The 48,994-nt window shown below is 73.5% G+C and carries 42 protein-coding genes (1 of these 42 running past the window's edge); 31 read left to right on the forward strand and 11 right to left on the reverse strand.

What is annotated here, in order from left to right; translation table 11 throughout:
• Positions 1-229: the 3' end of a phosphoglucosamine mutase gene (gene glmM / locus HS99_RS11905; protein WP_030553944.1), read on the forward strand. Its footprint begins 1,136 nt before the window's first position; the window shows 229 of its 1,365 coding nt (coding positions 1,137-1,365); the start codon falls outside the window, past its left edge; the stop codon is at positions 227-229.
• A gap of 66 nt (positions 230-295) precedes the next feature.
• Here glmM and coaA read toward each other — a convergent pair whose 3' ends face one another.
• The gene (gene coaA, locus HS99_RS11910; RefSeq protein WP_030280818.1) at positions 296-1,291 is read right to left on the reverse strand and encodes a type I pantothenate kinase; all 996 of its coding nucleotides are present in this window, start codon (positions 1,289-1,291) and stop codon (positions 296-298) included.
• Between the two features lie 99 nt (positions 1,292-1,390).
• Between coaA and glmS the strand changes: the two genes are divergently transcribed.
• Positions 1,391-3,247: a glutamine--fructose-6-phosphate transaminase (isomerizing) gene (gene glmS / locus HS99_RS11915; protein WP_072656365.1), complete on the forward strand. Its 1,857-nt coding sequence runs from the start codon at positions 1,391-1,393 to the stop codon at positions 3,245-3,247.
• A 39-nt stretch (positions 3,248-3,286) separates the two neighbouring features.
• Here the strand turns inward: glmS and HS99_RS11920 are convergent, their stop codons facing one another.
• Positions 3,287-3,844: a Uma2 family endonuclease gene (locus HS99_RS11920; RefSeq protein WP_030280822.1), complete on the reverse strand. Its 558-nt coding sequence runs from the start codon at positions 3,842-3,844 to the stop codon at positions 3,287-3,289.
• Positions 3,845-4,015: 171 nt separating this feature from the next.
• On the opposite strand from HS99_RS11920, the gene HS99_RS11925 reads away from it, so the two are divergent.
• The 5 genes from HS99_RS11925 (at position 4,016) to HS99_RS11945 (ending at position 9,254) form a co-directional block, all read left to right on the forward strand.
• Positions 4,016-5,491, forward strand: a complete 1,476-nt coding sequence (locus HS99_RS11925; protein WP_030280825.1) for a bifunctional ADP-dependent NAD(P)H-hydrate dehydratase/NAD(P)H-hydrate epimerase — start codon at positions 4,016-4,018, stop codon at positions 5,489-5,491.
• Positions 5,492-5,865: 374 nt separating this feature from the next.
• Complete coding sequence (gene alr / locus HS99_RS11930) at positions 5,866-7,065, forward strand: alanine racemase (RefSeq protein WP_030280827.1); 1,200 nt, start codon at positions 5,866-5,868, stop codon at positions 7,063-7,065.
• Positions 7,062-8,333 carry an alpha/beta fold hydrolase gene (locus HS99_RS11935; RefSeq protein WP_046385838.1) on the forward strand — a complete coding sequence of 424 codons (1,272 nt, stop codon included), beginning with the start codon at positions 7,062-7,064 and terminating at the stop codon, positions 8,331-8,333. The genes alr and HS99_RS11935 overlap by 4 nt, the downstream gene beginning before the upstream one ends.
• Positions 8,334-8,435: 102 nt before the next feature.
• Positions 8,436-8,930: a tRNA (adenosine(37)-N6)-threonylcarbamoyltransferase complex ATPase subunit type 1 TsaE gene (gene tsaE, locus HS99_RS11940; RefSeq protein ID WP_030597235.1), complete on the forward strand. Its 495-nt coding sequence runs from the start codon at positions 8,436-8,438 to the stop codon at positions 8,928-8,930.
• A gap of 129 nt (positions 8,931-9,059) precedes the next feature.
• Positions 9,060-9,254 carry a hypothetical protein gene (locus HS99_RS11945; protein ID WP_030553941.1) on the forward strand — a complete coding sequence of 65 codons (195 nt, stop codon included), beginning with the start codon at positions 9,060-9,062 and terminating at the stop codon, positions 9,252-9,254.
• 39 nt (positions 9,255-9,293) lie between these two features.
• Here HS99_RS11945 and HS99_RS11950 read toward each other — a convergent pair whose 3' ends face one another.
• Positions 9,294-9,860 carry a hypothetical protein gene (locus HS99_RS11950; RefSeq protein WP_030280835.1) on the reverse strand — a complete coding sequence of 189 codons (567 nt, stop codon included), beginning with the start codon at positions 9,858-9,860 and terminating at the stop codon, positions 9,294-9,296.
• A gap of 158 nt (positions 9,861-10,018) precedes the next feature.
• Here HS99_RS11950 and tsaB point away from each other — a divergent pair, with 158 nt between their 5' ends.
• The 5 genes from tsaB to HS99_RS11975 all read left to right on the forward strand — a co-directional run bounded on the left by tsaB (position 10,019) and on the right by HS99_RS11975 (position 13,516).
• Positions 10,019-10,675 (forward strand): tRNA (adenosine(37)-N6)-threonylcarbamoyltransferase complex dimerization subunit type 1 TsaB, encoded by a 657-nt coding sequence (gene tsaB, locus HS99_RS11955; protein WP_030280837.1) that lies wholly within the window; start codon positions 10,019-10,021, stop codon positions 10,673-10,675.
• Between the two features lie 23 nt (positions 10,676-10,698).
• Positions 10,699-11,187: a ribosomal protein S18-alanine N-acetyltransferase gene (gene rimI, locus HS99_RS11960; RefSeq protein ID WP_030280839.1), complete on the forward strand. Its 489-nt coding sequence runs from the start codon at positions 10,699-10,701 to the stop codon at positions 11,185-11,187.
• On the forward strand, positions 11,180-12,268 hold the full coding sequence (gene tsaD, locus HS99_RS11965) for a tRNA (adenosine(37)-N6)-threonylcarbamoyltransferase complex transferase subunit TsaD (protein WP_030280841.1): 1,089 nt from the start codon (positions 11,180-11,182) through the stop codon (positions 12,266-12,268). Before rimI ends, tsaD begins: the two co-directional genes overlap by 8 nt.
• Complete coding sequence (locus tag HS99_RS11970; protein WP_030280843.1) at positions 12,265-12,525, forward strand: hypothetical protein; 261 nt, start codon at positions 12,265-12,267, stop codon at positions 12,523-12,525. The genes tsaD and HS99_RS11970 overlap by 4 nt, the downstream gene beginning before the upstream one ends.
• 79 nt (positions 12,526-12,604) lie before the next feature.
• On the forward strand, positions 12,605-13,516 hold the full coding sequence (locus HS99_RS11975; protein ID WP_030553937.1) for a polysaccharide deacetylase family protein: 912 nt from the start codon (positions 12,605-12,607) through the stop codon (positions 13,514-13,516).
• Here HS99_RS11975 and HS99_RS11980 read toward each other — a convergent pair.
• A complete protein-coding gene (locus HS99_RS11980) occupies positions 13,492-14,688 on the reverse strand; it encodes a THUMP-like domain-containing protein (protein ID WP_030553935.1) in 1,197 nt (398 codons plus the stop codon). The two genes, HS99_RS11975 and HS99_RS11980, sit on opposite strands and share 25 nt — an antisense overlap.
• Before the next feature lie 422 nt (positions 14,689-15,110).
• Here HS99_RS11980 and groES point away from each other — a divergent pair, with 422 nt between their 5' ends.
• From groES to HS99_RS11995, 3 genes are all read left to right on the forward strand, one after another.
• Positions 15,111-15,416, forward strand: a complete 306-nt coding sequence (groES, locus tag HS99_RS11985) for a co-chaperone GroES (protein WP_014136232.1) — start codon at positions 15,111-15,113, stop codon at positions 15,414-15,416.
• 131 nt (positions 15,417-15,547) lie between these two features.
• Positions 15,548-17,176: a chaperonin GroEL gene (gene groL, locus HS99_RS11990; protein ID WP_030280849.1), complete on the forward strand. Its 1,629-nt coding sequence runs from the start codon at positions 15,548-15,550 to the stop codon at positions 17,174-17,176.
• A 139-nt stretch (positions 17,177-17,315) separates the two neighbouring features.
• Positions 17,316-18,314, forward strand: coding sequence for a LysR family transcriptional regulator (locus HS99_RS11995; protein ID WP_030280851.1), 999 nt, complete (start codon positions 17,316-17,318; stop codon positions 18,312-18,314).
• Positions 18,315-18,411: 97 nt separating this feature from the next.
• Here HS99_RS11995 and HS99_RS12000 read toward each other — a convergent pair whose 3' ends face one another.
• Positions 18,412-18,738 carry a WhiB family transcriptional regulator gene (locus HS99_RS12000; protein WP_030280853.1) on the reverse strand — a complete coding sequence of 109 codons (327 nt, stop codon included), beginning with the start codon at positions 18,736-18,738 and terminating at the stop codon, positions 18,412-18,414.
• A 562-nt stretch (positions 18,739-19,300) separates the two neighbouring features.
• Here HS99_RS12000 and HS99_RS12005 point away from each other — a divergent pair.
• From HS99_RS12005 to HS99_RS12020, 4 genes are all read left to right on the forward strand, one after another.
• Positions 19,301-19,912: a response regulator transcription factor gene (locus tag HS99_RS12005; protein ID WP_014136228.1), complete on the forward strand. Its 612-nt coding sequence runs from the start codon at positions 19,301-19,303 to the stop codon at positions 19,910-19,912.
• Between the two features lie 335 nt (positions 19,913-20,247).
• Positions 20,248-20,964, forward strand: a complete 717-nt coding sequence (gene shbA / locus HS99_RS12010) for an RNA polymerase sigma factor ShbA (protein WP_072655088.1) — start codon at positions 20,248-20,250, stop codon at positions 20,962-20,964.
• A gap of 270 nt (positions 20,965-21,234) precedes the next feature.
• On the forward strand, positions 21,235-22,737 hold the full coding sequence (gene guaB, locus HS99_RS12015) for an IMP dehydrogenase (RefSeq protein WP_030280857.1): 1,503 nt from the start codon (positions 21,235-21,237) through the stop codon (positions 22,735-22,737).
• Positions 22,738-22,898: 161 nt separating this feature from the next.
• A complete protein-coding gene (locus tag HS99_RS12020) occupies positions 22,899-24,026 on the forward strand; it encodes a GuaB3 family IMP dehydrogenase-related protein (protein WP_030280859.1) in 1,128 nt (375 codons plus the stop codon).
• 386 nt (positions 24,027-24,412) lie between these two features.
• On the opposite strand, the gene HS99_RS12025 is transcribed toward HS99_RS12020, so the two are convergent.
• On the reverse strand, positions 24,413-24,970 hold the full coding sequence (locus HS99_RS12025; RefSeq protein ID WP_050366733.1) for a hypothetical protein: 558 nt from the start codon (positions 24,968-24,970) through the stop codon (positions 24,413-24,415).
• Positions 24,971-25,218: 248 nt separating this feature from the next.
• Here HS99_RS12025 and HS99_RS12030 point away from each other — a divergent pair, with 248 nt between their 5' ends.
• The gene (locus HS99_RS12030; RefSeq protein ID WP_030553118.1) at positions 25,219-27,159 is read left to right on the forward strand and encodes a serine/threonine-protein kinase; all 1,941 of its coding nucleotides are present in this window, start codon (positions 25,219-25,221) and stop codon (positions 27,157-27,159) included.
• A gap of 3 nt (positions 27,160-27,162) precedes the next feature.
• Here HS99_RS12030 and HS99_RS41005 read toward each other — a convergent pair whose 3' ends face one another.
• Positions 27,163-27,678, reverse strand: a complete 516-nt coding sequence (locus HS99_RS41005) for an SHOCT domain-containing protein (RefSeq protein WP_050366734.1) — start codon at positions 27,676-27,678, stop codon at positions 27,163-27,165.
• A 56-nt stretch (positions 27,679-27,734) separates the two neighbouring features.
• Here HS99_RS41005 and HS99_RS12040 point away from each other — a divergent pair, with 56 nt between their 5' ends.
• From HS99_RS12040 to HS99_RS48120, 7 genes are all read left to right on the forward strand, one after another.
• A complete protein-coding gene (locus HS99_RS12040) occupies positions 27,735-28,823 on the forward strand; it encodes a protein kinase domain-containing protein (RefSeq protein ID WP_030280871.1) in 1,089 nt (362 codons plus the stop codon).
• Between the two features lie 163 nt (positions 28,824-28,986).
• Positions 28,987-30,771 (forward strand): serine/threonine-protein kinase, encoded by a 1,785-nt coding sequence (locus HS99_RS12045; protein ID WP_046385624.1) that lies wholly within the window; start codon positions 28,987-28,989, stop codon positions 30,769-30,771.
• A 94-nt stretch (positions 30,772-30,865) separates the two neighbouring features.
• Entirely contained in the window at positions 30,866-32,506 is a 1,641-nt protein-coding gene (locus HS99_RS12050) for a succinic semialdehyde dehydrogenase (RefSeq protein ID WP_030553120.1), read from the forward strand.
• A 121-nt stretch (positions 32,507-32,627) separates the two neighbouring features.
• Positions 32,628-34,433: a GMC oxidoreductase gene (locus HS99_RS12055; RefSeq protein WP_030553122.1), complete on the forward strand. Its 1,806-nt coding sequence runs from the start codon at positions 32,628-32,630 to the stop codon at positions 34,431-34,433.
• Between the two features lie 346 nt (positions 34,434-34,779).
• Complete coding sequence (locus tag HS99_RS12060) at positions 34,780-36,459, forward strand: hypothetical protein (protein ID WP_030553124.1); 1,680 nt, start codon at positions 34,780-34,782, stop codon at positions 36,457-36,459.
• Between the two features lie 1,016 nt (positions 36,460-37,475).
• On the forward strand, positions 37,476-39,044 hold the full coding sequence (guaA, locus tag HS99_RS12065; protein ID WP_370863246.1) for a glutamine-hydrolyzing GMP synthase: 1,569 nt from the start codon (positions 37,476-37,478) through the stop codon (positions 39,042-39,044).
• 197 nt (positions 39,045-39,241) lie between these two features.
• A complete protein-coding gene (locus HS99_RS48120; RefSeq protein ID WP_063737872.1) occupies positions 39,242-40,279 on the forward strand; it encodes a Rieske 2Fe-2S domain-containing protein in 1,038 nt (345 codons plus the stop codon).
• Between the two features lie 22 nt (positions 40,280-40,301).
• On the opposite strand, the gene HS99_RS12075 is transcribed toward HS99_RS48120, so the two are convergent.
• Together HS99_RS12075 and HS99_RS12080 are read right to left on the reverse strand one after the other, a co-directional pair.
• Complete coding sequence (locus tag HS99_RS12075) at positions 40,302-40,511, reverse strand: hypothetical protein (RefSeq protein ID WP_030280885.1); 210 nt, start codon at positions 40,509-40,511, stop codon at positions 40,302-40,304.
• Positions 40,508-41,932: a PspC domain-containing protein gene (locus tag HS99_RS12080; RefSeq protein ID WP_030553127.1), complete on the reverse strand. Its 1,425-nt coding sequence runs from the start codon at positions 41,930-41,932 to the stop codon at positions 40,508-40,510. Before HS99_RS12080 ends, HS99_RS12075 begins: the two co-directional genes overlap by 4 nt.
• 134 nt (positions 41,933-42,066) lie before the next feature.
• Here HS99_RS12080 and HS99_RS12085 point away from each other — a divergent pair, with 134 nt between their 5' ends.
• The 3 genes from HS99_RS12085 (at position 42,067) to pcrA (ending at position 46,921) form a co-directional block, all read left to right on the forward strand.
• On the forward strand, positions 42,067-43,545 hold the full coding sequence (locus HS99_RS12085; RefSeq protein ID WP_030280889.1) for an ATP-binding protein: 1,479 nt from the start codon (positions 42,067-42,069) through the stop codon (positions 43,543-43,545).
• Complete coding sequence (locus HS99_RS12090; RefSeq protein ID WP_030280891.1) at positions 43,538-44,215, forward strand: LuxR C-terminal-related transcriptional regulator; 678 nt, start codon at positions 43,538-43,540, stop codon at positions 44,213-44,215. Before HS99_RS12085 ends, HS99_RS12090 begins: the two co-directional genes overlap by 8 nt.
• A gap of 81 nt (positions 44,216-44,296) precedes the next feature.
• Entirely contained in the window at positions 44,297-46,921 is a 2,625-nt protein-coding gene (pcrA, locus tag HS99_RS12095) for a DNA helicase PcrA (protein WP_030553129.1), read from the forward strand.
• A gap of 33 nt (positions 46,922-46,954) precedes the next feature.
• Here the strand turns inward: pcrA and HS99_RS12100 are convergent, their stop codons facing one another.
• Positions 46,955-47,746: a M23 family metallopeptidase gene (locus tag HS99_RS12100; RefSeq protein ID WP_050366736.1), complete on the reverse strand. Its 792-nt coding sequence runs from the start codon at positions 47,744-47,746 to the stop codon at positions 46,955-46,957.
• A 343-nt stretch (positions 47,747-48,089) separates the two neighbouring features.
• Between HS99_RS12100 and icmB the strand changes: the two genes are divergently transcribed.
• Complete coding sequence (icmB, locus tag HS99_RS12105; RefSeq protein WP_030280897.1) at positions 48,090-48,497, forward strand: coenzyme B12-dependent isobutyryl CoA mutase small subunit; 408 nt, start codon at positions 48,090-48,092, stop codon at positions 48,495-48,497.
• An 86-nt stretch (positions 48,498-48,583) separates the two neighbouring features.
• Here icmB and HS99_RS12110 read toward each other — a convergent pair.
• The coding region (locus HS99_RS12110) for a DUF5691 domain-containing protein (RefSeq protein ID WP_442354871.1) at positions 48,584-48,994 on the reverse strand (411 nt) is incomplete at its 5' end.

Consider the following 48,994-nt stretch of genomic DNA (forward strand, 5'->3'; position numbering starts at 1 on the left):
GGTGCTGATCAACGTCAAGGGCGTGGACAAGAGCCGGGTGCGGACCAGCACCGAGCTGGCCGCCGCCGTCGCCGCGGCCGAGACCGAGCTGGGCGCCACCGGCCGGGTGCTGCTGCGCTCCTCCGGCACCGAGCCGCTGGTCCGCGTCATGGTGGAGGCCGCCGACCCGGCGCAGGCCGAGACGGTCGCCCAGCGCCTGGCCGAGGCGGTGCGCACCCACCTGGGCTGAGCCCCTGACACGCCGAAGGGCCCCCGCGCGTGGCGGGGGCCCTTTTCGTCGTGCCCCGGGGGTGCCTCAGAGCTTGCGCAGCAGCGCCCGGCGGACCTTGTGGTCCGCGCCCTTCTGCAGGATCAGGGTGGCCCGGCCGCGGGTGGGCAGCACGTTCTCCAGCAGGTTGGGCTTGTTGATGGTGCGCCAGACCTGGCGGCCGTACTCCATCGCCTCCTCCTCCGGGACCTCGGTGAAGCGGCGGAAGTAGGAGTTCGGGTCCTGGAAGGCGGTCTGCCGCAGCTTGCGGAAGCGGTCCAGGTACCAGTGCTCGATGTCGTCGGTGCGGGCGTCGACGTAGATCGAGAAGTCGAAGTAGTCGGCCACCGCGAGCCGGGTGCGGCCGTCGGTGCCCGGCAGGGCCGGCTGCAGCACGTTCAGGCCCTCGACGATCAGGATGTCCGGGCGCTCCACGGTCAGCCGCTCGTCGGGCACGATGTCGTACACCAGGTGCGAGTACACCGGCGCGGTGACCCGCTCCTTGCCCGCCTTCACGTCCGCGACGAAGCGCATCAGCGCCCGGCGGTCGTACGACTCCGGGAAGCCCTTGCGGGCCATCAGGCCGCGGCGGCGCAGCTCGGCGTTGGGCAGCAGGAAGCCGTCGGTGGTGACCAGTTCGACCCGGGGGTGCTCGGGCCAGCGGGCGAGCAGGGCCTGGAGCAGCCGGGCGGTGGTGGACTTGCCGACGGCGACCGAGCCGGCCACGCCGATGATGAACGGGGTACGGGTGCGTTCGGTGTCCGGGGTGTCCAGGAACGTGCCCAGCGCGCCGCGCAGGTCGTGCGTGGCGTGGATGTACAGGTTCAGCAACCGGGACAGGGGCAGGTAGACGTCGCGGACCTCGTCCAGGTCGAGGGCTGTGCCGAGACCACGCAGCTGCTCCACCTCCTGGGCGGTCAGCGGCAGCGGCGTACGCTCGCGCAGCGCGCTCCACTCGGCCCGGCTCAGGTCCACGTAGGGGGACGGGGACGGACCGGGCGTGGCGGCGCCCCGCGTACAGAGTTCGGTCAGCACATGCTCCATTGTGAGCCGTAGCGGTGTTCACCGTGGTTGTGGTGTCGGTCACGCAGCGTTGGCGCGGGACGGGAAAACGCCCACAGAACCGCCCTTATGCTGGCACGCATGTGCGGAATTGTTGGATACGTGGGCGCGCAGTCCGCCCTCGACGTAGTAATCGCGGGCCTGCAGCGACTGGAGTACCGGGGCTACGACTCGGCCGGTGTCGCGGTGCAGGCGCAGGACTCCCAGGGGCAGTGGGGTCTCGTCACGGACAAGCGGGCCGGAAAGCTCGCCAACCTGGAGAAGTCGCTCGCCGAGTCGCCCCTGCCCGGCGGCACCACCGGCATCGGCCACACCCGTTGGGCCACCCACGGCGGCCCGACGGACGCCAACGCCCACCCCCACCTGGACGACGACAACCGGGTCGCCGTCGTCCACAACGGCATCATCGAGAACTTCGCCCAGCTGCGCGCCGAGATCGCGGAGCGCGGCCACACCCTCCGGTCCGAGACCGACACCGAGGTCGTCGCCCACCTGCTGGGCGAGGCCTACCAGGGCGACCTCGCCGAGGCGATGCGGGCGGTCTGCCGCCGCCTGGACGGCGCCTTCACCCTCGTCGCCGTCCACGCGGACGCGCCCGGCGTGGTCGTCGGCGCCCGCCGCAACTCGCCGCTGGTGGTCGGCCGCGGCGAGGGCGAGAACTTCCTCGCCTCCGACGTCGCCGCCTTCATCGCGCACACCCGCGAGGCGGTCGAGCTGGGCCAGGACCAGGTCGTCGAGCTGCGCCGGGACGGCGTGACCGTCACCAACTTCGACGGCACCCCGGCCGAGGTGCGCGAGTACCACGTCGACTGGGACGCCTCCGCCGCCGAGAAGGGCGGCTACGACTACTTCATGCTCAAGGAGATCGCCGAGCAGCCGAAGGCCGTCGCCGACACCCTGCTCGGCCGGATCGGCACCGACGGGCGGCTCACCCTCGACGAGCTGCGCATCTCGGACGCGGACCTGCGCTCGGTCGACAAGGTCGTCATCGTCGCCTGCGGCACCGCGTTCCACGCCGGCATGATCGCCAAGTACGCGATCGAGCACTGGACCCGCATCCCCTGCGAGGTCGAGGTCGCCTCGGAGTTCCGCTACCGTGACCCGATCATGGGCCCGGGCACGCTGGTCATCGCCATCTCGCAGTCCGGCGAGACCATGGACACCCTGATGGCTCTGCGGCACGCCCGTGAGCAGGGCGCCAAGGTGCTGGCGATCTGCAACACCAACGGCTCCACCATCCCGCGCGAGTCGGACGCGGTGCTGTACACCCACGCCGGGCCGGAGGTCGCGGTCGCGTCCACCAAGGCGTTCCTGACCCAGCTGGTCGCCTGCTACCTGGTCGCCCTCTACCTGGGCCAGGTGCGCGGCACCAAGTGGGGCGACGAGATCTTCACCATCATCCGCGAGCTCGGCGACGCGCCGAAGCAGGTCGAGCAGGTGCTGGAGACCATGGAGCCGGTGCGCGAGCTGGCCCGCTCGCTCGCCGACGCCCGCTCGGTGCTGTTCCTCGGCCGCCACGTCGGCTTCCCGGTGGCCCTGGAGGGCGCGCTCAAGCTCAAGGAGCTCGCCTACATGCACGCCGAGGGCTTCGCGGCGGGCGAGCTCAAGCACGGCCCGATCGCGCTGATCGAGGAGGGGCTGCCGGTCGTGGTGGTCGTGCCCTCGCCGCGCGGGCGGTCCATCCTGCACGACAAGATCGTCTCCAACATCCAGGAGATCCGGGCCCGCGGCGCCCGCACCATCGTGATCGCGGAGGAGGGCGACGAGGCGGTCGTGCCGTACGCGGACCACCTGATCCGCATCCCGGTCACCCCGACCCTGCTCCAGCCGCTGGTCTCCACCGTTCCGCTCCAGGTCTTCGCCTGCGAGCTGGCCACGGCCAAGGGCCACGAGGTCGACCAGCCGCGCAACCTGGCGAAGTCGGTCACCGTCGAGTAGTCGCCCGGCCTCTCACGGCGCCCCTGCGGTGGCTGCGTCCTACCGCAGGGGCGCCGTGTCGAGCGTGAAGGAGAACGGGGCGGGCAGGTCGATCGGCTTGCCGAAGTCGGTCTTGGTGAGCGCCCTGTAGTCACCGTTCTGGGGTTCGGAGAAGAGGGTGACCTTGCCTTCACTGCGATCGATCAGCAGGTAGCAGGGGATGCCCGCCGCGGCGTAGCCCTTGCGCTTCGGCTCGCGGTCCTTGTACGGGCTGGTCGAGGTGATCTCGAACACGAGTAGGACTCCTTCCGCCGGAGCCCAGGAGTCCAGGTGGTCGAAGTGGTCCTCCGGAACCACCGTGCCGTCGGGGATGAAACGGCCTCCGGGGGTGACGAGGCCCTTGTTGCCCGCGATGTCCAGTTCGATCGAGGCGTTCCGGAAGAACTGCTTGGCGACCTTCGAGAACGCGCCCTCGTGCGGCCCGTCCGGTGGTGGCGTCACGACGATCTCCCCTTCGATGAGCTCGGCCTTGAACCCGGGCGGCGTGTCCAGCTCCAGAAATGCCTGGAGAAGACCGTCCTGGCCCAGCGGCTGCTCGACAGCTGGCATGGCGACCATGGCCCTTCTCCCTCCTGTGGGTCCGTGCCGAGCCACAAGGTAGGCGTACGGACCGACACCGGCGGGGGATCGAAGTGGGTGTCACTCGAAAGTGTGCCGCAGGCCCGGCTCCCGCGGGGCGGTGGCGCGGGCTAGCGTCGGCGGTAGCCGACTGCTGAAGGAGTTCTCCCCATGCGTCATGCACACCCTGTGGAAACCGTCCGGGCCGCCGAGGCCGCGCTGATGGCCCGGTTGCCGGAGGGCACGCTGATGCAACGGGCGGCCGCCGGCCTGGCGGCGACCTGTGCCCGGCTGCTGACGCGGCGTCGGGGGCGGGTCTACGGCAGTCGGGTGACGGTGCTGGCGGGCAGCGGGGACAACGGGGGTGACGCCCTGTACGCCGGGGCGGCGCTGGCCCGGCGCGGGGCGCGGGTGACGGCGGTGCTGCTCACGCCGGAGAAGGCGCACCCGGGCGGACTGGCCGCGCTCCGGGCGGCGGGCGGACGGGTGACCGCGGAGCAGGAAGTCGGCCTGGCCGAGTTCTCGCGTGCGGACCTGGTGCTGGACGGGATCGTCGGCATCGGCGGCCGGGGTGGGCTGCGCCCCGGGGCCGCGCCGTACGCCCGGGCCGGGCGGAGCGGAATCGTGGTGGCGGTGGACCTGCCCAGCGGGGTGGACGCCGACACCGGCGAGGTGGCCGGCGAGGCGCTGCGCGCGGACGTCACGGTCTGCTTCGGCACGTACAAGCCCGGGCTGCTGATCGACCCGGGGGCCGAGTACACGGGTGCCGTGCAGCTGGTGGACATCGGGCTGGAGCTGCCCGAGCCGGAGGTGACGGCCCTGCAGCACGCGGACGCGGCGGCGCTGCTGCCGCTGCCGGGTGCGGAGAGCGACAAGTACCGGCGCGGCGTGGTCGGGGTGGCGGCCGGCTCGGCGCGGTACCCGGGGGCGGCGCTGCTGGCGGTGGCCGGGGCACTGCGCGGCGGCGCGGGCGCCGTCCGGTACGTCGGCACGGCGGCCGAGGAGGTGGTGCGGCGCTTCCCGGAGACGCTGGTCACCGAGGGCGGCCCGGCCGGGGCCGGGCGGGTGCAGGCCTGGGTGGTCGGGCCGGGCGGCGGCGAGGGGGCGCGTCAGGCGCTGACCGAGGCGCTGGCGAGCGACGTCCCGGTGCTGGTGGACGCGGACGGGCTGACCGAACTGGGCCGGCTCGGCCCGGACGCGCTGGCCGGCCGGACCGCGCCCACCCTGCTCACCCCCCACACCGGCGAGGCCGCCCGGCTGCTGGCGGGCGCCGAGGGCGGCGCGCCGCCCGCCGCCGAGGACCTGGCCGCCGCCCGGCTGGCCACCGCCCGCCGCCTGGCGGCCGCCTACCGGGCCACCGTGCTGCTGAAGGGCTCCACCACCGTGGTCGCCGACCCGGGCGGGGCCGTCCGGGTGAACCCCACCGGCACCTCCTGGCTCGCCACCGCGGGCAGCGGCGACGTGCTGGCCGGCCTGGCCGGCTCCCTGCTGGCCACCGGTCTGTCGCCGCTGGACGCCGCCTCGCTCGGGGCCTACCTCCACGGCCTGGCCGCCCGGGAGGCGGCCGGCGACCCGGGCGCGCCGGTGACGGCCCTCGCGGTGGCCGGGGCCCTGCCGACGGCCTGGCGGGCGGTGCGGGGGGCGTAGAGGTGGACCGGCCGCCCCTGGAAGGCCTGGACGGGCCGGCAACGGGGTCGCGCCGCCCGTAGCCGGCGCCGGGCCCCACGCTGCGGCCGGAGGGCCTGTGAGGGTTGACGGCAGGCGGCTGCGGGCGGGCGTCGGCACCGGGTGCCCGTGGCTCGCGCCGGGGCCGCGATCCCGGGCCCGCGCGGGTGGCACCGCGGCGGTTCCGGCCCCGGCGACCGGCCCCGGGGCGGAACCGGAACGCGGTTCGCCGCGTCCGTACCTGGGCGGAGGGGCCGTTTGCCGCAGGTCGGCGGGCTGGGGGACGGCGCGGTGCCGATCACCGCGCCGACGGGCCGTTCGGCGAGGACTCCGGGACGTCTGGGAGACTGACCCTGATGACAACTGCGAACACGACCGGCACAGCCACCCTCACCGACGGCGTACGGGCCGAGGCGACCATCGATCTGGCCGCCCTGCGCGGCAACCTCGCCGCCCTGCAGGAGCGCGTCGGGAGCACGGCGGTGATGCTCGCGGTCAAGGCGGACGCCTATGGCCACGGCGCGGTCGAGTGCGCCCGCGAGGCGGTCGCGAACGGGGTCGGCTGGCTCGGCTGCGCGACGCCCGACGAGGCCCTGGCGCTGCGGGCCGCGGGCATCCGCCCCGAGCAGGCCCGGATCCTGTGCTGGCTGTGGACGCCCGGCGGGCCGTGGCGCGAGGCGCTGCGCGCGGACCTGGACATCTCGGTCAGCGGCCGGTGGGCGCTGGAGGAGCTGCTGACGGCCGTTCGGGAGACCGGTATCCCGGCACGGGTGCACCTGAAGGCCGACACCGGCCTCGGCCGCAACGGCTGCCAGCCGCACGACTGGCCGCAGCTGGTGGCCGAGGTGCGGCGGGCCGAGGCCGCGGGGCTGCTGAAGGCCGTCGGCATCTGGTCGCACTTCGCCGCCGCCGACGAGCCCGGCCACCCGTCGATCCAGGCCCAGCTGGACTCCTACCGCGCCGCGCTGGCGCACGCCGAGCTCGCCGGGCTGCGCCCCGAGGTCCGGCACCTCGCGAACTCCCCGGCCACCCTGCTGCTGCCCGAGACGCACTTCGACCTGGTCCGCACCGGGCTGGCCGCGTACGGGCTGTCGCCGGTGCCGGAGGTGGGTTCGCCGGCCGACTTCGGGCTGCGTCCGGTGATGGCGCTGACGGCCCGGCTGGCGCTGGTCAAGCACGTGCCGGGCGGGCACGGGGTCAGCTACGGCCACCACTACGTGACGCCCGGCCCGACCACGCTGGGCCTGGTCCCGGTCGGCTACGGCGACGGCGTCCCGCGGCACGCCAGCGGCACCGGCCCGGTGCAGATCGACGGCAAGTGGCGCACGGTGGCCGGCCGGGTGGCGATGGACCAGTTCGTGGTGGACCTGGGCGGGGACACCCCCGAGGCCGGCGACGAGGTGCTGCTGTTCGGCAACGGCGAGCGCGGTGAGCCGACCGCCGAGGACTGGGCCCGCGCCAGCGGGTCCATCTCGTACGAGATCATCACCCGGATCGGTGCCCGGGTGCCCCGCCGCTACCTGGGCGGCAGCCACGACGGGAGCCGCAGGGCATGACCGGGGCACCGGACGGGACCAACCCGGTGGCGGCGGTGGCCAAGGCGGCCGGCGCGGCCACCACCGGGGTGAGCCGGGCCGGTCTGATCGGTATATCGGTCGGTGTGCTGGCGGCCGGGGCGGCCGCGGGCGTGGCCGTGGAGCGGCTGACGGTCGGCCGGGCGATGCGCCGCCGGGCCCGGGCCGAACTGGAGGCGTCCGCCCCGTACGGTTCGCTGCGCGGGCGCCCGCTGACGGTGGTCGCGCCGGACGGCACCGAGCTGTACGTCGAGCTGGACGGGACGGGCTGGGACGAGCCGGACTCCGCTCCCGGCACCCCCGAGCCGCTGACCGTGGTGTTCAGCCACGGCTACTGCCTCAACCAGGACAGCTGGCACTTCCAGCGGGCGGCGCTGCGCGAGGGCCTGCGGCTGGTCTTCTGGGACCAGCGCAGCCACGGCCGCTCCGAGCGCTCCCGCTCGTTCCTGGCGGGCGAGCCGGCCGGGATCGACCAGCTGGGCGGCGACCTCAAGGCGGTGATCGACGCCGTCGCGCCGACCGGGCCGCTGGTGCTGGTGGGCCACTCGATGGGCGGCATGACGGTGATGGCGCTGGCCGACCAGCACCCGGAGCTGTTCCGGGAGCGCGTCGCCGGGGTCGCGCTGGCCGGCACCCTGGCGGGGAACTGGAACGAGGTGAGCCTCGGACTGCCGACGGTCGGGGCCAAGCTGTTCAAGCGGGTCGCGCCCGGGGTGGTGAAGCTGCTGGGCCGTCAGGTCGAGCTGGTGGAGGCGAGCCGGCGGATCGGTTCGGACTTCGCCGCCGTGTTCTACCGGAGGTTCTCCTTCGGGGGGCGGGACGTCGATCCCGGCGTGGTGAGCTTCGCCGAACAGCTGCTGGACGCCACCCCGATCGACGTGGTCGCCGAGTTCTTCCCGGTGTTCGGCGCACACGAGAAGTACGAGGCGCTGGCCGCCCTGCGCGGTCTGCCGGCCCTGGTGCTGGCTGGGACGAAGGACCTGCTGACGCCGTCGGCGCACAGCGAGGCGATGGCCGAGCGGCTGCCGGGCGCCGAGCTCGTGCTGGTCGAGGGCGCCGGGCACCTGGTGCTGCTGGAACGCCCGGAGCTGGTCGACCGCGAGCTGGCGCTGCTGCTGCGCCGGGCCGCCGACTTCGCCGGCGCCGCGCCGCTGCCGCCCTCCGTCCTCGCGCTCGCACTCGCCGAGGAGCCGCGCGCGGACGGCTCCGGGGACACGGCGGCCCAGGATCCGGCCGTCGACTCCGTCTGAGCCACCCCGCCCGCCGCGGCGGGGTGCGCCGGTGTGGCACGGTAGCGGTGGCGGCCGGTGGTCGGCGCGCCGTTACGGACGACCGAAGGGCAAGACACGCGCATGGGCTCGCACGCCACTCTCACCGTCCCCACTCCGGAGCGGATGGGCCGGCTCGGCCGGGAGCTGGCCGCGCTGCTGCGGCCGGGTGACCTGGTGCTGCTCTCCGGCGAGCTGGGGGCGGGGAAGACCACGCTGACCCGGGGCCTGGGGGAGGGACTGCAGGTCCGCGGGGCGGTGACCTCGCCGACCTTCGTGATCGCCCGGGTGCACCCCTCGCTGGTCGGCGGCCCGGCGCTGGTGCACGTGGACGCGTACCGGCTGGGCGGGGACCTGGACGAGATGGAGGACCTCGACCTGGACGTCTCGCTGCCGGAGTCGGTGATCGTGGTCGAGTGGGGCGAGGGCAAGGTCGAGCGGCTGTCCGAGGACCGGCTGGAGGTGCGGATCGAGCGGGCGATCGGCGAAACCGCCGGGGAGGACCACGATCCGCGCCGGGTGGTGCTGACCGGCCTCGGGGAGCGCTGGGCGGGCGTGGAACTGGCGGAGCTCGCCTGATGCGTGCCGGGCGCCGGTCGATCGGGTTCCACCGTTTTGCCGACAGGCTGTCGGCAAGGTGTTGCGGGCGGGGTGCCGGGCGTGGTGGGATGGGTGCTGCGGTTAGGTCTGCCTAACTAGGGAGGCGCCATGTCGAGCACCACCCCCGCCCCGGAGCGTGCCGCGCGCACCGCCGGGGACGGAGAGTCCGCCCACCGCGCTCCGGGCGAGCCGATGCGGGCGCTGCTGGCCGCCTGCGCGGCCGCCGAGGCGGTGTCCACCCCGCCCGGACCGCGGCCCCGGCAGGCCGGGGAGCCCGAGGCGGAGACGCCCCGGGCCGCGTAGTCCGTCCCTCGCGTGCCGCCCGTGGTACGGGCGGGCGGCTCAGGCGACCACGACCACCTTGGTGCCGTTCGACGCGAAGTCCCAGAGCAGCTGACCGTCGGCGCGGCTGCTGCGGATGCCGCCGGTCTTGGCCTTCGGGTCGGCCGTCGGCGTCGTGTCGTCCAGCGCCGCTCCGAAGCCGAACACCACGCCGGCCTGCTGGGCGAAGCGCACCACGTGCTCGATCTTCCGGCCGTCCGTGCCGGTGCCGGCCGCGGTGCGGCTGTACACCGAGTAGCTGCCCGGGGCGGGCTCGACCGAGCCCGGGGTGACCGGGAAGGCGGCCGCGACCTGCGGGTTCTTCTTCGGGTCGACCAGCCAGACGAAGTGGTTGCCGGCCGAGTAGACCACCCGGGTGCCGCTGCCCGAGGAGGCCGGCAGCGGCGGGACGGTCGGGGTGGCGGAGGCGCTCGGCGTCGCGGAGGCGGCCGGGCCGGTGGACGTCGAGGCGACGGTCGGACGGGCCGCGCCCGCGCGGTCCTGGGCGCCGTTGGCCTGGAAGGCCAGCAGGCTCACCACCGCCAGGGCCCCCAGGGTCAGCCCCGTGACCACCACTCCAGGACCCATCTTCGCCACGTGCCCGCTCCCGCCGCCGTTCGCCGTTCGTACCGCCCTAATCGTGCCAGGTCCCCCCGGCCGCTCGGCAGCGCCCTTGCACGTGTGTTCCGGATGGGGACACCAGCTCGATCAGTCGGTCGGCCCAACGTCGGTCTAACCTTGACCCCGTGCTGCTGCTCGCGTTCGACACCGCTACCCCCGCCGTCACCGCCGCCGTCCACGACGGCACGGCGGTCCTCGCCGAGACCCACCAGGTCGACGCCAGGCGCCACGGCGAACTCCTGCTGCCCGCGATCGACCAGGTCCTGCGGGCCGCCGGGGTGGACAAGCACCGGCTCACCGGGATCGCGGTCGGCGTCGGCCCCGGCCCGTACACCGGCCTGCGGGTCGGCCTGGTGACCGCCGCCGCGCTCGGCCACGCGCTCGGCGTGCCGGTGCACGGCGTCTGCACCCTGGACGCGATCGCCTTCCAGGCCCGCGCCGAGGGCCTGGCCGGGCAGCCGTTCACCGTCGCCACCGACGCGCGCCGCAAGGAGGTCTACTGGGCCTCGTACGACGCCGACGGCAGCCGCACCGACGGCCCGGGCGTGGACCGCCCGGCCGAGCTGACGCCCGCGGCCCGCTCCGTCGGCGCCGGAGCGCTGCTCTACCCCGACGCCTTCCCGGGCGCGCACGGCCCCGAGCACGTCTCGGCCGGCGCCCTGGCGGGCTTCGCCGCCGCCGAGCTGTCCGCCGGGCGCGAACTGCTGCCGAACGTGCCGCTGTACCTGCGCCGCCCGGACGCCCAGGTCCCGGCGGGCTACAAGGCGGTGCTCCCGGCGTGAACCACGGCACCACCCTGCGCCCGATGCGCTGGTGGGACATCGAGCCGGTGATGGACCTGGAGCTCAGACTGTTCCCCGAGGACGCCTGGTCCCACGGGATGTTCTGGTCCGAGCTCGCCGACGCCCACCCGGGCGGCACCCGCCACTACTCGGTCGCCACCGCCGCGGACGGCACGATCGTCGGCTACGCCGGTCTGATGACCGTCGCCGGCGAGGGCGACGTGCAGACCATCGCCGTCGACGAGCGCCACCAGGGCGCCGGCCTCGGCACGGCGCTGCTCACCGACCTGATCCACGAGGCCGCCCGGCGAGGCTGCGCCGACCTGCTGCTGGAGGTGCGGGTGGACAACCAGCGCGCCCAGCGGCTGTACGAGCGCCACGGCTTCGAACCGGTGGGCATCCGGCGCGGCTACTACCAGCCCGCCAACATCGACGCGCTGGTGATGCGCCTCGACCACCCCAGCACCGACAGCACCGACCCGAAGGACATTGAGGACACCCGCCATGGCTGACGAACCGCTCGTCCTCGGCATCGAGACCTCCTGCGACGAGACCGGCGTCGGCATCGTGCGCGGCACCACGCTGCTGGCCGACGCGGTCGCCTCCAGCGTCAACGACCACGCCCGCTTCGGCGGCGTCGTCCCGGAGATCGCCAGCCGCGCCCACCTGGAGGCGATGGTCCCGACCATCCAGCGCGCCCTGGACACCGCCGGGGTCAAGGCCGGTGACCTGGACGGCATCGCCGTCACCGCCGGCCCCGGCCTGGCCGGAGCGCTGCTGGTCGGCGTCAGCGCGGCGAAGGCGTACGCCTGGGCGCTGGACAAGCCGCTGTACGGGGTCAACCACCTCGCCTCGCACATCTGCGTCGACCAGCTGGAGCACGGCCGGCTGCCCTCGCCGACGATGGCCCTGCTGGTCTCCGGCGGGCACTCCTCGCTGCTGCTCAGCGAGGACATCACCACGGACGTCCGCCCGCTCGGCGCGACCATCGACGACGCGGCCGGCGAGGCCTTCGACAAGGTCGCCCGGGTGCTCGGCCTGGGCTTCCCGGGCGGCCCGATCGTCGACCGGACGGCCCGCGAGGGCGACCCCGAGGCGATCAGCTTCCCGCGCGGCCTGAGCGGGAGGAACGACCCCGCGTACGACTTCTCCTTCTCCGGGCTGAAGACCGCCGTCGCCCGCTGGGTGGAGGCCAAGCGCCGGGCCGGCGAGGAGGTGCCGATCGCCGACGTCGCGGCCTCCTTCCAGGAGGCGGTCACCGATGTGCTCACCCGCAAGGCCGTCAAGGCCTGCCGGGACAACGGCGTCGACCACCTGATGATCGGCGGCGGCGTCGCGGCCAACTCCCGACTGCGCGAGATGGCCCAGCAGCGCTGCGACCGGGCCGGCATCCGGCTGCGGGTGCCCCGGCCGGGCCTGTGCACCGACAACGGCGCGATGGTGGCGGCGCTGGGCTCCGAGATGGTGTGGCGGGGCCGCACCCCCTCCGCCTTCGACCTGTCGGCGGACTCCTCGCTGCCCGTCACCGACGTCCACGTGCCCCACACGGATTTCCACGGCCAGGCCTACGACGCCCTCGGCGGCGGCGCGTGACCGTCGCCGCGATGTGGGAGGCCCGGGCGGCGGACGGCCGGGCGGCCGAACTCGCCGCCTGGGTAAGGGAGTCCGCGCTGCCCGGACTGCGCGGCGCGGCCGGGCTGGTCCGGACCGAGCTGTTCTCCGCGCCCGGCGAGCGGGTGCTGCTGATCACCTGGTGGGACGGCGAACCCACGGCCGTCGCCGACCCGCCGGCCGCGCTGCTCGGCCGTCCGGTGCACCGCTGGTCCTTCACCAGCGAGCACGTCGAGTAGACCGTCGTCGGGAACCGCCGTGGCGGCCGCTACCGTGCATAGCTGAGAGAAAGCTGGACGGGACCGGGAGCGCGGTGCGGTGAACAGGGACGGGCGGAGCAGGACCAGGGCGTACGCGGCGGGGGCGCTGGCGCTGCTGGCCTTCGCCACCGCGTGCGGAGACAACGGGGGCGGCACCGCCGCACCGGCCGGGACGAAGGCCGCGTCGGCGGCGCCCCAGCCGTCCGGCGGTGACGGCACGCCGGCCGCCGCGGCCACCGCGCCGGGCGCGGCCCCGGCCGAGGGCGACGCCGCGGCCTGGGCGAAGTGGAACCTCAAGCCGCTCACCCCGGCCCCCGCGCCGCCCGCCGACAAGCCCATCAAGCTCGAACGCAGCGGCACCGTACCGGTGTTCAGCGACGTGAAGACCACCGACAAGGTCGTCTTCATCACCATCGACGACGGCGCCGAGAAGGACCCGAAGTTCGTCGAGATGCTGACCGACCTCAAGGTGCCGATCACGATGTTCCTGACCAAGGACATCGTCAAGAACGACTACGGCTACTTCAAGCCGCTCCAGGCACTGGGCAACCACATCCAGAACCACACCGTCACCCACCCGGTGATGAGCAAGCTCTCGCCGGAGAAGCAGAAGTCCGAGGTCTGCGAGGACCAGGCCGCCCTGACCCAGCAGTACGGCACCGCCCCGCTGCTGTTCCGCCCGCCGTTCGGAGACGGCGCCAACACCCCGACGCTCAACAACTCGGTGCAGCAGTGCGGCCCGCGCGCGATCGTGCTCTGGCGCGAATCGATGCAGATCCACGACATGCAGTACCAGGCGGGGGACAAGAAGCTGAAGCCCGGCGACATCATCCTGGCGCACTTCCGCGGCCCCAAGGAGCTCAAGGGCGCCACGATGACCCAGATGTTCGCGGACCTGCTCGCCCGGATCCAGGAGCAGGGCTTCTCGGTGGCCCGGCTGGACGACTACATCCAGCCGCCGGCCTCCTGAGGCGTCCGCGCCGGCTGTCCCAGCATCATCAGCGGCCCGTTGTCGGTGCGGCTGAGGATCACCGTGACGGTGTTCGGCCCGGAGGGCTTGAGCTGACGGCGCAGCTCCTCCGGGGTGATCGCCATCCCGCGCTTCTTGATCACCACCGTGCCGACCCCGCGCTCGCGCAGCAGCGCCTTCAGCTTCTTGACGTTGTACGGCAGCACGTCGGTGAGCTCGAAGGCGTGTGCGTACGGGGTGGCGACCAGTCGGTCGGAGGTCAGGTAGGCGATCTTCGGGTCGATCAGGCGGCCGCCGACCTGCTCGGCCACCTCGGCCACCAGGTGCGCCCGGATCACCGCGCCGTCCGGCTCGTACAGGTACTGTCCGACCGGGCCGGCCGGCGGGTCGGGCAGGTCGCCGCCGGTCAGGCTGGCGGCCTGCGGCAGCAGGGTGGCGCGGTGCGGGCGGTCCGCCCCCGTGCCGAACCAGAGCACCGCCTCCTTGACGTCCCCGTGGTCGGAGACCCACTCGGCCTCGGCGTCCGCCGGGACGGCCTCGTGCGGGATGCCCGGAGCGACCTTCAGTGCGCCGATCGGGGTCCGCCGCCCGGCCTCGATCGCCCAGGAGAGCGGCGGCGCGTACGCCTCCGGGTCGAACACCCGGCCGCGCGAGGTGCGCCGGGCCGGGTCGGTGAACACCGCGTCGTAGCCGGTCACGTCCACCTCGGCGACGTCCGCGCAGACCACCTCGACCAGCTCGGCCAGGCCCAGTGCGGCGGCGTTGGCCGCGGTGGCGGCGCAGGCCGCCGGATCCTTGTCGACGGCCAGCACCTCGATCCCGGCCCGGGCCAGCGCCAGCACGTCCCCGCCGATGCCGCAGCACAGGTCCGCCAGCCGCCGTACGCCCAGCCCGGCGAAGCGGTGCGCCCGCCACTCGGCCACGCTGCGCCGGGTGGACTGTTCGACCCCGTTGGGCGTGAAGTACATCAGGTCGGCGTCCGCCCCGAACTTCGCCCGCGCCCGCTGCCGCAGCCGCGCCTGGCCGAACGCCGCCGACACCAGCTCCGCCGGGTGCTCCCGCCGCAGCCGGGTGGCCAGCGCCAGCTCCTCCTCGGGTGCGAACTCGCGCAGCTCGGCGAGCAGGGCCTGACCACGGGGGGTCAGCAGGGGCTGGAGGTTCTCGGTGTCCACACGGTCATTCTGACCGGTCGGACGAGGGGGAGGCGGTCGGTCACCGCGACGGGACGCCCGAGGAGAGGACCGCTGGGACGAACGGGAGCACGACGCCGAGCAGGAGCGGCGCGGGCAGGGCGAGGGAAACGTCCTTGAGCCGGGACGGGCCGACGCGCGTCGGAATCGATGCCGTGTCAGGAGTCCGGCCGGGGGCCCGGACTCGCACACGAGTGCGACCACCCATCGGCCACCCGAGTCCGCCGGGCGCGCCGTTGGCACTCTGGTTGACTGAGTGCTAACCGCGGCCTATGGTCGTCCTTGGCACTCCCCAGTGGGGGAGTGCTAACGCGAAGACGTGTGTCTGACCCCCGCGACGGCAGGCTCGCAGGTTCGCCCCTACCCGTTAGAAAACCCCGTAATCTCCGAAGGGGAGCTCGGACGTGACCACCAGCAGCAAGGTTGCCATCAAGCCGCTCGAGGACCGCATCGTGGTCCAGCCGCTCGACGCCGAGACCACCACGGCCTCCGGCCTGGTTATCCCGGACACCGCCAAGGAGAAGCCCCAGGAGGGCGTCGTCCTGGCCGTCGGCCCGGGCCGCTTCGAGGACGGCCAGCGTCTGCCGCTCGACGTCGCCGTCGGTGACATCGTCCTGTACTCGAAGTACGGCGGCACCGAGGTGAAGTACCAGGGCGAGGAGTACCTCGTCCTCTCGGCCCGTGACGTTCTCGCCATCATCGAGAAGTAACAGCACCGAGAAGTAAGTCGTTCCGACCCGCCCCGGATCCGTGTCCCAAGTGACAGGGGCCGGGGCGTGGTTGTTGGTTCACGTAGTTCGGCGGCCGGTGGGCCGGCCGCAGCCCCGAGGGAATAGGGAACATGGCGAAGATCCTGCAGTTCGACGAGGACGCCCGCCGCTCGCTGGAGCGCGGTGTCAACAAGCTGGCCGACACCGTCAAGGTGACCATCGGCCCCAAGGGCCGCAACGTCGTCATCGACAAGAAGTTCGGCGCCCCGACCATCACCAACGACGGTGTCACCATCGCCCGTGAGGTCGAGCTGGACGACCCGTACGAGAACCTTGGCGCGCAGCTCGTCAAGGAGGTCGCCACCAAGACCAACGACGTCGCGGGTGACGGCACCACCACCGCCACCGTGCTGGCCCAGGCCCTGGTCAACGAGGGTCTGCGCAACGTCGCCGCCGGTGCCGGCCCGGCCGCCCTGAAGAAGGGCATCGACAAGGCCGTCGCCGCCGTCTCCGAGCACCTGCTGTCCGTCGCCCGCGAGATCGAGGGCAAGGACGACGTCGCCGCCGTCGCGTCCCTCTCCGCGCAGGACGCCCAGGTCGGCGAGCTGATCGCCGAGGCGATCGACAAGGTCGGCAAGGACGGTGTCATCACCGTCGAGGAGTCGAACACCTTCGGCGTGGAGCTGGACTTCACCGAGGGCATGCAGTTCGACAAGGGCTACCTGTCGCCGTACTTCGTCACCGACGCGGAGCGTCAGGAGGCGGTCCTGGAGGACCCGTACATCCTGATCAACCAGGGCAAGATCTCCTCCATCCAGGAGCTCCTGCCGCTGCTGGAGAAGATCCTGCAGAGCGGTGCCTCGAAGCCGCTGCTGATCATCGCCGAGGACGTCGACGGCGAGGCGCTGTCGACCCTGGTCGTGAACAAGATCCGCGGCACCTTCAACGCCGTCGCCGTCAAGGCCCCGGGCTTCGGCGACCGCCGCAAGGCGATCCTCGGCGACCTGGCCGTCCTGACCGGCGGCACGGTCATCTCCGAGGAGGTCGGCCTCAAGCTCGACCAGGCCGGTCTGGACGTGCTGGGCACCGCCCGCCGCGTGACCATCACCAAGGACGACACCACCATCGTCGACGGTGCCGGTGACTCCGAGGCCGTGGCCGGCCGCGTCGCCCAGATCAAGGGCGAGATCGCCGCGACCGACTCCGACTGGGACCGCGAGAAGCTGCAGGAGCGCCTGGCCAAGCTGGCCGGCGGCGTCTGCGTCATCAAGGTCGGCGCCGCCACCGAGGTGGAGCTGAAGGAGCGCAAGCACCGTCTGGAGGACGCCATCTCGGCGACCCGCGCCGCGGTCGAGGAGGGCATCGTCGCCGGTGGTGGCGCCTCCCTGGTCCACGCCGCCAAGGTGCTGAACGACGGCCTGGGCCTGTCGGGTGACGAGGCCACCGGTGTCGCCGTGGTCCGCAAGGCGCTGCACGAGCCGCTGCGCTGGATCGCCCAGAACGCCGGCCTGGAGGGCTACGTCATCACCTCCAAGGTCTCCGAGCTGGAGACCGGCCAGGGCTACAACGCCGCCACCGGCGAGTACGGCGACCTGGTGAAGGCCGGCGTCATCGACCCGGTCAAGGTCACCCGTTCCGCCCTGGAGAACGCCGCCTCGATCGCCTCCCTGCTCCTCACCACCGAGACCCTCGTGGTGGAGAAGAAGGAGGAGGAGGCCGAGGCCGGTCACTCGCACGGCGGCCACGGCCACTCGCACTGACGCCGTACGCCTGACCGGAGGCCCGGTCCGCTCCTCCCGAGGGGCGGACCGGGCCTCCGGTTGTTCCTGCCGGACCCGCTTGAGGGTTCAACTATCAGTAGAATTTTGCAGAATGCAAAGATTGCCTTATAACTGAGGCATGATCGAGGCCCGCCATCTGCGCGTCCTGCGTGCCGTCGCCCGCACCGGCTCCTTCTCCGCCGCCGCCCGCGAGCTGGGGTGCACCCAGCCTGCCATCAGCCAGCAGATGAAGGCCCTGGAGAAGTCCGTGGACACCCCGTTGGTGGTCCGCTCGGGCCGCGGGATGCAGCTCAGCGAGGCCGGGCGGGTCCTGCTCAAGCATGCCACCGGAATCCTGGCCGGGCTCTCCGCCGCCGAGGAGGAGGTCGCCGCGATAGCCGGGCTGCGGGCCGGGCGGGTGCGGCTGGTCTCCTTCCCGACCGCGAGTTCCACCCTGGTGCCGCCCGCGGTCGCCCGCCTGCGGGACAGCCATCCGGGGGTGCGCGTGTCGCTGGTCGAGGCCGAGCCGCCGGAGTCGCTGGCGATGCTGCGCGGCGGCGAGTGCGAGATCGCCCTGGCCTTCCGCTACCCGCAGTCCGACGGCGCCACCGCGTCGCCGGCCGCCGCGCACGGCTCGCCGCGGGAGGCGCGGGCCGAGGCGAACCTGGAGGCGCAGCAGCTGTCGGCCGGCACCGACTGGTCCGACCTGGTGGTCACCCCGCTGCTGGACGACCCGCTGGTGGGCCTGCTGCCCGCCGGTCACCCGCTGGCCGGGCGGGGCGGGCCGGTGGGGCTGGCCGAACTGGCGGGGGAGCAGTGGATCGCCGGCTGCCCCCAGTGCCGGGGGCACCTGGTGGAGCTGTGCGCGGGGGCGGGCTTCGAGCCCCGGATCGACTTCGCGACCGACGACTACCCGGCGGTGGTCGGCCTGGTGGCGGCCGGGCTCGGGGTGGCGGTGCTGCCCCGACTGGCCCTGCAGTCGGTGCGTCCTGACGGCGTGTCGACTGTGCCGGTGCGGACGGCCTCCGGGGTGCCGGCGGTGCGCCAGGTGGTGGCGCTGACCCTGCCGGACCTGGCCGAGGTCCCGGCCGTCGCGCTGATGCAGGAACGGCTGGCGGGCGCTGCGGCCCACCGCTGACGATCGGTGACGGCGGCCCCGCGCCCCCGAAAGGGGGTCTCGGCAGCCTGAGGCGCCGCGAAGAAACGTTTCTCCACGGCGCACCGCGGGTGCGGGTCTAGCGGTGCGCGACCGTCGGCGGGGCCAGCGGGACCTCCACCAGGCGGTGCCGCGAGCGGCCCAGCATCTCCTCGCGCTCGTCCTCCGTCATCCCGCCCCAGACCCCGTACGGCTCACGGACCGCCAGGGCGTGCGCGGCGCACTCCGCGATCACCGGACAGCGCATGCACACCTCCTTGGCGCTGGCCTCGCGCGAACTGCGTGCCGCCCCGCGCTCGCCCTCGGGGTGGAAGAAGAGCGAGCTGTCCACGCCGCGGCAGGCTGCCGAGAGCTGCCAGTCCCAGAGGTCCGCGTTGGGACCGGGGAGGCGGGAGAAATCTGCCATGGCTCATTCCCTTCAGAGGCGGTCGGCGACGGCCGGGCTTTTCGGCGGGCTGCTGCCGAACGGTGCCCGGCGGGGCGTCCCGCGCTGGTGTGGACACCTGGAAATATGACTTAAGGCAACTCCATGGACAAGTCACCCACACGCGGGCACAACAGTCAATGACCATAGGAAAGCTATAAAAACGGGCAAAGTGGGCAAGGGTTTTCGTTGGGCCCGGACGTGGCAATCGGGTGGCCGAGGGGCGCGCGACGGGCCGCACCGGTGTGCGGGTCGTACGCCGACCGCGCGCGAGCTGCGCAAAAGTGCGGCGTGTGCACCGCGATGCGGCTGATCGGTAACGGGTTGGCCACGTACAGTGGTGGAGATGCCCTGAAGGCCGTAACTCATTCGAGTGACGGTCGTTGGAAGTGCGGAGGCGGTTAGCGGGCGCCGGACGTCGGGAACGATCGCGGGCAAGTCGGGGCGATCAGTACGAAGTCCGTCGCCGATCGGCCGTGTCGGAGAGGTTCGTACCAGCCAGGAGGCTCAACGTGACGCGGATCAGCTGCGGAGGACGACGGTCATGACTTCCGTTCTCGTTTGCGACGATTCCCCGCTCGCCCGCGAGGCGCTTCGCCGCGCCGTCGCGACCGTACCCGGGGTGGACCGGGTCACCACCGCGACGAACGGGGAGGAGGTCCTCCGCCGCTGGGTGGCCGACCGCTCCGATCTCGTCCTGATGGACGTCCGGATGCCCGGTCTCGGCGGGGTCGAGACGGTCCGGCGGCTGCTGTCCGCCGACCCGGGCGCCCGGATCATCATGCTCACCGTCGCCGAGGACCTCGACGGCGTCGCGCTCGCGGTGGCCGCAGGTGCCCGCGGGTACCTGCACAAGGACGCCTCGCGCGCCGAACTGCGGGCCACCGTCACCCAGGCGCTCGCCGACCCGACGTGGCGGCTCGCCCCGCGCCGGCTGCGCAGCCCCGACATGGGCGCCGCACCCACCCTGACGGCGCGTGAGATCCAGGTGCTGGAGGGCATGAGCCACGGACGCAGCAACGCCGAGATCGGACGCGAGCTGTTCCTGTCCGAGGACACCGTGAAGACCCACGCCCGACGGCTGTTCAAGAAGCTCGGGGCCTCCGACCGCGCGCACGCGGTGGCGCTGGGTTTCCGCTGGGGCCTGGTCCGCTGACCACCGGCGGCGCCGTCGGCTGCGACGCGCCGCCGTCGAATTCCGGAGCGGGCGCCGCACAGGCGTGTGACGTTACGGTCCCGAGGTTGCACCATGGAGGAGTGGAGCACCTCGGGGACCAGCGGACAGGCGCTGCGGCGAACCACGCAGCCGCAGGACACTCGGCGGACGGCGCGGCGGACGGGACCACCTACGGCGGCGGGGCGGAAGGCGGCACGGTGCAGGAGGGGCCGGTGGTGCGCGGCACGACGCACGGCGCCGCAGCGCATAACGTTCCGGTGCACAACTCCGGACGCGGTGCCGCGTTTTCCCGGTCGACCAGGCACCATGGACCGATGCGCGACGATGTCGCCGGTGCGGCCGGCCAGGCGGACCCGGGGGAGGCCGAGCCCTCCGACCCGGGCCACGATCCGTCGTACGCGGACTCCGACGCCCCCGGCGCCGAAGCCGGTCCGGGCCGCCCGCCGGTGCTCGGCACGGGCGGCTCGCCCCTGGTCGGCGAACTGGTCGCGGCCGCCGTGCGCGGCGAGGGCCCGGCCATCGACGCGCTGCTCGCCTACGTCCACCCGCTCGCGCTGCGGTACTGCCGCGCCAAGCTGGTCCGGCTGCCCGGCGGTGCCCGGCACCACGTCGACGACGTGGCCCAGGAGGTCTGCGTCGCGGTGCTGTGCGCGCTGCCCCGGTACAAGGACCAGGGGCGGCCGTTCGAGGCCTTCGTCTACGGCATCGCCGCCCACAAGATCGCCGACCTGCAGCGGGCCGCGATGCGCGGGCCCGGTTCGACCGTGGTGCCGCAGGACGACCTGCCGGAGGTGCCGGACGAGGCGCTCGGCCCGGAGGAGCAGGCGCTGCTCAGCAGCGACGCGGCCTGGGCCAAGGAGCTGCTCTCCAACCTGCCGGCCCGTCAGCGCGAACTGGTGCTGCTGCGGGTGGCCGCCGGACTGTCGGCGGAGGAGACCGGCGAGGTGCTCGGGATGTCGCCGGGCGCCGTCCGGGTGGCCCAGCACCGGGCGCTCAGCCGGCTGCGGGCGCTCGCGGAGGAGTCCTCCTGAGCGGAGGCGCAGGCCAGGGGGCCTCCCGCCGGGTGGAATGAGGGGGCGGGGGCCCTTGTTGTCAAGGGCACACGAGGGCACGTTCACGGTGCCAGTACCATGGGGTATCGGCGCCTGGGCAGGTTGCCAAAGTTTCGCGGGTGCGCGCGGGGTTCCTTTGGAGGTTCCTCCAAGTCGCCCGGCTTTCGGCGGTCTGCGCGAGTGAGCGATCAACGCGCCCCTCCCTCTGGGCGCGAGCGGATTAGGCCGGCCACGGAAGGTACTCCCCAAATGTCTTACAACGCCGCAGGCGTACCCGAGAAGTTCGCCATGCTCGGGCTCACGTTCGATGACGTCCTGCTGCTGCCCGGGGCCTCCGAGGTGCTGCCGAACCAGGTCGACACCTCCTCCCGGGTCTCCCGGAACGTCCGCGTCAACATCCCGCTGCTGTCCGCGGCGATGGACAAGGTCACCGAGGCGCGGATGGCCATCGCGATGGCCCGTCAGGGCGGCGTCGGCGTGCTGCACCGCAACCTGTCGGTCGAGGACCAGGCCAACCAGGTCGACCTGGTGAAGCGCTCCGAGTCCGGCATGGTCACCGACCCGATCACGGTCGGCCCGGACACCACGCTGGCCGAGGCCGACGCGCTGTGCGCCAAGTTCCGCATCTCCGGCGTGCCGATCGCCGACGAGGCCGGCAAGCTGCTCGGCATCGTCACCAACCGCGACATGGCCTTCGAGTCGGACCGCAGCCGCCAGGTCCGCGAGATCATGACCCCGATGCCGCTGATCACCGGCAAGGTCGGCATCTCCGGCGAGGACGCGATGGCGCTGCTGCGCCGCCACAAGATCGAGAAGCTTCCGCTGGTCGACGACGAGGGCCGGATCAAGGGCCTGATCACCGTCAAGGACTTCGTCAAGGCCGAGCAGTACCCCAACGCCGCCAAGGACGCCGAGGGCCGTCTGCTGGTCGGCGCCGCCGTCGGCGCCAGCGCCGAGGCCTTCGACCGGGCCCAGGCCCTGGTCGAGGCGGGCGTGGACTTCCTGGTCGTCGACACCTCGCACGGTCACAGCCACAACGCGCTGGCCTGGATCGAGAAGATCAAGTCGGCCGTCCGGGTCGACGTGGTCGGCGGCAACGTCGCCACCCGGGACGGCGCCCAGGCACTGATCGACGCCGGCGTGGACGGCGTCAAGGTCGGCGTCGGTCCCGGCTCCATCTGCACCACCCGCGTCGTCGCCGGCATCGGCGTCCCGCAGATCACCGCCATCTACGAGGCCGCCCAGGCCTGCCAGGCGGCCGGCGTGCCGGTCATCGGCGACGGCGGCCTGCAGTACTCCGGCGACATCGGCAAGGCGCTCGCCGCCGGTGCCGACACCGTGATGCTGGGCTCGCTGCTGGCCGGCTGCGAGGAGTCCCCGGGCGAGCTGCTGTTCATCAACGGCAAGCAGTTCAAGTCCTACCGCGGCATGGGCTCGCTGGGCGCCATGCAGTCCCGCGGCCAGGGCCGCTCCTACTCCAAGGACCGCTACTTCCAGGCCGAGGTCGCCTCGGACGACAAGCTCGTCCCCGAGGGCATCGAGGGCCAGGTCCAGTACCGCGGCCCGCTGTCCGCCGTGCTGCACCAGCTGGTCGGCGGCCTGCGCCAGACCATGGGCTACGTCGGCGCCGGCACCATCGCCGAGATGGAGAGCAAGGGCCGCTTCGTCCGGATCACCGCGGCCGGCCTCAAGGAGAGCCACCCGCACGACATCCAGATGACCGTCGAGGCGCCGAACTACTCGGCCCGCTGAACGGCCCGAACCACTGAGGGGCCCGTCGCTGCGAAGGCAGTGGCGGGCCCCTCGGCCCGTCCGGGGCGTGGGCCGTCGGGGCGCCACCAGCGCTGGTACGGGATACTGGGGGCGGCCGGGGTGACCCGGCGGGCATGAGCAACAAACCAGAAGGGCTCGAAGTGACTGAGATCGAGATCGGGCGAGGCAAGCGCGGCCGCCGGGCGTACGCCTTCGACGACATCGCCGTCGTCCCCAGCCGCCGTACGCGTGACCCGAAGGAGGTCTCGATCGCCTGGCAGATCGACGCCTACCGCTTCGAGCTGCCGTTCCTGGCCGCCCCCATGGACAGCGTGGTCTCGCCGCAGCAGGCCATCGCCATCGGCCGCCTCGGCGGCCTCGGCGTGCTGAACCTCGAAGGCCTCTGGACCCGCTACGAGGACCCGCAGCCGCTGCTGGACGAGATCGTCTCGATGACCGACGCAGCCGCCGCGACCCGCCGCCTGCAGGAGATCTACGCCGCGCCGATCCGCGCCGAGCTCATCAAGCAGCGGATCCAGGAGGTCCGCGACTCCGGCGTCGTCACCGCCGCCGCGCTCTCGCCGCAGCGCACCGCCGAGTTCTCCAAGGCCGTCGTGGACGCCGGGGTCGACGTCTTCGTCATCCGCGGCACCACCGTTTCGGCCGAGCACGTCTCCAGCGCCGCCGAGCCGCTCAACCTCAAGCAGTTCATCTACGAACTGGACGTTCCGGTGATCGTCGGCGGCTGTGCCACGTACACCGCCGCGCTGCACCTGATGCGGACCGGCGCGGCCGGCGTGCTGGTCGGCTTCGGCGGTGGCGCCGCCCACACCACCCGCAACGTGCTGGGCATCCAGGTGCCGATGGCGACCGCGGTCGCCGACGTGGCGGCGGCGCGGCGCGACTACATGGACGAGTCCGGCGGGCGCTACGTGCACGTCATCGCGGACGGGGGCGTCGGGTACAGCGGCGACATCCCGAAGGCGGTTGCCTGCGGCGCCGACGCCGTGATGATCGGCGCTGCGCTGGCCCGTGCCACGGACGCCCCGGGCAAGGGGTTCCACTGGGGGATGGAGGCCGTCCACGAGGAGCTGCCGCGGGGCAAGCGGATGGACCTCGGGACCGTCGGCACCACCGAGGAGATCCTGACCGGGCCGTCGCACACGCCGGACGGGACCATGAACCTGTTCGGGGCGCTGCGGCGGGCGATGGCTACTACCGGGTACACGGAGCTGAAGGAGTTCCAGCGGGTCGAGGTGACGGTCAACCCGGCGCTGGATCACCGCTGAGGGGGTTGCTGAAGCAGGGACGGAGGCCTTCGCCGGATTGCCGGTGGGGGCCTTCGGGCTTTTCGGGGTGGGGGTGGGGTTGGGGTTGTCGTGCGGGGGTGGGCTCTCGGGAGGGTGGGTGGCGCCGGGGCGGTTCCGGGGGTGGCCGCTCCGGGGGGCTGGATGATTTTCCGACTGCCGACTCTGAGGGTGGGGTGCTGGGCGCCGTTGGCAGTCTGAAAATCACCCGCAACGCCCCCTTCCGCAGCCACCCCCTCCACCGCCCCTCCCGCAGCGCGTCCCTCTCGCCTGGTTCGGTGGGAGGGGGAGGGGTGGGTGCGGGCGTGCGGGGCGTTGCCCGCCCGCCCATGAGGGTGGGGTGGGGCGCGGGGGGGGCTCAGGGGTGGTCAGGTGCGGTTGGCGGTGCGGCGGGTGAGGAGGAAGCCGCCGGTGAGGGCGATGGCGTAGAAGGCGAGGTCGAGGGGGCGTAGGTCGGCGCGCCAGGAGCTGAGGGTGGCGTGGAGGAGGGTGCGGGGGGTGGCGGTGGCGGTGTGGACGAGGCGGAGGTGCTGGGTCAGTTGGCCGAGGAGGAGGGCGCCGGCCGAGAGGAGGGCGCCGAGGGGTGGGAGTAAGCGGTTGCGGCCGCCCAGCAGGCCGAGGGGGAGGGCGACCAGGCCGGCCTGGGCGATGGTCAGCCAGCCGAGGCTGTCGGCGGCGCGCAGGGGGGCGCAGCCGTAGGCGAGGCCGGCGAGGAGGGCGGCGAGCGGGGCGAGGAGGAGGGCGAGGGCGGTGCGGCGGCGGGGGGTGCGGCGGTGGGCGGTGGGGTCGTAGCCGGTGACCGGGGCCCCGGGCATACCGGGGGCGACGTAGCCCTCGGGGGTGTCCAGGACGGGTGCGACCGAGTAGTGCTGGGCGGTGCGCGGTCGGAGCGATGGGCCGTCAGCGCCCGGTGCGGGTGCGGTCATGGGCGTCGAGTCCCCCCGGAAAGACTATGAGCTGCCGAACGGTAGCAGCGGTGCGGGCAGATCTTGGCGAGTTTTCGATCACAGATCGGGCACAGAGCGTCGCACCCGTTCCGGTTCGTCCCGGCTTGGGCCGGGGGGCGGGTGGTAGCCGCCCCTCCGGACAGGGGATGATGGAGGCTTGGGCGTTCGGGCCCCGGGCCGACGCGCCGTCACCACGACCGCCAGCAGCACATGGGGGAACGTTCCGAATGACCCAGGCGCAGGGTTCCACCGGCCGCCTCCTGGCCGGCCGCTACCGGCTGAACGGTGTGCTCGGACGCGGTGGCATGGGCACCGTCTGGCGCGCCGAGGACGAGATGCTGGGCCGGACCGTCGCGGTCAAGGAACTGCGGATGAACGCCAGCGTCGAGGAGGAGGAGAAGCACCGGCTGATCGTCCGGACGCTGCGCGAGGCGAAGGCGACCGCGCGGATCCGGCACAACTCGGCGGTGACGGTCTTCGACGTGGTCGACGAGGACGACCGGCCGTGGATCGTGATGGAGCTGGTCGAGTCCCGCTCGCTGGCCGACGTCGTCCGGGAGGACGGGCCGCTGCCGCCCGCGCGGGCGGCGGAGATCGCGCTGGACGTGCTGGGCGTGCTGACCGCGGCGCACGCGCTGGGCATCCTGCACCGGGACGTGAAGCCGTCCAACGTGCTGATCGGCGAGGACGGCCGGGTCGTGCTCACCGACTTCGGGATCGCCAGTGTGGAGGGCGACGCCTCGATCACCTCCACCGGGATGCTGGTGGGCGCTCCCTCGTACATATCCCCGGAGCGGGCGCGCGGGCAGAAGCCCGGGCCGCCGGCCGACCTGTGGTCGCTGGGCGGCACGCTGTACGCGATGGTCGAGGGTCGGCCGCCGTACGACCGCGGCTCGGCGCTGGCCACCCTGACCGCGGTGATGACCGAGGAGCTGACCACCCCGGCGAACGCCGGGCCGCTGCTGCCGGTGATCGAGGGGCTGCTGGAGAAGGACCCGGCGAAGCGGCTGGACGCTTCGCAGACCCGGTCGCTGCTGAAGCGGGTGGTGGCGGAGGCGACCGCCAAGGCCGAGTCGACCACCGAGCACGCGATGCCGGTCGCCGGCGGGAAGGGCGACGAGGGCGGGGCGGAGAAGGCCGAGCCGCCGGTGAAGGCCGCGCCGGAGGCTGGGGACACTCCCAGGCGGACGGTGGGCGGGCTGCTGGGGACGGTTCGGGTGGGCAGTCGGGCGCGGGACGAGGAGTCCGTCGCGAAGTCTGCGGCCGAGCCGGCGCCGGCGCCGGCACCGGCACCGGCACCGGCGACCGAGCCGATCCGGCCGGTCACCAGTGAGTGGACGATGGGGGCGACCCAGGCGGCCGGGGCCGACCCGCGCAAGGGGCGGCGGCGGTTGGCGGTGGTCACCGTGGTGCTGGTGCTGTTGCTGATCGCCGGGATCGTCGCGGTGGTTCAGGCCGTGGGTGGTGGGAGCGGCGGCGCGAAGGGGCAGAGCACCCACAGTGCGGGTGCGACCTCGCCGGTCGCGGCGACCACGGGGGCCACGCCGAGTCAGACTCCGACGGCGGCGGTGACGGCGTCAGCTCCTGCTCCCGCGGAGCCGAGTGCCACGACGGAGTCCTCGGCCCCCGCGCCGCCGCCGACTGCGGCGGCCCAGGCGCCGACGACCGCGACGGCCCAGACGCCGACGACCGAGCCGGCTCCGACGCAGACCACGGGTGGCGCGGTGCCGGCGGGTTACCACGCCTACCAGGATCCGAGCGGGTTCTCCGTCACGCTGCCGGACTGGTTGCAGCCGGCCGGGTCGGACTCCAACCGGCGGATCTTCAAGAACCCGGCCGACGGCAGCCAGCTGCGGATCGAGTGGACCACCTCACCGGGGGCGAGTGCCCTCGCCGACTGGCAGGACTCGGAGCCCAACGTCCGCGGCCAGGTGACGAACTACCAGCGGCTGAACCTGGCGGCGATCACCTACCGGCAGTGGAGCAACGCGGCGGACTGGGAGTGGACCAACGGCACGCCCAAGTCGCACTCGCTCAACCGGGGCTTCGTGACCGGGAACCCGGCCAAGTACGGCTACTCGATCTACTGGATCGTTCCGGACGCGCAGTGGGCCGCGCAGGCCTCCGCCCGGGAGGTCGTGTTCGACAGCTTCCAGCCGGCGCCGTAGGGCTCAGCCGATCAGACGCTGCTTGGCCCGGCTGAACTCCTCGTCGGTGAGTGCGCCGGATGCCCGCAGGGCGGCCAGGCGTTCCAGCTGGTCGACGAGTCGGTCGCCGGAGGGGGCCGGCGCTGGTGGCGGGGTGGTGCGGGCGGCCTGGGCGGTTTCGCGGATCCGTTCGGCGAAGGGCTCGGCCTTGATCACGTCCTCGAAGCGGTGCGAGCCGGTCAGTGCGACGACGGTGAGCACCTCGCCGTTGAACTTGGTGCGGGCCACGGTGGCGTCGGTGACGGCCGTGAGCGGAACCGGTACCGGTGGCTTTCCGTCCTTCAGGAAGAGCAGTCGGTGGGTGGTGAGCACCAGCACGCCCCTGCGGAAGTGGTCGGGGTGCCGCCCGGCGGTGGAGGCGACCGGTTCCTCGCCGTCGGCGACGGCCGCTTCGACCGTGCGGACGGCCTCGGCGCGGTTGGCTTGGTTGCTGTTGCCCGCCACCTTGAAGGCGGTGTCGATCAGATCGGTCCAGTCCATGGGAGCGAGCGTAAAGGAGCCGCTCAGTAGGCTGTCCGGTGACGAGAGGAACTGGCATGCGAGGCGGCCCCGGCCAGTTGATGGCGGGTCGGTACCGGTTGACGGACCGTCCCGAACTGCTGCGAGCCTTCGCGGTGGACGAGCACACCGGCGAGTCGGTGCTGCTGCGCGCCGTGGAGCTGCCCGCGTTGCTGACTGCGGGTCAGGACCCGGAGGAGCCCAACCCCGGGCACGGGGACCGGCTGGTGCGGCGGGTGGCGGCGGTCGGTTCGGCCGCGCCGGCCTGGCACCCGCGGCTGCTGCGCGGGGTCGGCGCGTTCGTCGACGGTGAGTTGCTGTGGACGGTGGAGGAGCGGCCGGCGGGCTGGACGCTGGCCGAACTGCTCACCGCCGGGCCGCTCCCGCCGTACCGGGCGGCCGAGTTGGCGGCCGACCTGGCCGGTGCCCTGCGGGCGCTGCACGAGGCCGGGCTCTCCCACGGCAATGTGGCCGCCGAGTCGGTGCTGGTCTGCGAGGACGGCGCGGCGATGCTCGGCGGGCTGCTCGACGGGGTGGCCCAGGAGGCGTTGGCCGAGGACCTCGGCGGGCCGGGCGGACGGCGACGGTACGAGGTGCGGGCCACGCTGGTCGGTCCGGTGGCCGAGCGCTGGCCCTTGGACGGCGGCCCGGCGGGGGACTGCTGGGCGCTCGGGGTGCTGGTGCAGCGGATGGTGGCCGGCCGCCCGCCGTTCCCGGAGGTCGGGGTGCCGGAGCTGGTCACGGCGGTCCGGGAAGGTCGACGTGAACCGTCGGTGGTCTGCGGGCCGTTGGCACCGTTGGCCGAGCGGCTGCTGCAGCCGGATCCGACGCTGCGGCCGACGGCCCGGGCGGTGCAGGGCGAGTTGGCGGCGCTGCTGGCGAGCGCCCCGGAGCCGGCCGACGAGGAGCGGGTGGCGAGGGAGGTGGAGCTGAAGCCGGAGGCGCCCTTGGTGCCGCTGCGGCCGCGTCGGCGCGGGCGGTCGGGCGGGGTCGCGCCGGAGTCCGGCGCGGCTCGGGGTGGCGGGAGCCCCCGGATTCCGCCGGCCCTGCTGGGACCGCTGCTGGTGGGAGGGGTGTTCCTGCTCCTGGTGCTGGGCATCGTCGCCGTGGTGCTGTTCGCGGGCTGACGGTCCGGCTACCCGCCGGTCCGCAGGTCCGGGGGGTGGGCGAGATTACCGGGCTCGGCGAGGTGCGCCTAGGGTGTCCGGTGGGATCTGTTCGAACAGTGGTCTGCAGCGGGCTTTCCGCCGCGGTGACGGCAGGTGGAATCGAGAGGGGGAGCGGTCGCCGATGGGCGTGCAGGACCGGCCGGAGGCGGCCGAGACGGAGCGGCTGCTGGCCGGGCGGTACGAGCTCGGTGAGCGGCTCGGCCGGGGCGGGATGGGCACGGTCTGGCGGGCCTGGGACCGGATGCTGGACCGCGAGGTCGCGGTCAAGGAACTGACCGTCAACCACCTGCCGGAGGAGGACCTGCAGATCCTGCACACGCGGATGAAGCGCGAGGCCAGCGCCGCCGCCAGGATCAAGCACCCCGGTGTGATCACCGTGCACGACGTGCTGGAGCAGGACGGCCGGCCGTGGATCGTGATGGAGCTGGTCGACGGCCGCTCGCTGGCCGACGTGATCAGCCAGGACGGCACCCTGCCGCCGCGCGCCGCCGCCGAGGTCGGCAGCCAGGTGCTCGCCGCGCTGCACCGCGGCCACCAGCTCGGGGTGCTGCACCGGGACGTCAAGCCGGCCAACGTGCTGCTGGAGCGCGGCACCGGGCGCGTGGTGCTGCTGGACTTCGGCATCGCCAAGTACGAGGGCTCGACCGAGCTGACCCGGCCCGGCGACCTGGTCGGCTCGCCGGACTACCTGGCGCCCGAGCGCGCCCAGGGCGAGCGGCCGGGGCCGGCCTCCGACCTGTGGGGCCTCGGGGCGACGCTGTACGCGGCGGTCGAGGGACAGTCGCCGTTCCGCCGGGACTCGCCGATCACCACGCTGGCCGCGGTGGTCGACGAGCCGCTGCCGGAGTCGCGCCGGGCCGGGCCGCTCGGGCCGGTGCTGGCCGCGCTGATGGCCAAGGACCCGGCCGACCGGCCGACCGCGGACGAGGCGGCCCGGATGCTGGCAGAGGTGCAGGCCGGGCACACCATGGGGCTCGCCTCGGTGGTGCCCTCGGCCACGCCGGTGCGCACGCCCACCCAGTCGGTGCCGGTGGTGGACCGCAGCGAGGGACCGGAGAGGTCCGGCGAGCCGCCGGTGGAGGGCTCGGAGGATCCGACCACCCGGCGCGCGGCCGCCGCCGTCAAGGCCGTGGGGGGTGCCGTCCCGCCCGTCGTTCCGTACCCGGCCGGGGGCGTGTCCGCCGCTGGGCAGGCGCACACCGCCGTCGTTGAGCCGGTCGCGTACTCCGCCGCGCCCGCGCGTGGTCCGGCCGGACGCCGCAACCGGATGAAGCTCGTCGCCATCGCGGTGGCGGTCGGTGTGCTGGCCGCGGGCGCGACCTTCTTCGCCACCCGGCACCTGTCCGGCTCCCCGGCCGCGGTCCCCACCCCGACCGCGCAGCCGGACACGGCCGAGCCCTCCGACGCACTGGTGACCGGCACTGCGACCCCGGGGGCGCCCGCGCCCGCCGGCTACCGCTGGGTCGACGACCCGGCCGGTTTCCGCTTCCCGCTGCCGACCGGGAACCCGGCCTGGCAGCGCATCCTCGGGACCGACGACAACAACCAGATCTTCTACAGCCCCGACGGCAAGGTGCACTACCTCCAGTTCGCGGTCACCGTCGGCCAGCCGATCAAGCCGCTGGACCACATGCGGGAGATGGAGGTCAGCGTCTCCAAGTCGCTCAAGGACTACAAGCAGCACCGGATGGCGAGCACCGCGGTGAACGGTCACGAGGCGGCCGTCTGGGAGTTCAGCTACGCGGCGAAGGAGGGCGGCCGCCGGCACGCGATCGAGACCGAGTTCATCGACGAGGACGGCACCGCCTACGCGATCTACTCGTCCAGCCCCGACAAGGGCAACGACTGGACGGAGGCCTTCCAGCGCTACACCACGGTGCTCAACGGTTTCACGCCGACCCGCTGACGAGTGCCGCAAGCGCCCCGCTTTGGCCCGACTGCGGCAGATTCTTGTTACCGACGGGTACCGCGCCGGGCGGCGAAGGCCTAGGCTGCGCCGTATGTCGGACCTCACAGCAGATGCAGTGGCCCCCGAACACCCCGGCGCCCCCGCGGGCGGCAACCCGACCGCCCCCGGCGGCGGCCGGACCGTCGCGACCGCCGTCCCCCGCTCCCTGGTCGAGCGGCTGGCCACCGGGGTGACCGCCACCGCCGAGCCCAGCGTGGTGGAGACCGTCGCCCCGCTGACCGGTGAGCGGCTGGCCGGCCTGCCGCAGTCCACCCCGGCCGACGTCGAGGTCGCCTTCCAGCTGGCCCGCCGCGCCCAGACCGCCTGGGCCGCGCTGCCGGTGCGCCGCCGCGCGGCCGTGCTGCTGCGCTTCCACGACCTGCTGCTCAAGCGGCAGGACGAGGTGCTGGACCTCGTCCAGGCCGAGACCGGCAAGGCCCGGCTGCACGCCTTCGAAGAGGTCCTGGCCGTCGCCATGGCCGCCCGGCACTACGGGCGCTCCGCCCAGGGCTACCTGAAGGACCGGCGCCGCGGCGGTGCGCTGCCGGTGCTCACCCACACCGTGGAGGCCCGCCGCCCCAAGGGCGTGATCGGCCACATCTCGCCGTGGAACTACCCACTGGAGCTGTGCGTCGGGGACCTGCTGCCCGCCTTCGCGGCCGGCAACGCGGTGGTCAACAAGCCCGACACCCAGACCGCGCTGACCGGGCTGTGGGCCAGGGAGCTGCTGATCGAGGCCGGGCTGCCGGCCGACCTGTGGCAGGTGGTGATCGGCGACGGCCCGGTGATCGGCCCCGCCGTGGTGGAGCACGCCGACTACGTCTCCTTCACCGGCTCCACCCGCACCGGCCGCGAGGTCGCCCAGCGCGCCGCCGCCCGGCTGGTCGGCGCCTCGCTCGAACTCGGCGGCAAGAACGCCATGCTGGTGCTCTCCGACGCCGACGTCGACGCGGCCGCCGCGGGCGCCGTACGGGCCTGTTTCTCCTCGGCCGGGCAGCTGTGCATCTCGATCGAACGGCTGCTGGTGCACCGCTCGGTGGCCGACCGGTTCCTGGAGCGCTTCGTCGCCCGCACCCGGGCGCTGCGCCTGGGCGGCGGCCTGGCGTACGGCGCCGACATGGGCTCGCTGGTCTCCGCCCGGCAGCTGGACACCACCACCCGGCACGTGGAGGAGGCGGTCAAGGCCGGCGCCACCGTGCTCACCGGCGGGAGGGCCCGGCCCGACCTCGGCCCGTACTTCTATGAGCCGACCGTCCTGGACGGGGTGACCCCGGAGATGGCGGTCTGCGGAGAGGAGACCTTCGGCCCGGTCGTCTCGGTCTACCGCTTCGACACCGAGGAGGAGGCGGTGGCCGCCGCCAACTCCACGCCGTACGGCCTGAACTCCAGCGTCTGGACCAGGGACCTGCGGCGCGGCCGGGCGGTCGCGGCCCGGCTGCGCACCGGGACGGTCAACGTCAACGAGGCCTATGCGGCCGCGTACGGCTCGGTGGCCGCGCCGATGGGCGGCATGGGCGACTCCGGGCTGGGCCGGCGGCACGGCGCCGACGGCATCCTGCGCTTCACGGAGGCGCAGACCGTCGCCACCCAGCGGCTGATGCCGATCGCGCCCTCGTTCGGGCTGGACGACCAGCAGTTCGCCGCCGTGATGACCGGCGGGCTGCGGGTGCTCAAGGCGCTGCGGTTCAAGTAGGGCCGCGGCTCGAGCAGGGCTGCGGTTCAAGTAGGGCCGTCGTCCACCTGGCGCCGCGGTTCGACGCGGCGCCGACCAGGCTTTCCCCCAGGCAGGTTCGTCCCCGAAGGAGCAGTGGCAGATGGTGGAGTCCGGCGGTTCGGCGGAGTTCGACTACGACGTGGTCGTGGTCGGCTCCGGCTTCGGCGGTTCGGTCGCGGCGCTGCGGCTGACCGAGAAGGGCTACCGGGTCGCCGTCCTGGAGGCCGGGCGGCGCTTCGAGCGGGACGAACTGCCGCGGAACTCCTGGGACCTGCCGAACTACCTGTGGGCTCCGCAGCTCGGGCTGTACGGCATCCAGCGGATCCACCTGCTGGCCAACGTGCTGATCCTGGCCGGCGCCGGGGTCGGCGGCGGCTCGCTGAACTACGCCAACACCCTGTACGTGCCGCCGAAGGCGTTCTTCGAGGACCGTCAGTGGCGCCACATCACCGACTGGCAGGAGGAGTTGGCGCCGTTCTACGACCAGGCGCAGCGGATGCTCGGGGTCCGGCTGAACCCGACCGTCACGCCGTCCGACGTCCACCTCAGGGCGGCGGCCGAGAAGATGGGCGTCGGGGACACCTTCCACATGGCACCGGTCGGGGTCTTCTTCGGGGACGGCAAGGACACCGACGGGACCACGAAGGCGGCGCCCGGCGAGGAGGTCGCCGACCCGTACTTCGGCGGTGCCGGCCCGGCCCGCCGGGCCTGCGTGGAGTGCGGCGAGTGCATGACCGGCTGCCGGCACGGCGCCAAGAACATGCTCACCGAGAACTACCTGTACCTGGCGGAGCGGGGCGGTGCGGAGATCCACCCGCTGACCACGGTGGCCCGGATCCGCGAGCTCGCCGGGGCCGACGGTAGCCGCGGCTATGCGGTGGACGTGCGCCGCACCGACTCCCGGTCGAGGACCGACCGGGTCAAGGCAGGCGCCCGGACCATCACCGCCGCCCGGGTGGTGGTCGCGGCCGGCACCTACGGCACCCAGTCGCTGCTGCACCGGATGCGCGACGCCGGCCACCTGCCCCGGATCTCCGACCGGCTCGGCGAGCTGACCCGCACCAACTCCGAGGCGCTGGTGGGCGCGCAGACCACCGACCGGCGCTACGGCACCAAGGCGGACTTCACCAAGGGCGTCGCGATCACCTCCTCGATCCACCCGGACGCCAACACCCACATCGAGCCGGTCCGCTACGGCAAGGGCTCCAACGCGATGGGCGCGCTGTCGATCGCCCAGGTCAAGGGTGGTGGGAGGGCCCCGCGCTGGCTGCGCTACCTGGGCAACTCGGTGCTCCACCCGGTGACCTTCGGCCGCTCGATGAACCAGCGCGGCTGGTCCGAGAAGACGATCATCGGCCTGGTGATGCAGTCGCTGGACAACTCGATCACCGTCTCGCTCAAGAAGGGCCCGCTCGGCAAGCCCCGGCTCACCTCCAGCCAGGGCCACGGCGAGCCCAACCCGACCTGGATCCCGGCCGCCGAGAAGGGCGCCCAGGCGCTGGCCGACGAGATCAACGGCTTCCCCGGCAGCACCGTCGGCGAGATCTTCGATATCCCGATGACCGCGCACTTCCTCGGCGGCTGCCCGATCGGCGACACCCCCGAGACCGGCGTGGTCGACCCGTACCACCGGCTGTACGGGCACCCCGGGATCAGCGTGGTGGACGGCGCGGCCGTCTCCGCCAACCTCGGTGTGAACCCCTCGCTCACCATCACCGCGCAGGCCGAGCGCGCGCTGTCGATGTGGCCCAACAAGGGCGAGGCCGACCGGCGCCCGGCGCAGGGCGAGGCCTACCGTCGGGTCGACCCCGTCGCGCCGGTGCGCCCGGCCGTGCCGGAGGGTGCCTTCGGTGCGCTGCGACTGCCGATGCTGCCCGTCCCGGAGGTCCCGAAGAAGCGCGGCTGAACCGGCTTCGGAGGCCAACCCGCCCGGGCCGCTTTCCGGTTGACATCCGTTCGAGTCCGATGGGATAAACGGGCTCCCTGGGGGACCAGGAACTCGTCGAGCGGGGGGAATGCGGTCCATGGCCAACTGCGCATCATGCGGCGCGACTTCGGTGGAGGGGGCGCCCGCCTGTGGCTCGTGCGGACGGCCGACGGCACCCCCGCCCCCGACGGCCGTCGCGCTGCCCGCCGTACCGCAGCCGGCTGTACCGCCGCCCGCTGTACCGCCGCCCGCCGGGCCGCCCGGGTACTACCCGCCGCCGCCCGGCCGGAATGCCGGATACCCGCCGGTCGGCGGGCCGCCCGCGGTGGGCAGCTGGGGCGCCGGGCAGCCGTACCACCCGAAGAGCGCCCAGTCGCCGCTGCTGCGCCTGCTGACCGGCACGAGCTGGCGCCCGGCGCTGCGGGCGGCCGTCGGGCCGACCGTGGTGCTGCTGCTGGCGGCGCTGGTAGCGGCGATCCCGAGCGACTACTCCCTCGACCGGGCCTTCCCGACCCCCGAGTTCGGCGACCGCTTCCTCTCCACCCTGGCGACGGCGCTGAACGCGCTGGGCGCGCCGTTCCGGCTCGGCTTCCAGAACCCGATCACCCGCAGCCGCTCGGAGAACCTGGACGTCACCTTCTGGGTGGTGCCGATGACGGTCACCGTCCTGTGGTGCCTGGCGCTCTGGCTCGGCCTGCGGGCCGGGCTGCGCCGGCGCAAGGCCGACGGCTCCCAGCTGACCCGCGGCCAGGCGGCCGGTGAGGCGCTGCGCACGGCGGTGGTTCTCGGCCTGGTGACCGCGGTGCTCGGGCTGATCGCCGGTACCGACTGGAACCCGGGGAACACCGACGGCGGGTACTACGGCGAGGGCCCGGGCCTCAAGCCGTCCTTCAGCACGGACTCCGGCTGGATCTGGGCGGTCGGCTGGACGCTCCTGGTGGGCGGACTGCTGGCCTTCACCGTGTACGGCACCGACGCGCTGCGCTGGGCCGCCTGGCGCAACCCGTCGGTGCGCGGCTGGGCGGTGGCCGCGCTGACGGCGGGCCAGGCGCTCGCGCTGACCGTGGGCCTGGCCTCGTTGACGGCCTTCGTGCTGGTCGCCGCCAACAGCGACCAGGGCTGGGAGACGCCGCTCTCGCTGGCCTTCCTGCCCAACCTCGGCCTGCTGCTGCTCGGCCTGGGCTCGGGCGCCACCGTCCGGTCGGACACCACCAGGGGTGCCGTCCCGGGGTGGAGCGACTACCGCGACAGCCACCGGGAGTTCTCCTTCTTCGACCTGCACGGCGAGACCGCAGACTGGCGCTGGACCGGCCTGCTGGCGCTCGCCGCGGCGGGCCTGCTCGGCTGGACGGCCTACCGGCGGCGGCTGGACACGGCCGACCGGCTCCGGCTGGCGGCCGTGTACGCCGTGCTGCTCACCGCGCTGACGGCGGCGTCCGGCGGGCTCTTCAGCACCTCGGTGTCCCTCCGGGCACCGACCTCCGGGAGCTGGGGCGGCGGGAACAACTCGCCCTCCACCCAGGACACCTCGGTGGGGCTGGCCTTCCTCAGCGTGCTGGTGGCCTGCGCGGTCTGGGCGCTGGTCGGTGCGCTGCTGGTGCCCGCGCTGCTGGCAGCGCTGGGCGGCCGGGGCGCGGCGGTGCCGTACGGGGCGGTGCCGTACGCGGCGGCGCCCTACGGGACGACGCCGTACGGGGCGTACGGGCCGGTGCCGCCGGAGGTGCCGCACCCGGGCGGACCCGGCTTCGCGGGCCCGCCGGCCGGCCCGGTGCCGGGCCCGGTACCGCCCGGAGTGCCCCTGCAGGCGCCGCCGTACGGGCCGGTGCCGCCGGAGGTGCCGCACCCGGCCGGTCCGGTGGCGGACGCGCCGGTGGTCGGGGTGAGCGAAGTGCTCGGCTCGCACGACGGGCCGCCCGCGCCCGCCGCCGGGACGCCGCAGCCCGGGGCCGCGCCGCGGCCGCCGGAGGAGCCGGTCGACCCGAGCGTCTGGCGCGACCACCCGTAGGTCGCGGAAAGGGCAAAGGGCCCCGCGGGGGTACGGGGCCCTTTGTCGCTCAGCACTCGGCGTCAGGGCTGCGCCGGGTGCTGGAGGTGACGGCGCCGGGGGAGGAGCGCCGTCCTGTCGGTTGGCTCGTGGTCGTGCCCCTTCGGCGCCGACGTGGGTGGCCGGCGAGCAGGGCATGCGCTCCCTTGCGGCGGCGGGTCGGCGGGCAGGTCTGCGCCGGGCCATCGCTCACGGAGCGTGAACTGAAAACCGCTGTCGCCTTCCTGCGCGGCGACGGCGGAGACGCGGTCCGATCCCCGCGACGCGCCTGCCGGCCGTTGGGGGAACCGTTCACAGGGAGCATCGTGCTGGACGGAGGGGTTGCTCTGCAACCGGTTCGGCGCACTTCGAACCACTCCGTGTGCCGACGACGGTGCGCCGAATGATCACGGTGCGTAGTGGCCTGAAGGGCTGCGGCGCACGGGGACGCGCGTAGCAGCGCGGGACGGTGGGGGGAGGTGCGCCCGGAGCGCGCCCCGGATCGAACCTTGGTGCGGCGGTCGGTGCGACGGCCGGCCCCCGGGCGTCCCCGGGAGCCGGCCGTCCCACCTCTCGGCCCAGTCGCGGCCGGGGTCGCTGTCCCCTGCTGGCCGGCCGCGGTACCCGCGCACGGTCCCACGGCGCCGCGCTCCCCGGCGGGCCGGGGCGGCGGCGCCACGTGCGCCGGTGGACTGGGGTGAAGCTCCACGCGTGGTCCTGCAGTCCGTACGGCGGTGCCCCCGGTCGGGGGCGGCGGCGGCGCGTCTGGCGGACGCGGCGCGGCCGTCCGGTCGTCAGAAGCAACGAAGCGCGGCCCCACCCGGTCACGGTTCCTTGGACGTGCAGACGAGTGAAACCGGACAGCCCGGTAGAATCGGAGTCCAGACACCCCACACCCGTCCGCCGCCGCCACCCCTGCCCGGGGAGGCGGTTCAGCGCGACACCTCGATACCGCTGCCGGAAGGCCGTCTGTGTCCTCTGCAATTCCCGTCCAGTCCGTGCCGGACAACGACACCGTCCTGGTGGTCGACTTCGGTGCCCAGTACGCCCAGCTCATCGCCCGTCGGGTGCGTGAGGCGCGGGTCTACAGCGAGATCGTGCCGAGCAGCATGCCGGTCGCCGAGATGCTCGCCAAGAACCCCAAGGCGATCATCCTCTCCGGCGGTCCGTCGTCGGTCTACGAAGAGGGCGCGCCGCAGATCGACCGCGCGATCTTCGAGGCCGGTGTCCCGGTCTTCGGCATGTGCTACGGCTTCCAGCTGATGGCCAAGACGCTGGGCGGCACCGTCGACAACAACGGTGCCCGCGAGTACGGCCGCACTCCGCTGACCGTCTCCCGCACCGGCTCCACCCTGTTCGAGGGCGTCCCGGCGCAGCACTCGGTGTGGATGTCGCACGGCGACGCCTGCTCGGCCGCCCCGGAGGGCTTCACCGTCACCGCCTCCACCGACCTGGTCCCGGTCGCGGCCTTCGAGAACGACGAGGCCCGTCTGTACGGCGTCCAGTACCACCCCGAGGTGCTGCACTCCGACCACGGCCAGCTGATCCTGGAGCACTTCCTCTACCGCGGCGCCGGCATCGCCCCGACCTGGACCACCGGCAGCGTGGTCGAGGAGCAGATCGCCCTGATCCGCGAGCAGGTCGGCAACAAGCGCGCGATCTGCGGCCTGTCCGGCGGCGTGGACTCCGCGGTCGCCGCGGCCCTGGTCAACAAGGCCATCGGTGACCGGCTGACCTGTGTCTACGTCGACCACGGCCTGATGCGCAAGGGCGAGACCGAGCAGGTCGAGAAGGACTTCGTGGCCGCCACCGGCGTCCAGCTGAAGGTCGTCGACGCCTCCGAGCGCTTCCTGAACGCGCTGAAGGGGGTCACCGACCCCGAGGAGAAGCGCAAGATCATCGGCCGCGAGTTCATCCGGGTCTTCGAGCAGGCCCAGGCCGAGATCGTCGCCGAGGCCGGCGCCCACGGCGAGTCGGTCGACTTCCTGGTCCAGGGCACCCTGTACCCGGACGTGGTGGAGTCCGGCGGCGGCACCGGGACCGCCAACATCAAGTCCCACCACAACGTCGGCGGCCTGCCCGAGGACCTGCAGTTCCAGCTGGTCGAGCCGCTGCGCAAGCTGTTCAAGGACGAGGTCCGGATGGTCGGCCAGGAGCTCGGCCTGCCGGAGGAGATCGTCCAGCGCCAGCCGTTCCCGGGCCCGGGTCTGGGCATCCGGATCGTCGGCGAGGTCACCAAGGAGCGCCTGGACCTGCTCCGCGACGCCGACGCGATCGCCCGCGAGGAGCTGACCGCGGCCGGTCTGGACCGCGAGATCTGGCAGTGCCCGGTCGTGCTGCTCGCCGACGTGCGCAGCGTGGGCGTGCAGGGCGACGGCCGCACCTACGGTCACCCGATCGTGCTGCGCCCGGTCTCGTCCGAGGACGCCATGACCGCCGACTGGTCGCGCCTGCCGTACGACGTGCTGGCCCGGATCTCCACCCGGATCACCAACGAGGTCCGCGACGTGAACCGCGTCGTCGTCGACGTCACCAGCAAGCCGCCGGGCACCATCGAGTGGGAGTAGCACCCCCGCGCCGGTGAGCCGGTGCCGAACGGCCGCGCCGTCGTTCCCGTACACGGGAGCGGCGGCGTTGCCGTTCGTTCACCCGGTGGGGACTTCGCGGCCCCCGGGTGGGACCTCCCACCGAAAGCGTGCAGGAGCGGGCAGAATGCGGACCGGACCTGTCAGGGAGTGGCAGGCCGCGAGGGAAGGTGTGAGGGATGTCGGAGGTAAGCAGCTCCGAGGCGGTCGGCGGGGAAGCGGCCGACCGGGCCGTCCGGGCGGAGCGGTGGAGGGCGCTCGCGTCCCGGCACGCGCTGCTGCCGCTGCGGCTGTTCCTCGGCATCACCTTCGTCTACGCGGCTCTGGACAAGCTCTCCGACGCGCACTTCCTGGCCGGCGCCGGCGACCAGGCCTCCTTCGTCTCCCAGACCCGGGCGGCCAAGGACGGCGGCAGCCCGATCGCCTTCCTGCTCGGCCCGGCGCTCGACCACCCCACCCTGTCCGCGCTGGCCATCGCCTTCGGCGAGCTGGCCGTCGGCCTGGGCACCCTGCTCGGCCTGTGGGGCCGGGTCGCGGCGCTCGGCGGCGCGCTGATCAACCTGAGCCTGTGGCTGACCGTCAGCTGGAACGTGTCGCCGTACTACCTCGGCAACGACCTCGGCTACCTGATGGCCTGGACGCCGCTGCTGCTGGCCGGTACGCCGGACCTGTCGGTGGACGGCTACCTGGCCCGCCGGGCCGGGCGGGACCGCGAGCGGGGGCTGGCCGAGGACCACGTCAAGCGCCGGGCGCTGGTGGACGGCGGGATCGCGGCGGTCGCGATCGGCGGCGCCGGGCTGCTGACGGGCTCGCTGACCCGCACCTTCGGCTGGGGCCGGCAGGCCGCCGCGCCCGTGCAGTCCGCGCCCGTGCCGTCCGCGGCCCCGGTTCCCAGTGGCACCGCGCCCGCCCCCACGGTGGCCGCGGCGAGCGTGCCGGTCGGCGGCTCGGCCCAGGTCAAGGACCCGGCCACCGGGGACGCCGTCTACATCGTGCAGCCCAAGGCCGGCCAGTACTGCGCCTTCTCCTCGGTGTGCACCCACTCCGGCTGCGCGGTGGACGCGCCGAAGAACGGCCAGTTCTACTGCCCCTGCCACGGCTCCCGCTTCGACGCCGCGACCGGCGCCGTGGTCAACGGGCCGGCCGTCAAGCCGCTGCCCAGGTACGGGGTCGGCAAGGACGGCGACAAGCTGACCCTGGGCCCGCTGCAGAGCTGAGCCCGCTGCGGAGCTGGGCCCGCTATTCCTCGCGGTCCGGCCTGCCCCGCCGGGCCACCGCGGCGACCGCGCCGGCCAGGCCGCCGACGCCGAGCACGATGAAGGTGACCGGGACGACGATCCGTCCGTTCACCGAGCGGTCGTTGAGCGCGGCCACCAGGTAGACCACCGCGATCACGGTGAACAGCCCGCCCGCGATCAGCGAGAACAGGTCGAGCCGGTGCTTCCTCACTGCTGGACCACCTTGATGTCGCCGAGGCCGAGGCCGAGTTGGAGATCGAGCGTGCCCTTGGACGGCTGACCGCCCACGGGGTCGATCCGGTAGACGTGCCGCCCGGTGCCGTCGTTGCGGTCACCGGGGACGGTGACGTTGCCCAGGCCGACCCGGGTCACCAGGTTCACCGTGACGTTCGGCGGCACGGTGACCACCAGTTCGCCGGCGCCCAGGTCGACCTTGGTGGCGAGGGTGCTCCCGGCCGGGTCGAGCCCGGACAGGTCGAGCCGGACGTTGCCGGCGCCGAGGTTGTAGCGGTCCTTCAGCTCGGCGGCCGAGCCGACCGTCCAGGTGCGGTCGCCGATGGCGTCCTGCACGGTGTGCGGGGCGTGGCCGGTGAAGGCCAGCACCAACGTGGTCAGCAGGCCCAGCACCGCGAGCCGGCGGGCCCTGCCGAACCTGGCGGCCAGCAGCAGGGTCAGGCCGATCACCAGCAGCCCGGTGGCCAGCACGACGGTGCTCAGCTTGGTGACGTCGGTGTGGCCGACCGAGGCGGACCAGACCGCGGCGGCCGCGCCGATCGCCAGCAGGAAGCCGAAGAAGCCGAGCGGCGAGCGATCCCTCGGCTGCCGGACGGCGGCCGGCTCGCGGCGGCGCTCCGGGCGCTCCTTGCGCAGCGGGTCGCCCTCCGGGAGGTCGGTGCGCTGCCACCAGGGCTGCGCAGGGCCGCCGGGCGGCGGGACCTTGGTGCCGTACGCGGGCGTGGGACCGGCCGGGTCGGCGGCGCCGTACGGGTTGCGCTCGGGGTGGCGCGGGTCCCACAGGTAGCCGCTGGGGCCGGGGGCCGGGGAGTCGGCGGGGGCGGTCCCGGCGGCCTGGGCGGCGGCGTGCCGGGCCCGGGCGGCCTCGTCCTGCGGCCGGCCGGGGCCGTCGTCGTCGGGGAAGTGGCGGTCGTACGGGCCGCCGTGGCGGCGCCCGCGACCCCGGCCGCGGCGGCGCTCCGGGTCGTAGCGCACCGCCAGGAAGACCAGGCCGCCGAGCAGCAGCAACGGGAACATCTGGTCGCCGTCGTCCATCGAGGAGAAGAACACCCCGGTGCCGATCACGGTCAGCAGCACCGCGCCGATCGACTGGCCGTCGACCCGGCCGGTCAGCACCCGCTGGAGCTCGGTGCGCCCCCCGCGGCCCTTGCCGTCGGCGCCGTCCTCGGTCGGGACGATCAGCCAGGCCAGGCCGTACAGGAAGAGCCCGAGCCCGCCGGAGAGGCAGAGCACCACGGTGACCACCCGGAACACCACCGGGTCGATGTCCAGGTGCCGCCCGAGGCCGCCGCAGACGCCGGCGACCACGCGGTGGTGCTCGGTCCTGGTCAGCGGGGGGCGTTCCGGTTCCGGCGGGGCGGCGGGCCCGGCTTCCTGGATGCGGGGGTCCTCGGTCATGGGCACCATCCTTCCGGCAGGGGGCGGGCGGGCCCAACCGGGTACGGCCCTGCCCGTACCCTGACTTGTCCCTGATAAGGGTGGGGGACCCACCCTGATGCGCCCGAAGGCGCCCGCGTGGAACCATCGGTGGCGTGGCAGCACCCGGTACCGATCCCCGCCCCCTCGCCCCCGACGCCGCGGCGTCGGCCGGCGCCGACCCCAACGCGCCCGACGGCGGGCGCCCGCCCTACCGGCGGCTCTACCGCAGCCCGCAGGGGCGGATGCTGGGCGGCGTGGCGAACGGCCTCGCGGTGCACCTCGGACTGCCGGTCCGCTGGGTGCGGCTGGCCTTCGTGCTGCTGTTCTTCGCGCAGGGGATCGGCGCGCTGCTGTACGCGGCGTTCTGGTTCGTGGTGCCGATCGGCATCGGCGAGCCCGCCCACCGCGGCGCCACCCACTGGGTGAACGTCAACGGCGTCTACGTCCCGACCTCGCCCTGGCTGCGGCCGGGCACACCGCTGACCAAGTCGGGCGGCGGCTGGATCGGTCGGCTGCGCGAACTGCTCCAGCACGCGCTCCAGGGCGAGCCGGTCACCGCGCCCCCCGCCGTCGAGGGCGAGGCCGGGGCCGAGGCCGGGAAGCGGCCCGCGGCCAGGGGCGCGCAGGGCGGCATCGGCCAACTCGCCGCCCTGGTCATGGTCGTGATCGGTCTGATCGCCCTGTTGAACGTGCTCGGCTGGCAGACCGCCAAGCCGTACACCTGGCCGCTGCTGGCGATCGGCGTCGGCGTCGCGCTGGTCTGGCGGCAGGCCGACGACTCGCGCTGGCAGCGCTGGTTCGGCATGGAGGGCGAGAAGAGGCGCGGCGCCTACACCCGGGTCGGCGCCGGCGTGCTGCTCGTGGTGGGCGGCACCATCGCGCTGCTCGCGATGCAGGGCAGCGGCTCCACCCTCGGCTCGGTGATCCAGGCCTCGCTCGCCGTGCTGGCCGGGGTGCTGGTGCTGCTCGGCCCGTACGGCCTGCGGCTGTGGCAGGACCTCGGCGCCGAGCGCACCGCCCGCATCCGCGCCCAGGAGCGCGCCGAGATCGCCGCGCACATCCACGACTCGGTGCTGCACACCCTCACCCTGATCCAGCGTCGGGCCGAGGACCCCAAGGAGGTGCTGCGCCTCGCCCGCTCCCAGGAACGCGAGCTGCGGCTGTGGCTGTACCGCCCCGAGGCCGCCGCCGAGGCCGCGCCGGACACCATGGCGGAGACCCTGCGGGCGGCCGTCGCCGAGGTCGAGGACCGGCACGGCGTCCCGGTCGAGCTGGTGATCGTCGGCGACTGCCCGATGGACGAGAGGATCGCGGCACAGATGCAGGCCGCGAGGGAGGCAACCGTCAACGCGGCCAAGTACGGTGGCGGGGGACCGGTCCAGGTCTACGCCGAGGTGGAGGGGAGGACGGTGTCGGTGTTCGTCCGCGACCACGGCCCCGGCTTCGATCCCGACACGGTGCCCGAGGACCGGATGGGCGTACGGGAGTCGATCGTCGGCCGGATGAAGCGCCACGGCGGCACCGCTCGGGTGCGGCCGGCGGCGGGCGGCGGCACGGAGGTCGAGCTGGAGATGGAGAGAACGAATGACTGAGGCAGCGCCGGAGCGCACGGCCAGGGTCGTCCTGGTGGACGACCACCGGATGTTCCGGACGGGGGTCAGGGCCGAGATCGGCCGCACCGAGGTGACCGGCATCGACGTGGTGGGCGAGGCCGACGACGTGGACTCGGCGGTCCGCGTGGTCGCCGAGACCAGGCCGGACGTGGTGCTGCTCGACGTCCACCTGCCCGGCGGCGGCGGCGTCGAGGTGCTGCGCCGCTCGGCCGGCGTGATGGGCGAGCAGGGCGGGGTGAAGTTCCTGGCGCTGTCCGTCTCGGACGCCGCCGAGGACGTGATCGGCGTCATCCGCGGCGGCGCGCGCGGCTACGTCACCAAGACCATCACCGGCACCGACCTGGTCGACGCGATCTTCCGGATCGCCGACGGCGACGCGGTCTTCTCGCCCCGGCTGGCCGGCTTCGTGCTGGACGCCTTCGCCGCGACCGACACCCCGCCGGTGGACGAGGACCTGGACCGCCTCACCCAGCGCGAGCGCGAGGTGCTCCGGCTGATCGCCCGCGGCTACGCCTACAAGGAGATCGCCAAGCAGCTCTTCATCTCGGTGAAGACCGTCGAGAGCCACGTCTCCGCCGTGCTGCGCAAGCTCCAGCTCAGCAACCGGCACGAGCTCACCCGCTGGGCCACCGCCCGCCGCCTGGTCTGATCCGGCCCTGCCTGGCCCGCCCGCCCCGGATCCCTCGGGGCGGGCGGGCTTGTCGGTGGGTGGCCATAGACTCGATGTGCCATGAGTAGCCTCTTTGACGACCTCCCGCTCCCCGGTTTCGAGGCACCCGCCGCCGGGTCGAAGCAACCCGCCGTGCCCGCCGACGCGATCGGCGAGGAGCCCCCGCCGTACGAGGACGAGCTTCCGTACGACGCGTACGAGGAGGCGATCCCGGAGGGGCTGTTCCACACCGACCATGCCGCGGAGGCCGAGCGGGACGCCTGGTACCGCAACGGCGCCGCCCGGACGGTGGTGGACCCGGCGCAGCTGCTGGAGGGGATGAACGACCCGCAGCGCGAGGCTGTCCTGCACGCCGGCTCGCCGCTGCTGATCGTGGCCGGCGCCGGCTCCGGCAAGACCCGGGTGCTGACCCACCGGATCGCCCACCTGTTGGGCGCCCGCGGGGTGCAGCCGGGCGAGATCCTGGCGATCACCTTCACCAACAAGGCCGCCGGCGAGATGCGCGAGCGCGTCGAGGCGCTGGTCGGCCCGCGCGCCCGGGCGATGTGGGTGTCCACCTTCCACAGCGCCTGCGTGCGGATCCTGCGCCGCGAGTCCAAGCAGCTGGGCTTCACCTCAAGCTTCTCGATCTACGACTCGGCCGACTCCCAGCGGCTGATGTCGCTGGTCTGCCGCGACCTCGACCTGGACCCGAAGCAGTTCCCGCCGAAGTCCTTCACGGCGAAGGTCAGCAACCTCAAGAACGAGCTGATCGACGAGGAGACCTTCGCCGACCAGGCCGCCAACCCGATGGAGAAGAAGCTCGCCGAGGCGTACGCGCTCTACCAGCGGCGGCTGCGCGAGGCCAACGCGCTGGACTTCGACGACATCATCATGACGACGGTGAACCTGCTGCAGGCCTTCCCCGACGTCGCCGAGCACTACCGGCGCCGGTTCCGGCACATCCTGGTCGACGAGTACCAGGACACCAACCACGCCCAGTACATGCTGGTCCGGGAGCTGAGCGGCGGATCCGTCGCGGCCGCGCCCAAGCGCACCGCGGACGGGGACTTCGTGAACCCGGCCGCCGGGCGGCTGGCCGAGGTGCCGCCGGCCGAGCTGTGCGTGGTCGGTGACGCGGACCAGTCGATCTACGCCTTCCGCGGCGCGACCATCCGCAACATCCTCCAGTTCGAGGAGGACTACCCGAACGCGACCACGATCCTGCTGGAGCAGAACTACCGCTCCACCCAGACCATCCTGAGCGCCGCCAACGCCGTCATCGAGCGCAACGCCAACCGGCGCGAGAAGAAGCTCTGGACAGCCGGCGACCACGGCGAGAAGGTCGTCGGCTACGTCGCGGACGACGAGCACGGCGAGGCCCAGTTCATCGCCGACGAGATCGACCGGCTCACCGACCAGGGCGAGGCCAAGCCCGGCGACGTCGCGATCTTCTACCGCACCAACGCCCAGTCCCGCGTGTTCGAGGAGGTGTTCATCCGGGTCGGCCTGCCGTACAAGGTGGTCGGCGGGGTGCGCTTCTACGAGCGCAAGGAGGTCCGGGACGTCCTGGCGTACCTGCGGGTGCTCTCCAACCCGGAGGACACCGTGCCGCTGCGCCGGATCCTCAACGTGCCCAAGCGCGGCATCGGCGAGCGGGCCGAGGCGATGATCGACGCGCTGGCCGCGCGGGAGCGGATCTCCTTCGCCCAGGCGCTGGTGCGGGTGGACGAGGCGTACGGGTTGGCCGCGCGCTCGGCCAACGCCGTCAAGAAGTTCAACACCCTGATGGCCGGGCTGCGCCAGGTCGTCGAGTCGGGCGCGGGCCCGGCGGCGGTGCTGGAGGCCGTCCTGGAGGAGACCGGCTACCTGGCCGAACTCCAGGCCTCCACCGACCCGCAGGACGAGACCCGGGTGGAGAACCTCCAGGAGCTCGCCTCGGTGGCGCTGGAGTACGAGCAGGATCCGGGCGAGCGGCCGGACGCCGGGGACGACGGCGCGCCGCCGGTCGGCTCGCTGGCCGACTTCCTGGAGCGGGTCGCGCTGGTCGCCGACTCCGATCAGATCCCGGACGAGGACGAGGAGGGGCAGGGCGTCATCACGATGATGACCCTGCACACCGCCAAGGGCCTGGAGTTCCCGGTGGTCTTCCTGACCGGCATGGAGGACGGGATCTTCCCGCACATGCGGGCGCTCAACCAGGTCAAGGAGCTGGAGGAAGAACGCCGGCTCGCGTACGTGGGGCTCACCCGGGCCCGCGAGCGGCTCTACCTGACCCGCTCGGTGCTGCGCAGCGCCTGGGGGCAGCCGGCCTACAACCCGGCCTCGCGCTTCCTGGAGGAGATCCCGGAGACGCTGGTCGAGTGGAAGCGGACGGGGGCCGCGCAGGCGCCGGTCCAGCGCGGCTTCTCCTCGGGTTCTTCCTGGGGCAAGTCCTCGCCCGGGGGCGGGAGTTCGCGTTCTTCGTCCTCGGCTGCGGCCTCGCCGAAGGCGGGCTGGGGGCAGTCGGCCCGGCGCTCCGGCAAGGTCGTGGACCGCGAGGTCGTCGCGCTCGCGGTGGGCGACCGGGTCACCCACGACACCTTTGGGCTGGGCACGGTGACGGGCGTGACGGGCGTCGGCGACAACGCGCAGGCCGAGGTGGACTTCGGCTCCGGCGGCCGCAAGCGGCTGGTCCTGCGGTACGCGCCGGTCGAGAAGCTCTGACCGGCGCAGGTAGGGGCGGGCAGGCGGCAGGCCCTAGCGCGGGTCCAGTCCGTTCGAGAGGAACCAGGGCAGCGGGTCGACCGGCCCGCTGCCCGGCGGCCGGATCTCGAAGTGCAGGTGCGGCCCGGTGCTGTTGCCGCTGCTGCCGACGTACGCGATGACGTCGCCCTGCTTCACCGGCCCCTTGCGGACCTTGTACGCCCGCAGGTGGCACATCCACGCCTCGGTGCCGTCCGGCATCTTCAGTATCGACATGTAGCCGTAGAACGGGTTCCACTGCGTCCGGATCGTACCGTCGGTGACGGCGTACACCTCGGAGCCGCCGTCCACCGGGAAGTCGATGCCGGTGTGCCGGTTCATCCAGTGGGTGCCGGCCGCGCCGAACAGCTCGCCGAGGCCGTGCTGGGCCACCGGCATGACCACCTTGGGCTTGGCCGGTTGGGCCGTCGGCTGGGCGGTCGGGGTGGCGGTGGGCTGCCCGTCGCCGGGCTGGGCGCCGCTCAGCGGTTGGCGGGCGTCGCCGCGGGAGGCCTGGGCGGCCTGGTCGAGGTCGGCGGCCGTCTGCTGGGCGGTCTGCTGCGCGGCCGTGCGGTCGGGGGCGTCGGCCGCCGACGCCTGCGAGGGCACCCGGTCGGCCTGCTCGTGCACCACCGTGACCCCCGCCGCCCCGGCGACCCCGAGCGCGGCCACCGACGGGACGGCGACCCGGAACAGTGCGGCCCGGGTGGCCGCCTTGGCGGCGCCGCGGCGCTGGGCACGGGACTGCTCGCGGGCGGCGAGGCGCAGCTCCGCACGGGTCGGACGGGCGGCTGCTTCGGGAGCCATCGGGGGCTGCCTCCTCGGTGGGCCTCGGGCACGTCATCGTGTGAGGTGAACAGCGGTGACTGTAGCCCCAGGCCGGACACCCCGGAAAAACCGCCGGTTGTCAAGGGGGCGGACGGGCGGCGCGCCGGGTCTGTACGGAGGGTCCGCGAAGGGGTGTACCCACTGGTAGCAAGGCCTGGGGCTGTGACTTTGCCCTCCTCTTGGGAGGCGGCTCGGCCAACCGGGCCGGGTGGCGCTAATCTCCCCTCAGGTCGGTTGGTTATCGAGCGTTAACCGCGTTAACCGCACCCGTGGGCCCACGAGGTCCGGTCGGATGATGGACGACGAGGTCCAGGAGGCAGTGATGAGTGTGTCGGGGCCGATCCGTGTGGTGGTCGCCAAGCCGGGGCTCGACGGTCACGACCGTGGCGCCAAGGTCATCGCGCGTGCCCTGCGCGACGCCGGTATGGAGGTCATCTACACCGGGCTGCACCAGACGCCCGAGCAGGTGGTCGACACCGCGATCCAGGAGGACGCGGACGGCATCGGGCTGTCGATCCTCTCGGGCGCCCACATGACGCTGTGCGCACGGGTGCTGGAGCTGCTGAAGGAGCGCGACGCGGCGGACATCAAGGTCTTCTGCGGCGGGATCATCCCGGACGAGGACATCGCCGAGCTCAAGGCGCTGGGCGTCGCGGACATCTTCACCCCGGGCACGCCCACCCGGGACGTGGTCGCCTGGGTCGAGGCCAACCTGCGCGCGGCCGGCTGACCGTCGGGAGTTACCGAGCGGGCCGGTCCGTCGCGGACCGGCCCGCTCGGCCGTTCTCAGCCGCTCTCTTCTCGGCCGCTCTGTTCTCAGCTGCCCTGTTCTCGGGCCGTCAGCCGGAGCTCGTTCAGCATCGCGGCCCGGAAGTGCAGCGTCCCGGCCAACCGGGCGAAGGTCTCCGACCAGGCCGAGTCGGGGGAGGCCCCGGCGGCCAGCTCCTCCACCGCGGCAGCCGTCTCCGGGGCGAGCGCGCGTTCCGTCATCCCGAGCACCCCGCTGTGGCTCCACGGGTAGGCGCCGGAGGCCGCGGCCCGGGCCAGCGCCCTCACCACCGCGGTGGACAGCGGCGGCGTCCACGGGGTCGCGCAGGCGCCGAGCAGTTGGAAGGCGTCGCCCAGGCCGTGCACCTCGATGAAGGCGGCCGTCCAGGCGGCCCGCTCCTCGGGCGGCAGGACGGCCAGCAGCTTGGACGGGGCGCCGGTGACGCGCGCGCCGCGCGC

Origin of the sequence: Kitasatospora aureofaciens (genome assembly GCF_001188955.3) — a bacterium.
In the GTDB taxonomy this organism is placed as follows: Bacteria; Actinomycetota; Actinomycetes; order Streptomycetales; family Streptomycetaceae; genus Kitasatospora; species Kitasatospora aureofaciens.

Bases quoted from the DNA above. Each gene is read 5' to 3' on its own strand.
- HS99_RS41005 (WP_050366734.1), bottom strand. From the start codon at position 27,678: ATGGACTGGACCGATCTGATCGACACCGCCTTCAAGGTGGCGGGCAAC.
- groL (WP_030280849.1), top strand. From the start codon at position 15,548: ATGGCGAAGATCCTGCAGTTCGACGAGGACGCCCGCCGCTCGCTGGAG.
- HS99_RS12030 (WP_030553118.1), top strand. From the start codon at position 25,219: ATGACCCAGGCGCAGGGTTCCACCGGCCGCCTCCTGGCCGGCCGCTAC.
- HS99_RS11995 (WP_030280851.1), top strand. From the start codon at position 17,316: ATGATCGAGGCCCGCCATCTGCGCGTCCTGCGTGCCGTCGCCCGCACC.
- alr (WP_030280827.1), top strand. From the start codon at position 5,866: ATGACAACTGCGAACACGACCGGCACAGCCACCCTCACCGACGGCGTA.
- icmB (WP_030280897.1), top strand. From the start codon at position 48,090: ATGAGTGTGTCGGGGCCGATCCGTGTGGTGGTCGCCAAGCCGGGGCTC.
- HS99_RS12040 (WP_030280871.1), top strand. From the start codon at position 27,735: ATGCGAGGCGGCCCCGGCCAGTTGATGGCGGGTCGGTACCGGTTGACG.
- glmS (WP_072656365.1), top strand. From the start codon at position 1,391: ATGTGCGGAATTGTTGGATACGTGGGCGCGCAGTCCGCCCTCGACGTA.
- HS99_RS12100 (WP_050366736.1), bottom strand. From the start codon at position 47,746: ATGGCTCCCGAAGCAGCCGCCCGTCCGACCCGTGCGGAGCTGCGCCTC.
- tsaE (WP_030597235.1), top strand. From the start codon at position 8,436: ATGGGCTCGCACGCCACTCTCACCGTCCCCACTCCGGAGCGGATGGGC.
- HS99_RS12000 (WP_030280853.1), bottom strand. From the start codon at position 18,738: ATGGCAGATTTCTCCCGCCTCCCCGGTCCCAACGCGGACCTCTGGGAC.
- guaB (WP_030280857.1), top strand. From the start codon at position 21,235: ATGTCTTACAACGCCGCAGGCGTACCCGAGAAGTTCGCCATGCTCGGG.
- HS99_RS12045 (WP_046385624.1), top strand. From the start codon at position 28,987: ATGGGCGTGCAGGACCGGCCGGAGGCGGCCGAGACGGAGCGGCTGCTG.
- coaA (WP_030280818.1), bottom strand. From the start codon at position 1,291: ATGGAGCATGTGCTGACCGAACTCTGTACGCGGGGCGCCGCCACGCCC.
- HS99_RS12025 (WP_050366733.1), bottom strand. From the start codon at position 24,970: ATGACCGCACCCGCACCGGGCGCTGACGGCCCATCGCTCCGACCGCGC.
- tsaD (WP_030280841.1), top strand. From the start codon at position 11,180: ATGGCTGACGAACCGCTCGTCCTCGGCATCGAGACCTCCTGCGACGAG.
- HS99_RS11950 (WP_030280835.1), bottom strand. From the start codon at position 9,860: ATGGGTCCTGGAGTGGTGGTCACGGGGCTGACCCTGGGGGCCCTGGCG.
- HS99_RS12090 (WP_030280891.1), top strand. From the start codon at position 43,538: ATGACTGAGGCAGCGCCGGAGCGCACGGCCAGGGTCGTCCTGGTGGAC.
- HS99_RS11925 (WP_030280825.1), top strand. From the start codon at position 4,016: ATGCGTCATGCACACCCTGTGGAAACCGTCCGGGCCGCCGAGGCCGCG.
- HS99_RS11920 (WP_030280822.1), bottom strand. From the start codon at position 3,844: ATGGTCGCCATGCCAGCTGTCGAGCAGCCGCTGGGCCAGGACGGTCTT.
- HS99_RS11935 (WP_046385838.1), top strand. From the start codon at position 7,062: ATGACCGGGGCACCGGACGGGACCAACCCGGTGGCGGCGGTGGCCAAG.
- rimI (WP_030280839.1), top strand. From the start codon at position 10,699: ATGCGCTGGTGGGACATCGAGCCGGTGATGGACCTGGAGCTCAGACTG.
- HS99_RS12055 (WP_030553122.1), top strand. From the start codon at position 32,628: ATGGTGGAGTCCGGCGGTTCGGCGGAGTTCGACTACGACGTGGTCGTG.
- shbA (WP_072655088.1), top strand. From the start codon at position 20,248: ATGCGCGACGATGTCGCCGGTGCGGCCGGCCAGGCGGACCCGGGGGAG.
- pcrA (WP_030553129.1), top strand. From the start codon at position 44,297: ATGAGTAGCCTCTTTGACGACCTCCCGCTCCCCGGTTTCGAGGCACCC.
- HS99_RS12050 (WP_030553120.1), top strand. From the start codon at position 30,866: ATGTCGGACCTCACAGCAGATGCAGTGGCCCCCGAACACCCCGGCGCC.
- HS99_RS11945 (WP_030553941.1), top strand. From the start codon at position 9,060: ATGTCGAGCACCACCCCCGCCCCGGAGCGTGCCGCGCGCACCGCCGGG.
- HS99_RS12080 (WP_030553127.1), bottom strand. From the start codon at position 41,932: ATGACCGAGGACCCCCGCATCCAGGAAGCCGGGCCCGCCGCCCCGCCG.
- HS99_RS48120 (WP_063737872.1), top strand. From the start codon at position 39,242: ATGTCGGAGGTAAGCAGCTCCGAGGCGGTCGGCGGGGAAGCGGCCGAC.
- HS99_RS12005 (WP_014136228.1), top strand. From the start codon at position 19,301: ATGACTTCCGTTCTCGTTTGCGACGATTCCCCGCTCGCCCGCGAGGCG.